At 71.4% G+C, this 55,382-nt stretch carries 57 protein-coding genes (1 of these 57 cut by a window edge); 31 read left to right on the top strand and 26 right to left on the bottom strand.

All coding sequences use genetic code 11. The features are described from left to right. Nucleotides 1–54: 54 nt before the first annotated feature. On the bottom strand, nt 55–594 hold the full coding sequence (locus AB0I04_RS26740; protein WP_360889790.1) for a CGNR zinc finger domain-containing protein: 540 nt from the start codon (nt 592–594) through the stop codon (nt 55–57). An 84-nt stretch (nt 595–678) separates the two neighbouring features. Between AB0I04_RS26740 and AB0I04_RS26745 the strand changes: the two genes are divergently transcribed. Further along, entirely contained in the window at nt 679–834 is a 156-nt protein-coding gene (locus AB0I04_RS26745) for a hypothetical protein (RefSeq protein WP_360889793.1), read from the top strand. A gap of 29 nt (nt 835–863) precedes the next feature. On the opposite strand, the gene AB0I04_RS26750 is transcribed toward AB0I04_RS26745, so the two are convergent. The 3 genes from AB0I04_RS26750 to AB0I04_RS26760 are packed head-to-tail and all read right to left on the bottom strand — an operon-like array spanning nt 864 to nt 2,260. After that, complete coding sequence (locus AB0I04_RS26750) at nt 864–1,046, bottom strand: hypothetical protein (RefSeq protein ID WP_360889796.1); 183 nt, start codon at nt 1,044–1,046, stop codon at nt 864–866. Between the two features lie 33 nt (nt 1,047–1,079). Next, entirely contained in the window at nt 1,080–1,877 is a 798-nt protein-coding gene (locus AB0I04_RS26755; RefSeq protein WP_360889799.1) for a hypothetical protein, read from the bottom strand. A gap of 5 nt (nt 1,878–1,882) precedes the next feature. Then, nucleotides 1,883–2,260, bottom strand: coding sequence for a hypothetical protein (locus AB0I04_RS26760; RefSeq protein ID WP_360889802.1), 378 nt, complete (start codon nt 2,258–2,260; stop codon nt 1,883–1,885). A gap of 77 nt (nt 2,261–2,337) precedes the next feature. On the opposite strand from AB0I04_RS26760, the gene AB0I04_RS26765 reads away from it, so the two are divergent. The 4 genes from AB0I04_RS26765 to AB0I04_RS26780 all read left to right on the top strand — a co-directional run bounded on the left by AB0I04_RS26765 (nt 2,338) and on the right by AB0I04_RS26780 (nt 7,707). Then, entirely contained in the window at nt 2,338–3,306 is a 969-nt protein-coding gene (locus AB0I04_RS26765; protein WP_360889805.1) for a bifunctional riboflavin kinase/FAD synthetase, read from the top strand. A 238-nt stretch (nt 3,307–3,544) separates the two neighbouring features. Then, nucleotides 3,545–3,814, top strand: a complete 270-nt coding sequence (rpsO, locus tag AB0I04_RS26770) for a 30S ribosomal protein S15 (protein ID WP_360889808.1) — start codon at nt 3,545–3,547, stop codon at nt 3,812–3,814. 219 nt (nt 3,815–4,033) lie between these two features. Further along, nucleotides 4,034–6,382, top strand: coding sequence for a polyribonucleotide nucleotidyltransferase (locus AB0I04_RS26775; RefSeq protein ID WP_360889811.1), 2,349 nt, complete (start codon nt 4,034–4,036; stop codon nt 6,380–6,382). Beyond that, nucleotides 6,379–7,707 (top strand): pitrilysin family protein, encoded by a 1,329-nt coding sequence (locus AB0I04_RS26780; RefSeq protein WP_360889814.1) that lies wholly within the window; start codon nt 6,379–6,381, stop codon nt 7,705–7,707. The genes AB0I04_RS26775 and AB0I04_RS26780 overlap by 4 nt, the downstream gene beginning before the upstream one ends. Before the next feature lie 163 nt (nt 7,708–7,870). On the opposite strand, the gene AB0I04_RS26785 is transcribed toward AB0I04_RS26780, so the two are convergent. Further along, nucleotides 7,871–8,173, bottom strand: a complete 303-nt coding sequence (locus AB0I04_RS26785; protein ID WP_360889817.1) for a helix-turn-helix transcriptional regulator — start codon at nt 8,171–8,173, stop codon at nt 7,871–7,873. 367 nt (nt 8,174–8,540) lie between these two features. Here AB0I04_RS26785 and dapB point away from each other — a divergent pair, with 367 nt between their 5' ends. Together dapB and AB0I04_RS26795 are read left to right on the top strand one after the other, a co-directional pair. After that, nucleotides 8,541–9,278, top strand: a complete 738-nt coding sequence (gene dapB, locus AB0I04_RS26790) for a 4-hydroxy-tetrahydrodipicolinate reductase (protein ID WP_360889820.1) — start codon at nt 8,541–8,543, stop codon at nt 9,276–9,278. A gap of 150 nt (nt 9,279–9,428) precedes the next feature. Further along, nucleotides 9,429–10,655 (top strand): WD40 repeat domain-containing protein, encoded by a 1,227-nt coding sequence (locus AB0I04_RS26795; protein WP_360889823.1) that lies wholly within the window; start codon nt 9,429–9,431, stop codon nt 10,653–10,655. A 31-nt stretch (nt 10,656–10,686) separates the two neighbouring features. Here the strand turns inward: AB0I04_RS26795 and AB0I04_RS26800 are convergent, their stop codons facing one another. Next, entirely contained in the window at nt 10,687–11,421 is a 735-nt protein-coding gene (locus AB0I04_RS26800; RefSeq protein ID WP_360889826.1) for a hypothetical protein, read from the bottom strand. Between the two features lie 346 nt (nt 11,422–11,767). Here AB0I04_RS26800 and AB0I04_RS26805 point away from each other — a divergent pair, with 346 nt between their 5' ends. From AB0I04_RS26805 to AB0I04_RS26815, 3 genes are all read left to right on the top strand, one after another. Then, on the top strand, nt 11,768–13,027 hold the full coding sequence (locus AB0I04_RS26805; protein WP_360889828.1) for a GAF domain-containing SpoIIE family protein phosphatase: 1,260 nt from the start codon (nt 11,768–11,770) through the stop codon (nt 13,025–13,027). A 123-nt stretch (nt 13,028–13,150) separates the two neighbouring features. Beyond that, nucleotides 13,151–13,402 carry a type II toxin-antitoxin system prevent-host-death family antitoxin gene (locus AB0I04_RS26810; protein ID WP_360889830.1) on the top strand — a complete coding sequence of 84 codons (252 nt, stop codon included), beginning with the start codon at nt 13,151–13,153 and terminating at the stop codon, nt 13,400–13,402. 2 nt (nt 13,403–13,404) lie between these two features. Next, complete coding sequence (locus AB0I04_RS26815; protein WP_360889833.1) at nt 13,405–13,776, top strand: type II toxin-antitoxin system VapC family toxin; 372 nt, start codon at nt 13,405–13,407, stop codon at nt 13,774–13,776. Nucleotides 13,777–13,782: 6 nt separating this feature from the next. Here AB0I04_RS26815 and ftsH read toward each other — a convergent pair whose 3' ends face one another. The 6 genes from ftsH to AB0I04_RS26845 all read right to left on the bottom strand — a co-directional run bounded on the left by ftsH (nt 13,783) and on the right by AB0I04_RS26845 (nt 19,642). Continuing rightward, nucleotides 13,783–15,753 carry an ATP-dependent zinc metalloprotease FtsH gene (ftsH, locus tag AB0I04_RS26820; RefSeq protein ID WP_360889836.1) on the bottom strand — a complete coding sequence of 657 codons (1,971 nt, stop codon included), beginning with the start codon at nt 15,751–15,753 and terminating at the stop codon, nt 13,783–13,785. Between the two features lie 60 nt (nt 15,754–15,813). Beyond that, nucleotides 15,814–16,593 (bottom strand): molybdate ABC transporter substrate-binding protein, encoded by a 780-nt coding sequence (modA, locus tag AB0I04_RS26825; protein WP_360889839.1) that lies wholly within the window; start codon nt 16,591–16,593, stop codon nt 15,814–15,816. A gap of 76 nt (nt 16,594–16,669) precedes the next feature. After that, complete coding sequence (locus AB0I04_RS26830; protein ID WP_360889842.1) at nt 16,670–17,713, bottom strand: ABC transporter ATP-binding protein; 1,044 nt, start codon at nt 17,711–17,713, stop codon at nt 16,670–16,672. Beyond that, nucleotides 17,701–18,477, bottom strand: a complete 777-nt coding sequence (locus AB0I04_RS26835) for an ABC transporter permease (protein ID WP_360889845.1) — start codon at nt 18,475–18,477, stop codon at nt 17,701–17,703. The genes AB0I04_RS26830 and AB0I04_RS26835 overlap by 13 nt, the downstream gene beginning before the upstream one ends. Further along, nucleotides 18,474–19,199: a molybdate ABC transporter substrate-binding protein gene (gene modA / locus AB0I04_RS26840; protein WP_360889970.1), complete on the bottom strand. Its 726-nt coding sequence runs from the start codon at nt 19,197–19,199 to the stop codon at nt 18,474–18,476. Before modA (AB0I04_RS26840) ends, AB0I04_RS26835 begins: the two co-directional genes overlap by 4 nt. Nucleotides 19,200–19,255: 56 nt before the next feature. Further along, entirely contained in the window at nt 19,256–19,642 is a 387-nt protein-coding gene (locus AB0I04_RS26845; RefSeq protein ID WP_360889848.1) for a helix-turn-helix domain-containing protein, read from the bottom strand. A 234-nt stretch (nt 19,643–19,876) separates the two neighbouring features. Between AB0I04_RS26845 and AB0I04_RS26850 the strand changes: the two genes are divergently transcribed. Continuing rightward, entirely contained in the window at nt 19,877–20,974 is a 1,098-nt protein-coding gene (locus AB0I04_RS26850; protein WP_360889851.1) for a substrate-binding domain-containing protein, read from the top strand. A 99-nt stretch (nt 20,975–21,073) separates the two neighbouring features. On the opposite strand, the gene AB0I04_RS26855 is transcribed toward AB0I04_RS26850, so the two are convergent. The 3 genes from AB0I04_RS26855 to AB0I04_RS26865 all read right to left on the bottom strand — a co-directional run bounded on the left by AB0I04_RS26855 (nt 21,074) and on the right by AB0I04_RS26865 (nt 24,330). Next, nucleotides 21,074–21,673 carry a malonic semialdehyde reductase gene (locus AB0I04_RS26855; RefSeq protein WP_360889854.1) on the bottom strand — a complete coding sequence of 200 codons (600 nt, stop codon included), beginning with the start codon at nt 21,671–21,673 and terminating at the stop codon, nt 21,074–21,076. Between the two features lie 133 nt (nt 21,674–21,806). Then, nucleotides 21,807–22,673: a 1,4-dihydroxy-2-naphthoate polyprenyltransferase gene (locus tag AB0I04_RS26860; RefSeq protein ID WP_360889856.1), complete on the bottom strand. Its 867-nt coding sequence runs from the start codon at nt 22,671–22,673 to the stop codon at nt 21,807–21,809. 25 nt (nt 22,674–22,698) lie between these two features. After that, the gene (locus AB0I04_RS26865) at nt 22,699–24,330 is read right to left on the bottom strand and encodes an MFS transporter (protein WP_360889859.1); all 1,632 of its coding nucleotides are present in this window, start codon (nt 24,328–24,330) and stop codon (nt 22,699–22,701) included. 305 nt (nt 24,331–24,635) lie between these two features. Between AB0I04_RS26865 and AB0I04_RS26870 the strand changes: the two genes are divergently transcribed. Further along, nucleotides 24,636–25,124 (top strand): MarR family transcriptional regulator, encoded by a 489-nt coding sequence (locus AB0I04_RS26870; RefSeq protein ID WP_360889862.1) that lies wholly within the window; start codon nt 24,636–24,638, stop codon nt 25,122–25,124. Between the two features lie 69 nt (nt 25,125–25,193). Then, nucleotides 25,194–25,883 (top strand): uracil-DNA glycosylase, encoded by a 690-nt coding sequence (gene ung, locus AB0I04_RS26875; RefSeq protein ID WP_360889865.1) that lies wholly within the window; start codon nt 25,194–25,196, stop codon nt 25,881–25,883. 461 nt (nt 25,884–26,344) lie between these two features. Here the strand turns inward: ung and AB0I04_RS26880 are convergent, their stop codons facing one another. The 3 genes from AB0I04_RS26880 to AB0I04_RS26890 all read right to left on the bottom strand — a co-directional run bounded on the left by AB0I04_RS26880 (nt 26,345) and on the right by AB0I04_RS26890 (nt 29,048). Then, nucleotides 26,345–26,908 carry a GNAT family N-acetyltransferase gene (locus tag AB0I04_RS26880; RefSeq protein ID WP_360889868.1) on the bottom strand — a complete coding sequence of 188 codons (564 nt, stop codon included), beginning with the start codon at nt 26,906–26,908 and terminating at the stop codon, nt 26,345–26,347. Between the two features lie 58 nt (nt 26,909–26,966). Then, a complete protein-coding gene (locus tag AB0I04_RS26885; RefSeq protein ID WP_360889871.1) occupies nt 26,967–27,506 on the bottom strand; it encodes a CGNR zinc finger domain-containing protein in 540 nt (179 codons plus the stop codon). Between the two features lie 144 nt (nt 27,507–27,650). Next, entirely contained in the window at nt 27,651–29,048 is a 1,398-nt protein-coding gene (locus AB0I04_RS26890) for a PLP-dependent aminotransferase family protein (RefSeq protein ID WP_360889874.1), read from the bottom strand. On the opposite strand from AB0I04_RS26890, the gene AB0I04_RS26895 reads away from it, so the two are divergent. Further along, a complete protein-coding gene (locus tag AB0I04_RS26895; protein WP_360889877.1) occupies nt 29,047–30,003 on the top strand; it encodes a DMT family transporter in 957 nt (318 codons plus the stop codon). The two genes, AB0I04_RS26890 and AB0I04_RS26895, sit on opposite strands and share 2 nt — an antisense overlap. Here AB0I04_RS26895 and AB0I04_RS26900 read toward each other — a convergent pair. Beyond that, complete coding sequence (locus AB0I04_RS26900; protein WP_360889880.1) at nt 29,987–30,199, bottom strand: hypothetical protein; 213 nt, start codon at nt 30,197–30,199, stop codon at nt 29,987–29,989. The genes AB0I04_RS26895 and AB0I04_RS26900 overlap by 17 nt on opposite strands. Between AB0I04_RS26900 and AB0I04_RS26905 the strand changes: the two genes are divergently transcribed. From AB0I04_RS26905 to AB0I04_RS26975, 15 genes are all read left to right on the top strand, one after another. Then, nucleotides 30,186–30,533 carry a helix-turn-helix domain-containing protein gene (locus AB0I04_RS26905; RefSeq protein ID WP_360889883.1) on the top strand — a complete coding sequence of 116 codons (348 nt, stop codon included), beginning with the start codon at nt 30,186–30,188 and terminating at the stop codon, nt 30,531–30,533. The genes AB0I04_RS26900 and AB0I04_RS26905 overlap by 14 nt on opposite strands. A 62-nt stretch (nt 30,534–30,595) precedes the next feature. Then, nucleotides 30,596–31,564, top strand: a complete 969-nt coding sequence (locus AB0I04_RS26910; RefSeq protein ID WP_360889886.1) for a zinc-binding dehydrogenase — start codon at nt 30,596–30,598, stop codon at nt 31,562–31,564. A gap of 206 nt (nt 31,565–31,770) precedes the next feature. Beyond that, the gene (locus AB0I04_RS26915) at nt 31,771–32,274 is read left to right on the top strand and encodes a hypothetical protein (protein WP_360889889.1); all 504 of its coding nucleotides are present in this window, start codon (nt 31,771–31,773) and stop codon (nt 32,272–32,274) included. Between the two features lie 180 nt (nt 32,275–32,454). Then, nucleotides 32,455–32,874, top strand: a complete 420-nt coding sequence (tsaA, locus tag AB0I04_RS26920) for a tRNA (N6-threonylcarbamoyladenosine(37)-N6)-methyltransferase TrmO (RefSeq protein ID WP_360889892.1) — start codon at nt 32,455–32,457, stop codon at nt 32,872–32,874. A 63-nt stretch (nt 32,875–32,937) separates the two neighbouring features. Continuing rightward, nucleotides 32,938–33,945: a hypothetical protein gene (locus tag AB0I04_RS26925; protein ID WP_360889895.1), complete on the top strand. Its 1,008-nt coding sequence runs from the start codon at nt 32,938–32,940 to the stop codon at nt 33,943–33,945. Between the two features lie 222 nt (nt 33,946–34,167). Next, on the top strand, nt 34,168–34,359 hold the full coding sequence (locus tag AB0I04_RS26930; RefSeq protein ID WP_360889898.1) for a hypothetical protein: 192 nt from the start codon (nt 34,168–34,170) through the stop codon (nt 34,357–34,359). 407 nt (nt 34,360–34,766) lie between these two features. Further along, entirely contained in the window at nt 34,767–35,705 is a 939-nt protein-coding gene (gene dapA, locus AB0I04_RS26935; RefSeq protein WP_360889901.1) for a 4-hydroxy-tetrahydrodipicolinate synthase, read from the top strand. Between the two features lie 117 nt (nt 35,706–35,822). Further along, on the top strand, nt 35,823–37,502 hold the full coding sequence (locus AB0I04_RS26940) for a ribonuclease J (protein WP_360889904.1): 1,680 nt from the start codon (nt 35,823–35,825) through the stop codon (nt 37,500–37,502). 143 nt (nt 37,503–37,645) lie between these two features. Further along, on the top strand, nt 37,646–40,201 hold the full coding sequence (locus AB0I04_RS26945) for a DNA translocase FtsK 4TM domain-containing protein (protein WP_360889907.1): 2,556 nt from the start codon (nt 37,646–37,648) through the stop codon (nt 40,199–40,201). A 277-nt stretch (nt 40,202–40,478) separates the two neighbouring features. Continuing rightward, nucleotides 40,479–41,216 (top strand): helix-turn-helix domain-containing protein, encoded by a 738-nt coding sequence (locus AB0I04_RS26950; protein WP_360889910.1) that lies wholly within the window; start codon nt 40,479–40,481, stop codon nt 41,214–41,216. Nucleotides 41,217–41,395: 179 nt separating this feature from the next. After that, nucleotides 41,396–42,853, top strand: a complete 1,458-nt coding sequence (gene rimO / locus AB0I04_RS26955; RefSeq protein ID WP_360889913.1) for a 30S ribosomal protein S12 methylthiotransferase RimO — start codon at nt 41,396–41,398, stop codon at nt 42,851–42,853. After that, a complete protein-coding gene (gene pgsA / locus AB0I04_RS26960) occupies nt 42,850–43,458 on the top strand; it encodes a CDP-diacylglycerol--glycerol-3-phosphate 3-phosphatidyltransferase (protein WP_360889916.1) in 609 nt (202 codons plus the stop codon). The genes rimO and pgsA overlap by 4 nt, the downstream gene beginning before the upstream one ends. Continuing rightward, nucleotides 43,430–44,704, top strand: coding sequence for a CinA family nicotinamide mononucleotide deamidase-related protein (locus tag AB0I04_RS26965; protein WP_360889919.1), 1,275 nt, complete (start codon nt 43,430–43,432; stop codon nt 44,702–44,704). Before pgsA ends, AB0I04_RS26965 begins: the two co-directional genes overlap by 29 nt. 111 nt (nt 44,705–44,815) lie before the next feature. After that, entirely contained in the window at nt 44,816–45,187 is a 372-nt protein-coding gene (locus AB0I04_RS26970; RefSeq protein WP_345431662.1) for a helix-turn-helix transcriptional regulator, read from the top strand. 250 nt (nt 45,188–45,437) lie between these two features. Then, nucleotides 45,438–45,908 (top strand): DNA starvation/stationary phase protection protein, encoded by a 471-nt coding sequence (locus AB0I04_RS26975; protein ID WP_360889923.1) that lies wholly within the window; start codon nt 45,438–45,440, stop codon nt 45,906–45,908. Nucleotides 45,909–46,017: 109 nt separating this feature from the next. On the opposite strand, the gene AB0I04_RS26980 is transcribed toward AB0I04_RS26975, so the two are convergent. The 6 genes from AB0I04_RS26980 to AB0I04_RS27005 all read right to left on the bottom strand — a co-directional run bounded on the left by AB0I04_RS26980 (nt 46,018) and on the right by AB0I04_RS27005 (nt 52,010). After that, entirely contained in the window at nt 46,018–46,851 is an 834-nt protein-coding gene (locus tag AB0I04_RS26980; RefSeq protein ID WP_360889926.1) for a DNA-formamidopyrimidine glycosylase family protein, read from the bottom strand. 19 nt (nt 46,852–46,870) lie between these two features. Further along, nucleotides 46,871–47,338 (bottom strand): Rrf2 family transcriptional regulator, encoded by a 468-nt coding sequence (locus AB0I04_RS26985; protein ID WP_360889929.1) that lies wholly within the window; start codon nt 47,336–47,338, stop codon nt 46,871–46,873. Between the two features lie 106 nt (nt 47,339–47,444). Next, complete coding sequence (locus AB0I04_RS26990) at nt 47,445–48,905, bottom strand: glycoside hydrolase family 3 N-terminal domain-containing protein (RefSeq protein WP_360889932.1); 1,461 nt, start codon at nt 48,903–48,905, stop codon at nt 47,445–47,447. Then, on the bottom strand, nt 48,902–49,744 hold the full coding sequence (locus AB0I04_RS26995) for a carbohydrate ABC transporter permease (protein ID WP_360889935.1): 843 nt from the start codon (nt 49,742–49,744) through the stop codon (nt 48,902–48,904). The genes AB0I04_RS26990 and AB0I04_RS26995 overlap by 4 nt, the downstream gene beginning before the upstream one ends. Further along, a complete protein-coding gene (locus AB0I04_RS27000; protein WP_360889938.1) occupies nt 49,741–50,712 on the bottom strand; it encodes a sugar ABC transporter permease in 972 nt (323 codons plus the stop codon). The genes AB0I04_RS26995 and AB0I04_RS27000 overlap by 4 nt, the downstream gene beginning before the upstream one ends. 11 nt (nt 50,713–50,723) lie before the next feature. Continuing rightward, nucleotides 50,724–52,010 carry an extracellular solute-binding protein gene (locus AB0I04_RS27005; RefSeq protein ID WP_360889941.1) on the bottom strand — a complete coding sequence of 429 codons (1,287 nt, stop codon included), beginning with the start codon at nt 52,008–52,010 and terminating at the stop codon, nt 50,724–50,726. 216 nt (nt 52,011–52,226) lie between these two features. Between AB0I04_RS27005 and AB0I04_RS27010 the strand changes: the two genes are divergently transcribed. Both AB0I04_RS27010 and AB0I04_RS27015 read left to right on the top strand, forming a co-directional pair. Next, a complete protein-coding gene (locus AB0I04_RS27010; RefSeq protein WP_360889944.1) occupies nt 52,227–53,417 on the top strand; it encodes an ROK family transcriptional regulator in 1,191 nt (396 codons plus the stop codon). A 131-nt stretch (nt 53,418–53,548) separates the two neighbouring features. Further along, entirely contained in the window at nt 53,549–55,345 is a 1,797-nt protein-coding gene (locus tag AB0I04_RS27015) for a protein kinase (protein WP_360889947.1), read from the top strand. 31 nt (nt 55,346–55,376) lie between these two features. Here AB0I04_RS27015 and AB0I04_RS27020 read toward each other — a convergent pair whose 3' ends face one another. Next, on the bottom strand, nt 55,377–55,382 hold the end of the coding sequence (locus AB0I04_RS27020) for a hypothetical protein (protein ID WP_360889950.1). The gene runs 1,098 nt beyond the window's last position; the window shows 6 of its 1,104 coding nt (coding positions 1,099–1,104); its start codon lies beyond the right edge, outside the window; it ends in the stop codon at nt 55,377–55,379.

The following is a 55,382-nucleotide window of genomic DNA, read 5'->3' on the forward strand; positions in this document are numbered from 1 at the left end:
GGGCCGCGCGCCGAGGATCCTTGGGCCTCTGACGCCGACGGTCCGCAGCGGTCTTCACATGGGCTGGCGGCGGCGGGCGCGGTAGGCGGCGACGTTCGTACGGTTGGCGCAGGAGTCGGAGCAGAACCGGCGTCGCCCGCCCCGGGAATCGTCGGCGTAGACCCGGTCGCAGTCGGCCGCGGCGCACACGCCGATCCGGTCGATGCCGTGGTCGCACAGCAGTTCGGCGAGGTTCATCAGCGTCGTCGCGCGGACCCGGTGCGCGAGATCCACCTCGGGTGGCGCGTAGTGGACATGCAGCCCCAGCTCGTCGTGGTCCGCCAGGTGCGGATGCATCGGCACGTCGGACAGCAGGCCGTTCAGCATCGCCACCGCCGCGTCGAGGCTCTCGGCCTCGAAGAAGGAGCGGAGCGTGCGGGCCCAGGGCCGCAGCTCGGCGGCGGTCGCCGAGGCGAAGCGCTGCACGAAGAACCCGTGCTCGCCGAGGACCGCCCGCAACGCCTCGTCGCTGTCGTCGCCGTCGCGGCTCGTGACCGCGTTGACGAGGGCGGCGGCGGCCCCCACTCCATGGCTTTTGTAGCCCGTAATCCGCATTGATCCATCTTCCACGATGTGCTTGGATGTAAGCGTCATTCAAATCTAATCAATTACATCAAGCGGCGTGGAGGCGAACCCCCGGTGAGCGAGTGCCCGACCTGCGGCTGGCCCGAGTCAGACGTCTACGAGGTGCTCTCCCGGCACTTCACCTCGGAGGGCGTCGTCACCTACAGCCGCTGCGTCTGCGGCGAGATCCAGGTCCGCCTGCGCCCGTACGCCTCCGACCGGGCTCTTTAGAGCCCGCGCAGAATGGACTGCCGGGCTGTCTAGGCGAGCCGCTTGAGCTGCGGCCACAGACGGTCCCAGGGCACCCGCTGACCCCGGCAGATCCAGATCGGCTGACCCTGCACCTCGTTGTCGATCCGTACGCCGTTGTCGACCCGTCCGGCGACCTGGACGTCGGACCAGTGGCGAGTGAGGAACTCACGCGTCGCGGGCAGGACGATCACGGGGGCGCCGTCGTTCTTCGGCCGCCCGAGGTATCACAGGCCGTTGTGGCCGCTGTAGGCCCTCGGCAGGCCGTACGCCGCGCCGTACCGGTCGATCGCTCCCGCGACGCCGTAGTTGCCGGCCAGGATGACGTAGCCGGGGCGGTAGATCTTTGCCACCGCCGCCGTGAGCTCCGGCCAGCCCACCGTCTCGCGGACGTCATAGCTGATCGCCGCCTCCGGTGTCGCGTGCAGAACGCGCAGCGGGTACACCGGCAGCAGCAGCCCGATCGTCGTGAGCGCCGCGATTCCGAATATCACCGGCCGTAGCCGCCAGCGTTCGACGACCTGGGCGCCGGCGGCCCACAGCGCGGGGTAGGCGCCCATCGTGTAGTAGTGCTTGCCGCCGGTGATCAGGAAGACGAGCAGCAGGAACGCGTAGGCCCAGACGAACAGCCGCCACGGCCCCCGCCACAGCCGCACCAGCCCGACGATCCAGATCGGCGCGGTGAGGATGCCCATGTCGATCAGCTGCCAGGGCAGGAAGCCCAGCCGGCCGCCGTCGGAGCCCCCGGCCGCGATGATCCGGCCCATCTCCAGCTGTGGCCAGCCGTGCCGGGCCTGCCACCACAGGCCCGGTAGCCAGGCGAGAACCGCCACCGCCGCACCGGCGTACAGCAGCGGACGGCGCAGCAGCGCCCGCGGCCCGGCCAGCAGCACTCCCACCACCAGCCCGGCGAGGAAGAACACGATCATGAACTTGATCTGCAGCGCGACCGCGGTGACCAGGCCGACACCGAGCAGGAGACGGTCGTCGCGGACCCGTACCCAGCGGGTGACCAGGAAGGTCACCGCGGTCAGCCCACGACGTCGAAGATCGTCGGTTGCATGAGGTGACCGCCGACCGCGAGCGCCGGTGTGACGGCCCACGCCAGCGCCGCGACCGTCTGGGCGCGCGGGCCGCCGCCCATCTCCCGGGCCGTCTGGGCGGTCAGCACCACGCCCGCCATGAACGCCAGCGTTGAGGGCAGGCGCAGCAGCACTAAGGAGCCGCCGGCGGCGGCCGCGTACAGCGGGACGAGCGGCGGCTGGTCCGGATATCCCCATGCCGGGTGCGCGCCGACGACGCGGAAGTACAGTTCGTCTCTGTGGTAGCCGTACCGGGCGCTCAGCACGGTCAGTACGACGCCGGCCGCGACACTGACGGCCAGCACGGGTCTCCAGGCGAGGGGCATGCACAGATCATGAGCCGGAACCGGCCCGCTGTCATCGGTGTGGCAGGCTAGGGACGACCGCGAGAAGGGGTGGACAGGTGCGACGCTGGCATGGCCTCGACGAGGTGCCCGCCGACTGGGGCAGGTCCGTCGTCACCATCGGGGTGTTCGACGGGGTGCACCTGGGGCACCAGCGCATCGTCGCCCGGGCGTCGGAGTTCGCGCGTGAGCTCGGACTGCCGTCGGTGGTGATCACGTTCGATCCGCATCCGGACGAGGTCGTGCGGCCCGGCACGCACCCGCCGCTGCTGTGCACGCCGAAGCGGCGCGCCGAGCTGCTGGCGGGCCTGGGCGCCGACGCGGTCATGATCCTGCCGTTCACGCTGGAGCTGTCCCGGATGGGGCCCGACGAGTTCGTCCAGTCGGTGCTCGTCGACCGGCTGCACGCGGCGCGCGTGATCGTGGGGGAGGACTTCCGCTTCGGCCACAAGGCGCGGGGAGACGTCGCGCTGTTGCAGGAGCTGGGGGACAAGTACGACTTCGAGGCGGAGGGCGTCCCGCTCGTCGCCAATGGCGAGCCGATCTCCTCGACGCGGATCCGCGAGCGGCTCGCCGCCGGGGACATCGAGGGCGCCCAGCAGCTGCTGGGCCGTCCGCACCGGGTCGAGGGCGTGGTCGTCCGGGGCGCGCGGCGCGGCCGTGAGCTCGGCTTCCCGACCGCCAACCTGGAGACCCTGCCGCACACCGCGATCCCGAGCGACGGGGTGTACGCCGGCTACCTCAACTGCGCCGAGTACGGGCGGGTGCGGGGCGACGACTCGGCGGGCTTTCCCGACGCGCGCTGGCCGGCGGCGATCTCCATCGGCACCAACCCGACGTTCGAGGGGCAGGAGCGCACGGTCGAGGCGTACGCCCTGGACCGCGACGACCTCGACCTGTACGGCGAGCACGTGAGCGTCGACTTCACCGCCCGGCTGCGCGACACGCTGAAGTTCGACTCGATCGAGGCGCTGATCGAGCGGATGCATGACGACGTCGCACGGGCCCGGGAGATCACCGGGTCCTGACCGGACGCCCCCTGGGGAACATCCCGGCGGACAGCGGCGTTGAGCTTGATAATGGGCTGCTCGGCATGACGTGGTACCGTGATTTGCCGCTGGGGAAGTGACCGGCAGTAGTCGGCTGCCCCGTATACGGCGAGGCGGCTCACCGAGCCGCGGCCCCTCCACCCAGGAGACTGTGGGTACGCATGGTTTCCGGGTGCATTCGAACTCCATACCGCGTACCCGACAGAGAAGGAGAGCCGTGTCGCTGGACACCGCCACCAAGAAGCAGATCATGGCTGAGTACGCCACCGTCGAGGGTGACACCGGGTCGCCCGAGGTTCAGGTCGCGCTTCTCACCAAGCGGATCAACGAGCTCACCGAGCACCTCAAGACCCACAAGCACGACCACCACAGCCGTCGTGGCCTGCTTCTGATGGTCGGCCGCCGCCGCCGGCTTCTGCAGTACCTGCAGAAGAAGGACATCAACCGATACCGGCAGCTGATCGAGCGTCTCGGCCTCCGCCGATAACGTCCGGGAGGGAGCGGCGCATGCCGCTCCCTCTCTTCGTATAACTCCACAACAACCCGCGGCCGCCCGTACGGTGTGTCGGGGGCCGGTCCTCGGTAGTGGCCCTCGGATCACGGACGATCCGACGGCTTCGATCGAAGACCGGCACCTCTTACCAGAGCGCTGCACCTCCGGGTACGGATGCGGGGTTTCCCACCTGACCCAAGGAGGTTTCACATCGTGGATGGTGTGAAGATCGCCGAAGCCGTCATCGACAACGGCTCATTCGGCCAACGCAAGATCCGCTTCGAGACGGGCCGGCTGGCCCGCCAGGCGTCCGGTTCGGCCGTCGTCTACCTCGACGACGAGACGATGGTCCTGTCCGCGACCACCGCGTCGAAGAAGCCGAAGGAGAACCTCGACTTCTTCCCGCTGACCGTCGACGTCGAGGAGCGGATGTACGCCGCCGGGCGCATCCCCGGCTCGTTCTTCCGCCGCGAGGGCCGGCCGAGCGAGGACGCGATCCTCACCTGCCGGCTCATTGACCGGCCGCTGCGCCCCTCGTTCAAGAAGGGCCTGCGCAACGAGATCCAGGTCGTCGAGACGATCCTGGCGCTGCACCCGGAGCACCTGTACGACGTCGTGGCGATCAACGCCGCGTCGATGTCGACCCAGCTCGCGGGCCTGCCGTTCTCCGGCCCGATCGGCGGCGTGCGCGTCGCGCTGATCGAGGGCCAGTGGGTCGCGTTCCCGACCCACCCGGAGCTGGAGAAGGCGACCTTCGACATGGTCGTCGCCGGCCGGGTGCTCGAGGACGGCGACGTCGCGATCATGATGGTCGAGGCCGAGTCGACCACGGGCACGCTCAAGCTCGTCGCCGAGGGCGCCGTCGCGCCGACCGAGGAGACGGTCGCGGAGGGCCTCGAGGCCGCCAAGCCGTTCATCAAGGTCCTCTGCCAGGCGCAGAGCAGCCTCGCCGAGCAGGCGGCCAAGGAGACGGCCGAATACCCGATCTTCCTGGACTACCAGGACGACGTGTACGCCGCCGTCGAGGCCGCGGTCCGCACCGAGCTGGCCCAGGCGCTCACCATCGCGGGCAAGCAGGAGCGCGAGACCGAGCTCGACCGCGTCAAGGCCCTCGCAGCCGAGAAGGTCGGCCCCGACTTCGTCGAGCGCGAGAAGGAGATCAGCGCCGCGTTCCGCGCGCTGACCAAGAAGCTCGTCCGCGAGCGCGTCATCGCCGAGAAGGTCCGCATCGACGGCCGTGGCGTCAAGGACATCCGCCAGCTGACCGCCGAGGTCGGCGTCATCCCGCGCGTACACGGCTCGGCGCTGTTCGAGCGCGGCGAGACGCAGATCATGGGCGTGACCACGCTGAACATGCTCCGCATGGAGCAGATGATCGACACGCTCAACCCCGAGCGCACCAAGCGCTACATGCACAACTACAACTTCCCGCCGTACTCCACCGGGGAGACCGGCCGTGTCGGCTCGCCGAAGCGGCGCGAGATCGGGCACGGCGCGCTCGCCGAGCGTGCGCTGCTCCCGGTGCTGCCGACGCGTGAGGAGTTCCCGTACGCCATCCGGCAGGTCTCGGAGGCGGTCGGCTCGAACGGCTCCACCTCAATGGGCTCCGTCTGCGCCAGCACCATGTCGCTGCTGTCGGCAGGCGTGCCGCTCAAGGAGATGGTGGCCGGCATCGCGATGGGCCTGATCAACGAGGGTGACGAGTACGTCACGCTGACCGACATCCTCGGCGCCGAGGACGCCTTCGGCGACATGGACTTCAAGGTCGCCGGCACCCGCGACGTGATCACGGCCCTGCAGCTCGACACCAAGCTCGACGGCATCCCGGCGAACGTCCTGGCCGCCGCGCTCAAGCAGGCCAAGGGCGCCCGCCTCGCGATCCTCGACGTCATGCACGAGGCCATCGAGGCCCCCGGCGAGATGAGCCCGAACGCGCCGCGGATCATCACGATCAAGGTCCCGGTCGACAAGATCGGCGAGGTCATCGGCCCCAAGGGCAAGATGATCAACTCGATCCAGGACGACACCGGCGCCGAGATCACGATCGAGGACGACGGCACCATCTACGTCGGCGCCACCGACGGCCCGTCCGCCGAGGCCGCGCGGCAGGCGATCAACTCGATCGCCAACCCGCACATGCCCGAGGTCGGCGAGCGCTACCTCGGCACCGTGGTGAAGACCACCACGTTCGGCGCCTTCGTGTCGCTGCTGCCCGGCAAGGACGGCCTGCTGCACATCTCTCAGATCCGCAAGCTGCACGGCGGCGCGCGGATCGAGAACATCGACGACGTCATCAAGGTCGGCGAGAAGATCCAGGTCGAGGTCACCGAGATCGACAACCGCGGCAAGCTGTCGCTGGTGCCGGTCGATGTCGTCGAGCGGGAGGCCGCGGCCGCCGAGGCCGCTCCCGCCTCGGACGAGGCGTCGGCGCCCGCCGAGGACGGCGAGCGGGCCGAGCGCCCGGAGCGCCGGGAGAGCCGCGACGGGGGTGAGCGCCCTCGCCGGCGACGCACCCGAAGCGGCGGCAGCGACCGTGGCGGCGACAGCGACCGTAACTCATGACGGTCCTCGCCAGGGAACAGGAGCCCGGCTCCACCTACGTCGTTCACCCCGGCGCCGACGGCGCCGGGGTGGTGCGGCGGACCGTTCTGCCGGGTGGGCTGCGCGTCGTCACCGAGACCGTGCCGACCGTCCGGTCGGTGGCCTTCGGCATCTGGGCCGGGGTCGGCTCGCGTGACGAGTCGATCGAGGACGCCGGCGCGAGCCACTACCTTGAGCACCTGCTGTTCAAGGGCACGCGCAAGCGCACCGCGCTGGAGATCTCCTCGCTGATGGACGCGGCGGGCGGCGAGATGAACGCCTTCACCGCCAAGGAGTACACCTGCTACTACGCGCGGGTGCTCGACTCCGACATGCCGCTGGCCATCGACGTCGTCTCCGACATGGTCATCGACTCGCTCATCGAGCCGCAGGACGTCGACGCCGAGCGCGGGGTGATCCTCGAAGAGATCGCCATGCACGACGACGACCCCACCGACGCGGTGCACGACGAGTTCTCCGCTTCGCTGTTCGGCGACACCCCGCTGGGCCGCCCGATCCTCGGCACCGTCGAGTCGATCAGCGGGATCGGCCGGGACCGCATCGCGCGGTACTACCGGGACCGCTACGTCCCGCAGAACCTCGTCGTCTCGGCGGCCGGCAACATCGACCACGACGAGGTCGTACGGCAGGTGCAGGCGGCGTTCGCGGGCGTACTCGGCGACAACGGGCAACTGCCCAGCGCGCCGCGGATCGGCGGCCCCGGCGCGGCGCCGACCTCCGGCGTACGCTCGCTCGACCGGCCGACCGAGCAGGCCAACCTGATCCTCGGCACCGTCGGGATCACCCGCACCGACGAGCGACGGTTCGCCCTCGGCGTCCTGAACGCCGCGCTCGGCGGCGGGATGTCCTCCCGGCTGTTCCAGGAGATCCGCGAGAAGCGCGGCCTGGCCTACTCGGTGTACAGCTACAACTCCCAGTACGCCGACACCGGCATCTTCGGGGTGTACGCCGGCTGCCTGCCCGCCAAGGTCGACGAGGTCCTCGAGATCTGCCGCGAAGAGGTCGCCAAGGTGGCCGAGCACGGCATCACCGAGGAGGAGCTCGAGCGCGGCAAGGGCCAGCTGCGAGGGTCGTTCGTGCTTGGCCTTGAGGACACCGGGTCCCGGATGAGCCGCATCGGCAAGAGCGAGCTGGTCTACGACAGCCTGCTCTCGGTCGACGACATACTGGGCCGCATCGAGGCCGTCACGCTGGACGACGTCCGCACGGTCGGCCGCGACATCCTGGGCCGCCCGATGACCCTGACGGTCATCGGCCCGTTCGAGGGCCGCGACTTCACCCTCTGAGGCATCATCGAAGGGGCTTTCCACACGCCACGGCGCGCGGGAAGCCCCTTCGGCGTTCACAGGAACGCGATGTCCGTCCCAGGCGGCAGTGGTCTCGTGCGGCCGTCCATGCCCGTCTCTGGCGACTCGCTGGATTCCACCGAAGGAGACTCCACGGTTGGAATCAGCGCGGTCGTCGTGCCGCACCGGGGCAGGGGCGTGCTGACGCGTTCCGGATTCCCTCATCGTCGTGCTCAGGCCGGTTCCGGCCGCGCCGCGGCCCGCGATATTCGCGGCCGTCCGGATACACGCTCATCTTCTCGGCCACGTCGGTCTGCGACAGACCGAGCGTATTGCGGCGTTCGGCGAGGCGGTGGCCGTCAATGTAGGCATGGTTGCGCTTGCGGGCCTCGGAAATGCCCTGTTCGCTGCCGGCTCCGGCGACGACGTCGACGTGTACGTCATTCCACCTAGGGAAGTCCGTCATCGCTGTTGCCCTCGACCCGGCGTTCCTTCTAGGTACTCCTCGTAGAGGTCTTCGGCGCGGGGGATGGCTTGTTCGTACCAGCCGGACCATTTTCCCGACTTGTCCCCGCCGACAAGCAAGCTCGCCGAGCGCCGGGGTCAAACGCGAGCGCTCAGGTTGGATGGACAAGGCCCCGCTAGCGGTCTCTCTCCCGGTCAATACGTAGGCCGCATGCGATCCAACGCGTCGCCCAGATCCTCCAAGCCGCTTACGGTCCGCTGTCGGATCCGCCAACGAGGTTCGAGGTCTTCCTCGACGTGCTGATAAGAGGGCTCCTCCCGGTCGGCGATAGGCTCGGCGAGGCCGGTACGAGCAGGAGGAACGACAAATGATCAAAGTCGGGGTGCTGGGCGCACGTGGGCGCGTTGGAGCCGAGCTGTGCCGGGCGGTCGAGGCCGCGGACGACCTCGAGCTGGTCGCCGCGGTGGACGCCGGTGACTCGCGGGAGCCCCTCGAGGCCGCCGAGGTCGCCATCGACTTCACCCATCCCGACGCGGTCATGGACAACCTGCGCTGGCTGGCCGAGCACGGCGTGCACGCGGTCGTGGGCACGACCGGGTTCGATGACGAGCGGCTCGCGACCGTACGCGGGTGGCTGGCGGAGCGGCCGGGGACGAACATCCTGATCGCCCCCAACTTCGCCGTGGGCGCGGTGCTCATGATGCACTTCGCCCAGAAGGCCGCCCCGTTCTTCGAGTCGGTCGAGATCGTCGAGCTGCACCACCCGAACAAGGCGGACGCCCCCAGCGGGACGTCCCGGCGCACCGCCGAGCTGGTCACGGCCGCGCGGGAGAAGGCCGGTGTCGGCCCGTCCCCGGACGCGACCACGACCGGTCTGGAGGGCGCGCGGGGCGCGGACGTCGACGGCGTCCATGTGCACGCCGTCCGCCTGGCCGGGCTGATCGCGCACCAGGAGGTACTGCTGGGCGGGCACGGCGAGACGCTGACGATCCGGCACGACTCGCTGAGCCGCGAGTCGTTCAGCCCGGGTGTGCTGCTCGCCGTCCGCCGCGTCGGCGAGCTGTCCGGTCTCACCATCGGCATCGAGTCGCTGCTCGGCCTCTGACCGCCGTACGATCGGCCGCCTGCCCCAGCGGGGATCTGGCGGCCGTCGTGCTTCTTGCGGGTCGCGCGCACGCCCCGAGGCCAGGCGGCCAGGGCAAGCCGCAGCGAGTCCGCCCGGACAGATCTGCGCAATCGAGGGGAAGCGCGCCCGATGATCGAACAGTGGCAGGCCATGGCCGACGATGGTCGCGAGTTCGAGGCGTGGGATGAGATCACCCGCCATGCCGAGGACCTGCCGGAGGACGAAGTCCGGGCGCTGATCGAGGACTTGGCCGGCTGGCCAGGTCGGCGCCCGATGCCATACCGCTGGTGGGAGCGGCGCTCCCGGGGCGAGTGGGCGCCGTGCTTTCTCCTGGCCGACCACCGCGTCCTGTACGGAGATTGCGAGATGCGTGACATGGAGGATCCCGACGCGTACGAGGAGTTCTACGGCACCTCGGCCGTGGGCGACGAGGGTTTCTTCAACGGCTTCAACGCGATCGGGACCAGCCCGGACCTGCGCTGGACGGCGCTCGTCTCTGAGGCCGAGGGCAACAGCTCCAGCGGCGGGCTGGAGGTGTTCGACGCCGAGACCGGAGCGTGGGAGACCGACGGCGTCCAAGAGGACGCTCACTACATCGGCTGGGGCGAGGACGTGGCCGTCAGCCCGGACGGCTCGCTCCTCGCGACCGCGGGCAGGTTCGACCGGCAGGTGATCGTCTGGCGCGTCCCGGGACCGGAACGACTGTGGGCCGCAGGCTCGTGGCGGACCGGCGCGGAGGGGGCGGGATACTCCCACATCGGCTTCAGCGGGGACGGGCGGCTGATCGTGGCCGTGAGTTCCGCCTCTCCATGGGATGAAACCGTGGAGCGGAATGTCGTGGTGGCCGACGCCGAGACCGGCGACGTCATGTTCACCACGGCCACGGCCACGGTCGTCGCCGGAGGCGCCGTTCTGGACCACTCCGGTTCCCGGCTCGCCCTCGTCGGACCGGACGGTGACGTGCTGATTCACCGGCTGCCCGACGGGGAGGTGACGGCCCGGCACCGTACGGCCCTGCCCGGCGCCGGCCCGCTCGCGCTTTCACCGGAGGGCGACACGGTCGCCGTCGGCGGCGACGGCGGCCTGGAACTCGTTGGACGATCGACCGGGCGCGTGCCGGCCGAGGGAACGTGCCAGGCCATCACCTGGTCGCCGGACGGGCCGCGCGCCCTGTTCACCTCGGAAGAGGCCGCCACGGTGATCGACGGCCAGGGCCGTGCGTTGTGGACACGCCAAATGGAGGATCCGAGCCCCCTGGTGGCCGCCTTCACGCCCGGCGGGCACACGCTGGTCACGATCGAGACGTACCCCGCCGAGATCACCGCCTGGTTCCTGGACCGCGACCTGCGGCGGTGAACTCACCGGGGACGGCCTTCACAGGGCGTGGTCAGGCGTTGAGGCGGGTGAGCAGCGTCTCGACCAGCGCGTGCAGGGACTCGCGGGAGCCGTGCCGGAGGTAGGCGCGGACGCGTCCGAGTACGTCGACGCGGGTGCCGTGGCCGAGTCCGGCTCGCAGGTGCAGGGGTCCTGAGCGGCCCGGTGGCCCGAACCACCAGGCGGCCTCCCGGGTGTGCCGCCGCAGGACCTCGCCCGCGTACGCGCCGGCGAGGACGGTCAGGTCGCCGTCGGTGAACTTCTCGTCCTCGTCGTCGGCGCGCAGGCCGTGGAGGCGGCGTCGCTCCTCCAGCGCGTCGTCGAGGAGTTCCAGCGACTCGACCGAGCCGTCGAGCCCGTGCTGGGCGGCGAAGCGGTCGGCGTTCGCGCCCTGCAGCGTCCCCAGGTCCGGTGAGCCGTCGAGCAGGTTGGGGAAGCGGGCCGGCCGCCCGGTGGCCGGGCGCGGGCGCAGGGCGCTGCCGATCGTCGCCGCGATGTCGCGGTCCCACAGGAACTGCAGGACGCTCCCGGGCGGCTCGCCGGTGCTGTGCACGAGAACGGTGGAGCGGTGTCCCTCCCCGCTGAGCCGCTCGGCGTGCGCCAGTGCGGCGGCCACCTTGATCATGAGTTGGACGTAGTCGAGGGCCTCGCGTTCCGGTGCCCAGTCGTCCGCCACGAGCCAGAGAGCCTGGTCGCCACCGGGGGGACCCGTGACGAGATCGGCGTTGTCGAGGTCGGCGAGGCCCACAGGATGAACTCCGTACGGGGGAAGTGTTCGCTGCGGCGAACATTGTCGCTCCGTTGGGCATCCGTGCGCACTTCGACCCGCCGCGTGTCCGGCGAGTCATCGGCACCGTGAGTGGGTGATCGTACCGGTTTATCGCAAATGTCCTCCGGGTAGGCGTTGGGCACGGCCGCAACCGGCGGCCGACGGTGTGGTCAAGACGCGGCCACCTATGGTCCATCCCGCAAGTGCCTGAGGGGATTCCAGTCGTGACCTGTGCACCGTCTCGTGAGTACGCATGCCCGACCGTCGCCGCCCGGACATACCCGGCGACGGAGGGCGCTCGAGTCAGCCGGGGAGGCCCGTCCCGATGACGTCGACCCCGCGGAGGCCCGACATCGACGAGATGGACGGGATGGTGGGAAAGGCCATCGCGGAGCTGCTGAGCCGCGCGCATCTGCTCCGGCCGGGCGCCGTCGCCGACACACTGGTCGAGTACGCGCGGCCCTTCGGCGTCCAGGGAGCCACGATCTACCTCGCCGACCTCGGGCGGCAGTACCTGCGGGCCATACCCGGAGCGGACGGCTCGCCACTGCCCGAGCTGCCGATCGACTCGACCCTCGCCGGGCGGGCGTTCCGGACCATCGAGATCCAGTACGGTGCTCCGGACCCGGTCGGGCGGCATCACATCTGGCTGCCGCTCATGGACGGCACCGAACGGCTGGGTGTCCTGGAGCTCGTCGTCGGCGACGTGAGCGAGGCCATGATCGGCCGCTGCCGTGCGCTCGCCTCTTTCGCCGGGCTGGTCGTGGTGAGCAAGAGCGCCTACAGCGACGCCCACGCACAGGTGCGGCGGACGCAGCCGATGGCACTGCAGGCCGAGATGGTCTGGGCGTTCATGGCGCCGCCGACGTTCGCGACGGACGACGTCATCATCGCCGCCGCGATCGAACCCGTGTACGGGGTGGGCGGTGACGCGTACGACTACGCGTTGCTCGGCGACAACCTGCACGTCGCGGTGTTCGACGCCGTCGGGCACGACCTGCCGGCCGGCCTGATCGCCAGTGTGGCCATGGCCAGTTGCCGGAACACCCGGCGCGCCGGCGGTGACCTCCCCGAGCTCGTGGCACGCGCCGACCACGCGATCGCGGGCCAGTTCGGCGGCTCACGATTCGCGACCGCACTGCTGTGCGACCTGGACGTCACCACCGGCCGGTTCCGCTGGATCGCCTGCGGGCACCCGCCGCCGCTGCTGATCCGGGACAACAAGGTGATCAAGGAGCTGTTCCGCCGGCCACGGCTGCCGCTCGGCCTGCCCGAGGACCGGCACGACCTGGACCTGGCGGCACCTCCGCCCGTCCACACCGAGCACCTGCAGCCCGGCGACCGCCTCCTGCTCTACACCGACGGCGTCGTCGAGGGGCGGGCCGCCGACGGCACGCAGTTCGGCGTGCGGCGCCTCGGCGACTTCGTCATCCGGCACAGCGCGGCCGGCATGCCCGCCTCCGAGACGCTGCGCCGCCTGAACCGCGCCATCCTCGACTTCCAGCACGGCCGCCTGGCCGACGACGCCACGACCGTCCTCGTGGAGTGGCGGCCGGACGACCCGCAGCGCCAGTACGGGTTCTGAGCCGACCAGGGCGTCGTCCGCCTGAGGACTGCTGATCTCGCTCGAAGTGCGTGATGCCGGTTGAGGTCACTGTACTCTCTGGCTAAGCGGACTAGACTTAGTCTGGTCACAAAGGAGGTGCTCATGTCCAAGGGGACGGTCGAGCAGTTCAACATCCACGAGGCCAAGACACATCTGTCCCGGATCATCGACCGGGTGGAGGAAGGCCAAGAGGTCATCATCAGCCGTGCAGGGAAGCCGGTGGCCAAGGTGGTGCCTCTGTCCGCTCAGGTCCATCGCAAGGGGCGGGGCTCGTTGCGCGGCAGGCTCGTTCTTGCCGACGACTGGGACTCCGAGGAGACGAACGCCGCTATCGCCGCAGAGTTCGGACTTTAGCCGTGAGGTTGCTGCTCGATACGCATGTCGTCCTTTGGTGGTTGATCGACGCGCCGGAGCTCGCGGACGGGGTCAAGGACCAGATCGATACGGAGCCTGACGTCTTCGTGAGTGCGGCGAGCATATGGGAGCTGGCGATCAAGCAGGCGACCGGCAAGCTGGGACCCGCCGATATTCCGGAGCAGGTGGCAGCCTGCGATCTGCGGGAGCTTCCGATAACGGCGCGCCATGCCATGGCCGCCGGAAGGCTGGCCTCCATCCACCGGGATCCATTCGATCGGATGCTCGTAGCGCAGGCGCAGTCCGAGGGGCTGACCCTGGTAACCCACGACGCGATGGTGCAGAAATACGACGTCTCGGTGCTTTACGTCTGAGCCGGGTCAGGCCCCCACCTCGCTGGGCGCCGGGCGCCGGTCGACGCCGGCCGCGGCGTACGCCTCGATCTCGTCGAGGGTCTCCTTCTCCAGCAGGGCCTCGGTCAGCGCGTCCAGTTTGTCGCGGTTCTCGCGGAGCGTCTGGACGGCCTCGGCGTAGCACTCGTCCACGATCCGGCGGGTCTCCTCGTCGACCGCGTTCAGCGTCTCCGGGGCGAGGTACTGCCCCCCGGCCGGGTCCCCGCCGTCCGACGGCAGCACCGATAGCCGCCCGACCTTCTCCGACATGCCCCACCGGCCGACCATCGAGCGGGCGATCCGCGTCACCTGCTCCAGGTCGCTCTCCGCGCCCGTCGTGACGACGCCGAAGACGACGTCCTCGGCGGCCATCCCGCCGAGCGCGCCGATGATCCGGCCGCGCAGGTAGTCGCGGTCGTAGGCGTACCGGTCGCCGTCCGGGGTCGACACCGTCACGCCCATCGCCCGCCCGTGCGGCACGATCGTGATCTTGCGGACCGGGTCCGCGCCGGGGAACAGCATGCCCAGGACCGCGTGCCCGGACTCGTGGTACGCGGTGCGGCGGCGCTCCTCCTCGGGGATCACGATGCCGCGCGCCGTGCCGAGCTGCACCTTGTCCAGCGCGGAGGTGAACTCCCCCCGGCCGATCGTGTCGCGCTCGCGCTTGACCGCCAGCAGTGCCGCCTCGTTCACGAGGTTGGCCAGGTCGGCGCCGGTCATGCCCGGCGTCATCTTGCCGATCGCGGTGAGGTCGGCGTCCGGGGCGAGCGGCAGGCCCTTGGTGTGCACCTTCAGGATCTGCACCCGGCCGTCCAGGTCGGGCGGGGAGACGGCGATCTGGCGGTCGAACCGTCCCGGGCGCAGCAGGGCGGCGTCCAGCACGTCGGGGCGGTTCGTCGCGGCGATGACGACGACGCCCTCCGACCCGCTGAAGCCGTCCATCTCCGTGAGGATCTGGTTGAGCGTCTGCTCGCGCTCGTCGTTGCCGCCGAAGCTGCCGGCGCCGCGCGCCCGGCCGATCGTGTCGATCTCGTCGATGAAGATGATCGACGGGGCCGTCTTGCGCGCCTCCTCGAACAGCTCGCGTACGCGGGCCGCGCCCACGCCGACGACCATCTCGACGAACTCCGACGCGGCGGCGGAGTAGAAGGGGACGTCCGCCTCACCGGCTACGGCGCGCGCGAGCAGGGTCTTGCCGGTGCCGGGCGGGCCGGTCAGCAGCACCCCGCGCGGGATCTTCGCGCCGAGCCGCCGGTACTTGTCGGGGTGCTTGAGGAAGTCGACGACCTCGGTCAGTTCGTTCTCGACCTCGTCGATGCCGGCGACGTCCTCGAAGGTCGCCCGCTTGGCGTCGGCGCCGACGGGCTTCGGCGTCCGTTTCAGGCTGCCCAGGACTCCGCCGCCACCGGCCCGCCGGGAGATCCACACCATCGCGGCCACCCACAGGCCCACGAACAGCAGGGTGGGCAGCAGGGACATCACGAGGCTGGACAGCAGCCCGCGCGGCTCGTTGATCGGCTTGGCCTGGATGACCACGCCCTTGGCCACCATGTCGGCGTAGACCTGGTCCTGGGCGAAGGAGGGCCGCTCGGTCCGGAAGTCGCGGTACTTCTTGCCCTTGCCGTCGGGCTGCGGCTGCGAGCTCTTCAGCTCTCCCTGGATGGAGAAGCCCTTGGTGTAGATGTCCTTGACGTTCCCGGCCTCCACCTGCTTGGTGAACTCGGTGTACGGGACCGTGATCTCGGCCTTCTGCCCGGACATGAACGCCGACAGGTAGCTCGACCCGAAGATCAGCGCGAGCAGCAGCCAGAAGATCCAGAGGCGGTTCGGCCGCATCCGCCCGTTGCCGGGTGACTGCGGGCTCTGCCGGTCGGGGACGCCCTCGGAGCGCCAGGGCTTCTTCGGGTCCTTCCGCGGCGGGGCGGGGGACTCGCGCCGCCGCGTTGACTCTCCGGCCACTTCACGCTCCTTAACAGGCCTATTTCCGGACAAGGCTATCCGGGCGGTTTTACGCCTGGGTCACGGAGTGGGGAAGCCGTACTTACGCAGGATCGTCTTGGCGGTGGGGGAGCCGAGCCAGGCGACGAACGCCTTTCCGGCCGTTCCGTGGGCGCTGCCGCGTACGGCGGCGGCGAAGTAGGTGGCGGTGACGTTCTGCTGCGCCGGGATCGGGACGCTGCTCGCCGAGATCCCGGCCGACCGCATGTCGGTCACGTAGACGATCCCCGCGTCGGCCTCGCCCGTACGGACCTTGGTGAGCACGGTTCGCGCGTCGGCCTCCTCCGACCTCGGCCGTACCGTGACGCCCGCCTTGGCCAGGACCTGCGCGGCGTACCGGCCCACCGGGACGATCGGCCCGCCCAGGACCACGCGCAGCCGGCGGTCGGCGAGCGAGGCGAGCCCCTGGACCTGCCGGGGATTGCCGGGGGCGACGGCGATGGTCATGGAGTTGTAGGCGAAGAGACGGCGGCCGGAGACCTTCGTCGCCACCGGGTCCATCGACGCCCCGTCGGCGGTGGCCAGCACGTCGGCCGGCTCATGGTCCTCGATGTCCAGCGCGAGATCCTGCGAGCCGGCGAACTCGAACCGCACGGTCACGTCCCGCTCGGCCGCGTTGTACGCCGTCCCGAGCTCCTCGAACGCCTCGGTCAGTGAGGACGCGGCGAGCACCTTCAGCGTGATGCGCTCGTCGCCGGCGGCGACGCCGCATCCGGCCAGTGCCAGGGCGATCGCGACGAAGACGGCGACGCGCGGCCGGGGGACGCACCCGAGGACGGCGACGCGCGGCTTGGGGGGCATGCGGGCCACTTTAGGGCGGCCCATCGCCTATTACCGGGCACAACGCGCCGTCGGGGCAGATATGCGCGTGTCGCCGTCAGGCCGGATATGCATGTGTCTCGGCGGCCTTGACCGCGGCCCACACCGGGTCGCCTTCGGCCAGGCGGAGCTCCGCCAGCGCGGCGGGCGTCACGTCGGCGGACGCGCGCACCGGACCCTCCAGGTAGATCCTTATCTGGTCGGCGTGGGGTTCGAAACCGCCGACCGTCGCCTGCCAAAGGTTGCGCGGGCTGCCGTCCGGGCGCGTACGGAACAGCGCGACGGCCGACGGCGGGAACGCCAGGAAGACCTCGCCGTCCAGGGCCTCGGCCGCGTCGAAGCGCACGCCCTCGGTGCCGATGGCGACGGTGTGGCCGCGGGCCGTTCCCCGGTAGAGGTTGAGGCCGACCAGGCGGGCCACGTAGTCGGTCCGCGGGTGGCGGGCGACGTGCGCCGGGTCTCCCTCCTGCACGACGCTCCCGTTCTCGATCACGACGAGCCGGTCGGCCAGGGCCATCGCGTCGAGGGGGTCGTGCGTGACCAGGACGGCGGTCCCCTCGAAGTCGGCGAGGTGGCGGCGCAGCCCGGCGCGGACGCCGAGCCGAGTGTGCGCGTCCAGGGCGGACAGCGGCTCGTCGAGCAGCAGCAGCCGGGGCCGTACGGCCAGCGCGCGGGCCAGCGCGACCCGCTGCGCCTGTCCGCCCGACAGGGTGCGCGGCTTGCGGGCAGCCTGGTCGGCGAGGCCGACCCGGTCCAGCCACTCGGCGGCCAGCCGCCGCGCCTCGCGCCGGCGCATCCCCTGGCAGCGCGGTCCGAACGCGACGTTCTCCAGCGCGGACAGGTGCGGGAACAGGAGGTAGTCCTGGAACACGACGCCGATCGGGCGGCGCTCGGCGGGCCGGTCGTGCCACGGCTCCCCGTCGACGTCGATGTGCCCCTCCGACAGGGGCGTCAGGCCGGCGAGCGCGCGCAGGGCCGTGGTCTTGCCCGCGCCGTTCGGGCCCAGCAGCGCGACGACCTCGCCCGGCGCGGCGGTCAGCGCCAGGTCGAGGGTGAAGGCTCCCTGCCGTACGACGAGACGGGCGTCGATCACGAGACCCATCGTCCCCGGAGCCCGGTGAGCACGATCACCGAGACGGCCAGCAGCACGAGACTGAGCACGATCGCGGACTGCGGGTCGTTCTCCAGCGCCAGGTAGACCGCGAGCGGCATCGTCTGCGTACGGCCGGGGAAGTTCCCGGCGAAGGTGATCGTGGCGCCGAACTCCCCGAGCGCCCGCGCCCAGCACAGCACGGCCCCCGCGCCCACTCCCGGCGCGATCAGGGGCAGGGTGACGCGCCGGAACGTCGTCCACCGGGTCGCGCCGAGCGTCGCCGCGGCGTCCTCATAGCGCAGGTCGGCGGCGCGGACCGCGCCCTCCACACTGATCACCAGGAACGGCAGGGCCACGAACGCCTCGGCCACCACGACGCCCGCGGTCGTGAAGGGCAGCGTCACGCCGAACCAGCGGTCCAGCCAGCGCCCCGCCAGGCCGTTGCGTCCCAGGGCGAGCAGCAGGGCGACGCCGCCGACCACCGGCGGAAGCACGAGCGGGACGGTGACGAGCGCGCGCACCAGCCGCCGACCGGGGAAGTCCACCCGGGCCAGCACCCAGGCCAGAGGCACCCCGACGAGCAGGCAGAGCAGGGTCGCGAGCGTCGCGGTGACCAGTGACAGCCGGAGAGCGTCGAGGATCTCGGGCCGGGCCAGGCGGGTGCCGAGCGTCGACCACGGCGCGCGCACCAGCAGACCGGCGAGGGGGAGGACCAGGAAGGCGAGGCCGAGGAGCGCCGGCAGCACCAGCACCCACGGCGCCCGGCGGTTCATGGCCGTTCGAACCCCGCCTGGAGCAGGGTGGTCTGCCCCTGCTGCGAGAGCACCGTCTGGACGAACTCCTGGGCCAGGGCGGGCTGCGGCGCCTTACTGATCGCCGCGATCGGATAGTCGTTGATCGCCTTGGCGGCCTCGGGGAAGTCGATGCCCTTGACCTGCCCGGCCGCCGCCTTGACGTCCGTGCGGTAGACCAGGGCGGCGTCGGCCTCGTTCAGCCGGACCTTGGTGAGGGCGGCCTTGACGTCCTGCTCCTGGGAGACCGGCTTCACGGTGAGGCCGGCGGCCTTCAGCGCCTTGAGGGCCGCCGCGCCGCAGGGCACCTGCGGGGCGCACAGCACGACCTTGACCTTGGAGTTCGTGAGGTCCTTCAAGGCCGTCACCTTGGCCGGATTCGCAGGGGGAACGGCGATCTCCAGGCGGTTGCGCGCGAAGACGCGCGGCCCTGACGCCCGGCCGGCGCCGGTGACCTGCTGCATCGTGGCGGGGCTGGCCGCGGCGAACACGTCGGCCGGCGCGCCCTGGTCGATCTGCTGGGCCAGCGCCGAGCTGCCGCCGAAGTTGAACTTCACCTTCACCCCGGGATGGCTCGCCTCGAAGGTCTTGCCCAGCGCGGTGAACGTCTCGGTGAGGGAGGCCGCGGCGAAGACGACGATCGTCCGTCCGCCGACCTGCTTGCCGGGTCCGTGCTTGACGCCCTTGTCGCCGCAGCCGGCCAGGAGGGCGCCCACGAGCGCGACGATCGAGGCGGTCCGGAGGGTGGTGCGATGACCGATCACTGGGGCAGCTCCACGACGACGTTGGTGGACTTGACGACTCCGACGGCGACCACGCCGGGTTCCAGGCCGAGCTCGTCGGCCGCCTCCCGGCTCATCAGGGAGACGACGCGGAACGGTCCGGCCTGGATCTCGACCTGTGCCATCACCCCGTCGCGTACGACCTCGGTGACGATGCCGCGCAGCCGGTTGCGGGCCGAGGACGGCGGCGCGCCGTTCCGGTCGGCGGGGGAGCGGACGAAGGCCGCCAGATCGGCTCCCGAGACGATCCGGTGGCCCTGCTCGTCGCGCCGTGCCGGCAGTCTTCCGGAGTCGATCCACCTGCGCACCGTGTCGGCGCTGACGCCGAGCAGGGACGCGACCTCGCTGATCCGGAACGCCGTCACGTAGATCAGTGTAGTCGCCGCAGATGCGACAAATCACCCCCGTACCGCTCGCAAATACGTAGGGCCTGCGCTCGGTCTGCTCGCAGAAGCGAGCCGAAGGGTGCGTGCGTGGGGTGCCCACCGGCCGACCGTGGCGGCGGGATGCGTACGCTTGTGACCTGCGGAGATGTCTTTTCTGGCCGGGGCGCGTCGGGTGCCGCGATAAACCGGGCGACGCCGGTATTCGGGGGCGTGATGAGAGCACGACTCGTTCGGGGCGCCGTCGGCGGCGTCACGCTCGGCGCGCTGTACGGGACGGCCGCCTGCGGAAGCGTCGGACAGGCCCAGGATCTCGGCGCCATCGCCTCCGCCGAGCGCGGTTTCGGGGTCGGCCTGCTGCTGCCCGGAGTGGGCGAGCGCACCGACCGTGATCGCCGCTACGTCCAGGAGGAACTCGCCGCGCAGTGCCCGAAGTGCCGGTTCTTCTTCGGCAGCGCGAACAACGATCTGGGCCTGCAGCTCCAGCAGGTCGACCTGATGATCATCAAAGGCGCGAAGGTCATCATCCTCGAATCCGTCGACGACAAGGCGATCGCGTCGGCGGTGACCAGGGCGCACCGGAGGGGAGTCAAGATCGTCGCGTACGATCGCCTTCCCGCCGGGCCGGTGGACGCCTACACCTCATTCGACAACGTGCAGGTCGGCCGGGAACAGGGCAAGGCGCTGCTCGCCGCCATCAGGAAGGGCGGCCATCCGAGGCGCGGCGACACGGTGATGATCAACGGTTCGCCGACCGACCCGAACACCGCCGAGTTCAAGAAGGGGGCACTGTCCGTGCTCCGGGGCAAGGTCAAGATCGCCAGGTCGTACGACACTCCGGATTGGCGGCCCGATCTCGCGGCGGCCGAGGCGGCCACCGCCTTCATGATGCTCGGTCCGGCCCGCATCGTGGGCGTGTACTGCGCCAACGACGGCATGGCCGGTGGCGTCAGCGTGGCGATGCGCAAGACCGGGGTCCGGCGGGGCACGCCGCTCACCGGCCAGGACGCCGGGCTCGACGCCATCCAGCGGATCCTCCTGGGCACCCAGACGATGACGGTGTACAAGCCGATCAGGCAGGAGGCGAAGAACGCCGTCCGGTCGGCCGTCGCCCTCGGCACCGGGAAGAGGCCGCCGTCCAACCGCACCGTCTCCAACCCGACCGGCCATTCCGTGCCCGCTTCGATCATCAGCCCGGTCGCCGTCGACCGGTCCAACATCCGGGAGACGGTGGTGAAGGACGGGTTCTGGACCGTGCCCGCCATCTGCACCCCGGAGGTCGCGGCGGCCTGCCGGGCGGCGGGCCTCACCTGAGAGGCCGGAGGCCGTGGGCCGCGCCGGCCCGGGCGGTCGCGTGAGACGGGTGGCGGCCGGGCCGGCGGTCCCATGGGTCGCCCCAGGGCGGCTGCGAGGTCAGACGGTGGTGACGACCTGGTCGTACTCCAGGCGCGGGTTGCGCGGGAACCAGGCGTTCGGGCCGGGCCTGCCGATGTTCACGACGGCCAGCACCTGGTGGCCGCCGCCCGGGAAGAACTCCTTGGCGACCGCCTCGGCGTCGAAGCCGGCCATCGGCCCGGCCGCCAGCCCGGCGGCGCGCACGCCGACGATGAAGTAGCCGACCTGGATCGCGCCGTTGAACGCGGCCATCCGGGAACGGACCTCCGGCACGCCGTGCAGGCCGTCCCTGGCGTCCGGCTTGTGGGGGAACATCGTTGGCAGGTGCTCGTGGAAGTCGCTGTCGGCGGCGAGGACCGCCACCAGCGGCGCCGCCGCGGTCTTGGCCTTGTTGCCCTCGGCCATGTGCGTGACGAGGCGCTCGCGGGCCTCGGGCGAGCGCACCAGCACGACGCGCAGGGGCTGGGTGTTCATCGCGGTGGGCGCCCACTTGACGAGGTCGTAGATGGCGCGCACCTGCTCCTCCGACACCGGTTCGTCGGTGAAGGCGTTCGCCGTACGGGCTTCGCGGAACAGCAGGTCCTGGACGGTGGGGTCGATGCTCAGCACGTCGCTCACGGTCACTCCTCCTTCGACACGTCCGGTGGATCGTTCCACCGACGCCAGGTGAGAACACTGGTTGAAGCTTCAACTATTCCCCCGACCGAGTGACATGAGTCACGGGCACGGAGCGCCCGGCCGCGAATCCCCTCTAGAGGGCCAGTCCGATCGTGAAGAGCGCGCCGAAGATGATCTGCAGGCGGCCGGTCTCCCCGAGCACGGGGATCAGCGCGGGACCCTTCGCGCCGCCCAGCACCCGGCGGTTCGGTGCGACGGCCCACAGCGCCGACGGCAGCGCCAGGAGCGCCCACGGCCGGGAGAACGCGACGATGACGACGGACGCGAACGCCGCGACGCCGCACCCGGCGTACAGCAGGCGCGTACGCCGGTCGCCGAGCAGCACCGCGAGGGTGCGCTTGCCGGACGCGGTGTCCGTGGGGATGTCGCGCAGGTTGTTCACGACGAGCATCGAGCACGAGAGCAGCCCGACCGGAATCGAGGCCACCCACGCCGCCCACGGCAGGCTCTCGAGCTGCACGTACGCCGTGCCGACCACGGAGACGAGGCCGAAGAACACGAAGACCGACAGCTCGCCCAGCGCCCGGTAGCCGTACGGGCGCGAGCCCCCGGTGTAGAACCACGCCGCCGCGATCGCCACCGCGCCGATCAGGATGAGCCACCAGCTCGTGACCGCGGCGAGGACGAGCCCGGCCACCGCGGCGAGCGCGAAGCAGCCGAGCGCCGCGGCGAGGACCTGCTTCGGCGGCGCGACCTTCTGGCCGACCAGCCGCATCGGCCCGACCCGGACCTCGTCGGTGCCGCGGATGCCGTCGCTGTAGTCGTTGGCGTAGTTCACCCCGATCTGCAGCAGCAGGGAGACGAACAGCGCCAGCAGCGCCCGCCACCACACGAAGTGGTCGTAACCGATCGCCACGCCGGTGCCGACGGCGACGGGAACGATGGAGTTGGGGAGGGTTCGGGGTCGCGACCCGGCGACCCACTGGGAGAGGGTCGCCACTATCGACCTTTCTCGGAGGCGATGATCATGCGGGTGATTCTTCCCGATCCGGATCGGCGCCGCGACGCAGCCTCAGGGTCAGCAGCAGACCGACGGCCAGCAGACCCGCCGTGGCGAAGGCCGCGCGGTCGGTCGCGACGGCCAGACTCTCGTCGGCGGCCCGGGACAGCCGGGGATCCTCGTGGCGCAGATCACGCGCGAAGGTGCCCGCGCTGTCGCGCAACCGCTCCGCGTACGCCGCGCCCTGCCCGGCGGGCAGCCCCGCGTCGCGCAGCCGCGCCGTCATCGCGTGGCTCAGCCCGACCGCGAACACCGCGCCGATCAGCGCGATCCCGAGCGCCGACCCGACCTGGCGCGCCGTGGACTGGGTCCCGGAGGCGAGGCCCGCGCTGGCGGACGGGACGTCGCGCAGCACGATCCGGGTGAGCTGCCCGGTCGTCAGGCCCAGGCCGATGCCGTACACCAGCATCCACGGCGCCAGCTGGAACCCCGTGGTGTCCGCGCGCGTGGTCAGGCCGATCAGCGCCGCCGCGGCCACCTCCAGGGCCATGCCGGCCTGCAGCATCCGGGCCGCGCCGAGGCGGCGCGACAGGCGCGCCGACAGCCCGCCGGCGACGAACGTCCCCACGGCCAGCGGCAGGATCGCCACGCTCACCTGCAGCGGGGAATTGCCGTGCACGTCCTGGAGGAACAGCGGCAGCACGAACATCAGCCCCAGCTCGCCGACGCTGATCAGCGAGGCCGCCGCGTTGCCGCGCCGGAAGTCGGGGATGCGGAACAGCGAGAGATCCAGGACCACCGGCCGCCCCGCCGCCGCCCGCGCCCGCTCGACGGCGACCAGCGCGACCAGCGCGAGGACCCCGCCCGCCAGGGCCACCGGGATCGGCGAGATCCCGCCACCGGGCCAGTGGACCGGACCGGCGGAGAACGGGCGGGTGGCCGACCACCAGCCGTACCGCTGCCCCTCGATCAGCGCGAAGACGACGCCCGCGAGGCCGGCCGTGCTCAGCACCGTGCCCGGCCAGTCGCCGACGCGGCGGACCGCCGGATCGCGTGTCTCGGGGACGAGCAGCAGCGTGCCGGCGACGATCGCCGCGCCGAGCGGCACGTTCACGCCGAACGCCCACCGCCAGCCGTACGACGTCGCGAGCCAGCCGCCGAGCAGCGGACCCAGCGCGGCCATGCCCCCGATGAGCGACCCCCAGATCCCGAACGCGACCGCCCGGTCCCGCCCTGTGAACACGGCCGTCACCGTGGAGAGCGCCGCCGGGAGGATCATCGACGCGCCGACGCCCTGCACGAGCCGGGACGCGACCAGTTCGGCGCCGCTGCCGGAGCGGGCGGCGAGGAGGCTCGCCGCGACGAACACCACGGTGCCGAGAACGAGCATCCTGCGCCGGCCGTACGCGTCGCCCGCCCTCCCGAACGGGATCAGCAGCGCCGCGAACACCAGCGAGTAGATCGAGGTGATCCACTCGGCGCCGGTCGTGGTCAGCCGCAGCTCGCCGACGACCCTGGGGAGCATGACGTTGACGATCGTCGCGTCGACGATGATCAGAGAGACCCCGAGGCTGATGACCACCATGCCCAGCCACCGGCGGCGGCCGGGCGAGCCGGTCGCGGACGCGGGCAGGAGAGGAGCCGAGCGCAAGGTCATCGAGGGTTCCAGAGCGGTTCGTTCGATCGTGAATCGTTCGGCGTCAAAGCTACCCCCGCTCTTCCCGGCCCTCGCCGGGCCCCCTCCGCAGACCCCACGGCTCCCGATCCCGTCGGCCCCGCGCCTCCGGACACTGCAGCCCGCGGGCCTCGGATTCCGCAGCCCGCGCCTCCGGACACTGCAGCACGCGGGCTTCGGATTCCGCAGCCCGCGGCTTCGGACTACGCGGCCTTCGGCATCGCTCCCGCGCCCGCGGCACCGGATCCCGCTGGCCCTCTGGGCCCAGAGCACGGAGAATGTCTGCCGTGCGCACCTCTGAGGCCGACCTCGAACGCATGTCGCTGTCCCGCCTGCTGGCCGTCGCCGGCCACGTCGTCGCCATGCGCTGGCAACGCCTCATGGGAAGCTACGGCCTCACCCCCCACGGCCTGGCCGTGCTCGCCTCCCTCGAACGCGGATCGGCGCTCACCCAGCGGGAGCTCGCCAAACGCTGTGGAGTCGCCCCCTCGACACTCAACCACACCGTCGACCACCTCGAGCGCTCGGGCTGGATCGAACGGCGGCGCGACGTCTCCGACCGCCGCCTCGTCCGCCTCGCGCTGACCGAGACGGGCCGCCGGCAGCTCGAGCAGGCCGAGGACGCGGCGGGCAGCCACATGGAGCCGATGCTCGACCACCTGCCACTGGCCGACGAGCGGATCGTACGCGGCTTCCTCCTCGCCACCGTCCTGCGCTTCCAGGCGATGGACGACGGGGACGCGCCAGGTCACCCGGCGCGGGCCGACCGCTTCTGACCGATCCGATGGAGGCGCCACCCGGGCGTTCACCGGAATCCGTCCCTGGGTGGTGTTAGGTTGCGGCGCATGTCCTTCGACCTGCTGGAGCTCCTTCCCGACGCCTGGCGCGAGCGCGTCGAGCCGCTTCTCGACCCCGACGCGACCCGCCGTCTCGGCGACTTCGTGGCCGCCGAGTACGAGGCGGGCACCGTGTACCCGCCGCTGCCCGACCTGTTCAGCGCCTTCCGCCTGTGCGCGCCCGACGACGCCCGCGTGCTCATCCTCGGCCAGGACCCCTACCACGGGGCCGGCCAGGCGCACGGGCTGAGCTTCAGCGTGCGGCCGGGCGTGCGGATCCCGCCGTCGCTGCGCAACGTCTTCAAGGAGCTCCACGAGGACCTCGGCGTCCCGGTCCCGGCCACCGGAGACCTGACTCCGTGGGCCGAGCGGGGCGTGCTGCTGCTCAACGCGGTGCTGACCGTCCGCGCCGGCAAGGCCGGCTCCCACGGGGGGAAGGGCTGGGAGGAGTTCACCGACGCCGTGATCCGGGCGCTGAACGCCAAGAGCGAGCGCGTGGTGTTCGTGCTGTGGGGCGCCTATGCCCGCAAGAAGCGCGACCTCGTCACCGGAGCGCAGCACGTCGTGTTCGAGGCCGGGCACCCCAGCCCGATGAACCCTCGGGGTTTCCTCGGCAGCCGCCCCTTCAGCGCGGTCGACAAGGCCCTGGCCGACGCCGGCCTCCCCGAGATCGACTGGACGCTCGAAACGCCCGCGTAGGGGCGCGTCCGGTGGATCTTCTCGGTCCGGCTGCGCCCTAGGGCAACGGACCGGCCGCACCACCCGGGATCTGCCGGTACGGCCGACCGCCGGATGACCCGGCCGGCGGACCGGGCGCGCGCGTACGGCCGGCAGCCGAATCCGCGGAATGTGGCCGGTCGGGCGGCCGGGACGAGCCGACGCTGCCGGTCGGGCGGGCAGGCCTGCGCGTACGGCCGGCGGCCGGGACGGCCGAGGCTGCGGGGGCCGCCACGCCCTGCGCGGCGAGGGGCGGCGGCCGGGTCCACGGGATGTTGCCGACTGGGCGGCGTGCGGCCGGTCAGGCGGAATGTGGCCGATTGGGCCGGCGGGACCGACGAGGCTGCCGGTGCGGGGCTCAGGCGAGGGCGGTGTACAGGCGCACCCATCGCGACGCTCGGCTGGCCGCCCGGTCCCGGCGCCGGGTCTCCGGGCGGCGGGTCTCAGGTGAGCGCGGTGTGCAGGCGCACCATTGCGACCGGCTCGCCCATGTCGACCTTGCTGTGGGTGCCGTCGGGCGCCCAGCCCGCCGAGGTCAGGAAGCCCCGCAGCGCGTCGTCTGCGGCGAAGACCCAGGTGACGGCGGTGGTGCAGCCGTCCTCGCGCAGATGGTCCACCGTCGCGGCGAGCAGGCGGCTGCCGTGCCCGGCCCGCCCGTGCGCCGGGTCGACGAGCAGGGTCAGCAGTTCGCCGGTCGTCTGCGGATCCTGGTCGGGATCGTCCGCTGGTGCGTGCGCCGCGAACCCGGTGATGACACCCTCGTCCACGGCGACCAGCAGTCGGTGCCGGGGGCTCGGCGGCGCGGCGATCGCCTCCGCCCAGCGCTCACGCCACAGCGCGGCGGCCTCCGGGCCCGTCATCTCGGCCAGCGCGGCATCGGGGATCACGTCCCGATACCCCTCGCGCCAGGCCCGTACCTGGATCTCCGCGACGGCGGCCACGTCTCCCGGATACGCCGCCCGTACCCCCACCACGCCCATCGGTGTCTCGACCCTCGCTCCCGTCACGTCCCGTACGCCGACGACCGTACCGCGCGCCCGTCGGCCACCATCGGACCCGGGGGCGTCAAGCGTCGGAGGCGGTGGCACGGCGGCGGGCGCGGTAGGCGCGGGTCTTGGTCCGGTTGCCGCACATCCGCATCGAACACCAGCTGCGCGAGCGGTTCTTCGACGTGTCGAGGAACGCCCACCGGCACGTCGTCTCCCGGCACACCTTGAGCCGGGGCCAGTCGCCGTCGGCGGCGCTGCGCATGACCGCCGCCGCGAGGGCCGCCAGCCCGCCGCGGACGCCGTCGCGCAGCGGGATCAGCGCGGGACCGTCGAGCGACACGCGCAGGGGCAGGGCGGCCAGGAGCCGGTCGAGGTCGGCCGGCGGAGTCGTGGCGGCGGAGTCGTGGTGGCCGAGCATCGCGGTCCGGAGGCCTTCGCGAAGGGCGATCGCCAGCGCCAGGTCGGACTCACTCGCGCGGGTGCCGGGCGGCGTCAGCCCACGCTCGATCAGCCAGCCGCTGAGGTCGCACGGCGCGCCGAAGTCGTCGATGTCGCAGTCGACGTCGTACGTGTTGACGAAGTCCCGCAGCAGCCGCGCACTGTCCGAGCCGCTCATGCGACCTCTTTTCTCGCCCGACCAACCCACCCCGGCCGACCTCCCGGCGTCGCGGGAGTGACCAGACGCGCCATGCTTTCGATGCGCTCGCTCATGCACCTTCCATGCCGACACCAGCGTACTGCGATGACCGGTTTCGTGTCGTCAGGACGCCTCGGCGAGTGCCTGGGCGAAGCGGGCCGCGCCCTCGGTGAGCTCCGTCTCCCCGGCCGCCGTCCCGTAGCTGAGCCGCATGCGCGGTTTCGGCGGCTCGGCGGGGAAGTAGCGTCGTCCCGGGCTGACCAGGACAGCCGCGCGGAGTGCCGCCTCGGCGAGGGCGACGTCGTCGACGCCGAAGGGAAGGCCGACCCACAGGTGCAGGCCCCCGCGCGGCCGTACGGCGGGAAGCAGGTCGGCCGCGGCGAGCGCGGAGATGAGGGTGTCACGCCGCCGCAGCAGCGCCTCGCCGACGGTGCGCAGGTGACGCGGCCAGGAGGGGGAGGTGACCAGTTCCAGGGCGGTCTCCTGGAGCGGGCGGGCGACGAAGAACGACTCGACGGTCTGCGCGGACCGGATGCGTTCGGCGACCGGCCCCCGGGCGATCACGGCGGCGACCCGCAGGCTCGGCGCGGTGGCCTTGGTCAGGGACGCGATGTGCACCACCCGGCCGTCCCGGTCGCCGGCGACGAGCGGCGGGGGAGGCGGGTCGATCGCCAGGTGGCGGCTGTAGTCGTCCTCGACCACGAACGCTCCCGCCGCGCGGGCGACGTCGAGCACCTGCGCGCGGCGCGGCGGAGACAGCACCGTACCGGTCGGGTTGTGGAAGGTCGGCTGGCACAGCAGTGCGCGGGCTCCGGTGGCGGCGAACGCGTCGGCCAGCAGGTCGGTCCGCAGGCCGTCCTCGTCGACGGGGACGGGGACGGGGCGCAGCCCGGCCGCGCGGGCGGAGGCCAGGGCGCCGAGGTAGGTGGGCGACTCGACGAGGAGCGGCGCCCCGGGCGGCAGCAGCGCGCGCAGGATCAGGCTGATCGCGGCCTGGCCCCCGCTGGTGATCGTGACGTCCGCGGCGGTGACGTCGCCGCCCGCCGTCCGCGCGAACCACTCTCGCAGCTCACGCACGCCCGACAGCGGCGGGCGCTCCCACGCGTTGGGGCGGCGGGCCGCCCGTGCGGCGGCGGTGGCCAGCGCGCGTACCGGTTGCAGCCCCGGCGCGAGGTAGCCGCCGCTCAGCGCCACCACGCCCTCGGGCGCCTGGGAGAGCAGGCCCACCACGCCGTCGGCGTCGACGGTGCGGTCGCCGAGGGCCACGGCCTGCCAGTCGAGGTCCACCGGCTCGGCGGGAGCGGGGTGGGCCCGCTCGGCGACGTACGTGCCGCTGCCGGGCCGGGCGACCACGAGGCCCTCCGCGGCGAGCGTCCGGATCGCGCGGGCGACGGTGACGGGGCTGACCTGGTAGCGGGTCATCAGCGAGCGGCTCGACGGCAGCCGGTCGCCGGGGCGCAGCCTCGCCACCTCGGCCCGCAGTTCGGCGGCCAGAGTGGCGATACTGCTATCGTTGTTCATGAGGAACAAGGATAACGCTACTCCCCAGAACCCGGTAGCGCTGCCGGCGGGCTTCGGCGCCGCCGCGCTCGGCGTCGTCGCCTTCTCCTTCACATTCCCGGCGACCTCCTTCGCGCTGCGCGGGTTCGACCCGTATCTGATCGGTGTCGGCCGGGCGGCGATCGCTGCGGTCCTCGCCGTCGTCGCGCTGTGGCTGATGCGCGCCTCGCGTCCGCGCGGGCGCCAGTGGGCCTCGCTCGGCGTGGTCGCCGGCGGCATCGTCTTCGGCTTCCCGATCCTGTCCACGCTCGCCCTCGTCCACGGTTCGTCCTCCTCGCACGCGGCCGTGGTGGTCGGCCTGCTCCCGGTCGTGACGGCGGTGTTCGCCGTCGTACGGGCCGGCGAACGCCCCTCGCCGCTGTTCTGGGCGGCGAGTGTGGCGGGCGCGGCGTGCATCGTGGCGTTCACCTTGCGGAACGGGGTCGGGAGTTTCTCCGTGGCCGACGCGCTGCTGTTCGGTGCGCTGCTGACGTGCGGTCTGGGCTATGCCGAGGGCGGGCGGCTGGCCCGCGAGATGCCCGGCCCGCAGGTCGTGTCGTGGGCCCTCGTCCTCTCCGCGCCGATCACGATCCCCGTCACCGTGGCCCTGTCGGCAGCCACGCCGGTGCACTGGAGCGGCGCGGCCGTGGCGGGCCTGGTGTACGTGTCGGGCGTGTCGATGTTCCTCGGATTCTTCGCCTGGTACGCCGGGCTCGCGAAGGCGGGGATCGCGCGGGCGAGCCAGGTGCAACTCGCCCAGCCGCTGCTCACGCTCACCTGGGCCTGGCTGCTGCTCGGCGAGCACGCGGGTGTGAGCACGGTCGTCGCGGCGGCCGGCGTGCTCGTCTGCGTCCTCGTCGCCCAGCGGGCCCGGATCGCGCGCACCGCCGTATCCGCCCACCCGGAGGCCCGCCGCGAGGTCACGCTCGGGCGGTGAGGACCTCGTGCAGGCGGGCGGCGAACGCTCGCGGGTGGGTGGACAGGCTGTGGCCGCCGGGGAACTCGACGACGTCCGTGCGGAGGAGGTCGGCCAGCGCCTGGGCGCACTGGTGGTTCCAGATGCTCATGCCGACGGAGGGCCTGCCGGAGTACTCGACCAGCGTTCGTACCGTCCTGATCGTGGCGAGCGACATCGTGGCGCACCCGGACAGCGCGATCGGCGAGATCGCCGGCCGTACGGGCCTGCCGCAGAGCCAGGTGTCGGGAGCGGTCGCCCGGCTTCGTGAGGCGGGCTCCATCGTCACGGCGCCCGATCCGAGGGACCGGCGCCGGATGCTCGTACGGCAGGCGCCGGAGGTCTCCGAGCGGGTCGCGGTCGTCCGTTCGACGCCCATCGACGGCGCGCTGGCCACCGCGCTCGGCACGGCCGACGCGGGGGAAGTGGCCGAAGTCACCACCCTGCTCGAGACGCTGGCCAGGCGGCTGACGCCGGAGACGCTCGCCCGGTTGCGCACCGAGTCTTCTTGACCTGAACCAAGGTTCATGTTTCACGCTCTTTGACGACGGAAGTCCGCGAAGAGGAGTGAGCCATGCAGGTGATCGAGGTACAGCGGTTCGGCGGCCCCGAGGAACTCGTCCCGGTCGACCGGCCGGATCCCGAGCCCGGGCCCGGGCAGGTCGTGGTGGCGGTGTCCGCGGCGGACACCCTGTTCGTCGAGACGCAGATCCGGTCCGGCTGGGGCGGCGAGTACTTCAACGTGCGGACGCCGTACGTGCCGGGCGGCGGCGCGGCGGGCGAGGTCGTCGCGGTCGGCGAGGGCGTGGACGACACCTGGATCGGGCGGCGCGTCCTCACCCGGACCACCGATGGCGGCTACGCCTCCCACGTCGTCGTGCCGGCCGACGGGCTGCTGCCGGTGCCGGACACCCTGGACCTGACCCAGGCGGCGGCGCTCCTGCACGACGGAGTGACCGGGACGGGCGTCTTCGAGGCGGCGCGGGTCCGGGCGGGGGAGTGGGTGCTCGTCGTCGCGGCGGCGGGCGGCATGGGCTCGCTGCTCGTGCAGCTCTCCAAGGCGGCCGGCGCGCACGTGATCGCGGCCGCCCGGGGCAAGCGCAAACTCGACCTGGCCGCGGAACTCGGCGCCGACGTCGTGGTCGACTACACCGAGCCGGACTGGACGGACCGCGTGCGTGAGGCGACCGGGGGCACGGGCCCCGCGGTGGTTTTCGACGGCGCGGGCGGCGAGATCGGCGGGGCGGCGATCGCGGTCGCGGCGGACGGGGCACGGATCTCCGCGCACGGGGCGCCCAGCGGCGGGTTCGCCGGGATCGACACGGAGGCGGCGGCCCGGCGAGGGCTCACCGTACGGGGGATCCAGGACGTGCAGTTCGGGCCCGAGGAGTTCCACCGGCTCGCCGAGCGGGCCCTGGACGACGCGGCGGCCGGCCGGATCAGGCCGGTCATCGGACGGACCTTCCCACTCGCCCGCGCCGCCGACGCGCATCGCGCGATCGAGGCGCGCGAGGTCCTCGGGAAGGCCCTCCTGCTTCCCTGATCAACCGGCGTGCGATGACTCTCGGTAGGTCCTCCGTACCAATCCGGATTGGTACCGCGGACTCTGGCGGGCCCGTTCCGTGATCGCGATAGTTCATCGGGTCACTGTTCGCGGCCCCGCCATCGGCCGATCGCCGGCGGGGCGTATCGAGGGCGGTCCCTCACCTTCTGCGGGCGGGCGGCCCTCTGTCGGAAGGAAATTTCTCGATGCGAACCTCCCGTGGGCTTGCCGTTTCGGCGCTCACCCTGGCGGCCGGCGCGACCGTGCTCGCCGCCGCCCCGGCCGGCGCGGCCACGACGAGCGGAACGGGCGCGATCAAGCCGCCGGCGAAGCTCAAGACGTGCACCGGAACCTGGGCGAAGAAGGGCGGGGTAGCGAAGGTCGTCTTCCGCAAGCACCCCGCCAAGGGACAGAAGGTGTCCTGGGACCTGTACATCACCAAGGCCGGCAAGGACTGGTTCGGTCCGGGCGTCATCACGTCGATCGAGAAGGCCTCCGTCAACGGCAAGGCGATCAAGTCTCCGTACAAGACGACCAAGGCGTCGATCAACGCGGACTTCAAGGGCGGCATGGCCAAGTACACGCTGGTCAAGACCGGGAAGGTCGGCGACATCAAGAAGGGTGACCGCCTGGTCCTGCCGTGGCACTTCCTCGGCTCCCGGATGGGTCACATGACCAGCTACACGGTCACCTGCAAGGTGCCCGCGTAACACGCCAGGCTGATCCCGGAGGTCCCGGCCTCGCCGGTCCTCCGGCATCATCTCGTCGTGAACCGGCGTCGCGGTCGCCACGGAAGTCGGCCGCGTCGCCGTGCGGTCGTTTCGTCGTCGAAGGCGAAGACCACGGCCCGCCCGTCATGATGACGTCGGCACGCGACGATGAGGAGAGTTGTGACCGAGAGCTCATACGAGATGCGTCCCATCGGCCGGGTCGAGTCGCCGTTGACCGATCGCGCGTCGGCTCCTCGGCAGGGCGACGAGGGAGCGCCGGACGCCTGGCTGGTCTTCCGCGAAGACGTCCACGAGGGACTGCGCGACCTTCGGGTGGGGGACGAGGTCATCCTGCTGACGTGGTTCGACCGGGCGGCCCGTGACGTGCTGGTCGTGCACCCGCGCGGCGACCTGGCCCGGCCGCCTCAGGGCGTCTTCAGCACCAGGTCCCCCGACCGGCCCAATCCGATCGGCCTGCACCGGGTGACGATCCTCGCGATCGAGGGGCCGCGCTTCCTGGTCCAGGGCCTCGAGGCCCTGGACGGCACGCCCATCGTCGACGTCAAGCCGGTCCTCGCCCAGGACGCCGCCGAACGCTGATCACGGATCCCGGCGAACCACCGGACGGTCCGCCGCGTCCGAACCCCTGATCAAGGGAGGGGCATGACACGGCGACTCGTCCGTACGGCGGCCTGGGCCTGCGCGGTCCTGCTCGGCACGTCCGCGATCTTCTTCGCGCGCACGTGGTTCGCCTGGCAGCGGGAACCGCCGGTGTACGGAGGCACTGCCAACGCGCTGTGGGCCCGGCACCAGTGGGTGGGGGAGGCGCACACCGAGGCCGAGTACCGCGGGCTGGCGGACACGCTGACCCGCGACCGGATCACCGACGTGTTCTTCCACGTCGGGCCGCTCACCGGCGACGGGGAGATCCCGCCGTCGCGGTACGCCCACGCACGTGAGCTGCTCGCCGCGCTGCGCCGGCTCGCGCCGGGCGTGCGCGCCCAGGCGTACGTCGGGCAGGTGGAGCGTTCCGGCGGCGGCCCGCTGGACCTGCGCGCGGCGGCGACGCGGGCCAGGATCCTGGAGGCCGACCGTGCCCTCCTGGACCTGGGGTTCGCCGGCATCCACTACGACATCGAGCCGATCTTCCCCGACGACCGGAACTTCCTCGACCTCCTGACGCGCACGCGCGAGCTCACCCGGGCCCGGGGCCGGCTGCTGTCTGCCGCGCTCGAGCAGCCGACGCTCGCCGACTGGGCGCAGCCGCTGTTCCGGCTGATGCTGCCGCGCGGGAAGGACCACTACCCGCCGCGGCCGACGACGGCCTATCTGCGGGCCGTCGCGGACCGCGTCGACCAGGTGGCGATAATGACGTACGACTCCGAGGCACCGACCCGGGCGCTCGCCGGATGGCACTTCGCCCACCACACCGAGCGGGTGCTGTCGCTCATCGGCGATCGCGTCACCGTCTTCATGGGCGTGCCGACCTATCGGTCGCCGACCCCGTGGGCCGAGGACCTGCCCACCGCGCTGCGGGGCGTACGACAGGGCGTCGCCGAGCTGCGCCACCGGCCGCGGCGGCCGTACGGGGTCGCGGTGTACGCCGACTGGACGACCGACCCCCGGGGGTGGGCGGCGTACCGCGCCGGGTGGCTCGGCGAGCCGCGCTGAGGTCGCTTCCGGCACGCGCACGGACAACTAAAACTGACGATTGCGTTACATGCCGCTAAAGGTGGTTAAATGGCTCGTCTTCGCAGGTCGGAGCGCTTCCCCGTGGTTCCCCTGACCGCTCTCGGCCATGTGATCGAACCGTCCTTTCACGGGGAAGGATTTTCGTCGACCGTGGCGCGGATCGCCTCGGCTGGCGGTGTGGGAGGTTCGGGAGAAATGCACATGGAGGACACTGTCCAGGGAGCGGCCCGTCAGCTCCAGCAACTCACGACCGATTACGCAGGCTGGAGGTTCGGGCTGGGGGGCTCCGGGCACTGGTGGGCGGTACGGCGCAATGAGTGCCTGCGCGCCCGGAGCAAGGAAGAACTCGAAGTGAAGCTCCGACAGCACCTCGACGCCCGGTCGGACGGCTGAGGGGCGGACGCATGGATGCGCGCGCCTCGGTGGCCGGTGCGCCGGTCGGGTGGGTGACCGGCGCGGAGAGCCCCAGACCCCTGCCACCGAGGCGCGCATCCTCCGCCGGGAGAGGCTCCGCCAGCCCCGCCAGACCCCGGCGGAACCCCATCCCACTCACTCCAACGTACGAGAGGCGCTCAAGGTTCTCCGGTAACGCCGGTTTTCTGAAATCCGATGCTGAATGTACGTCGTCGGAACGCGTACCCCCGAGCGCGTTCCGGCGGCGCCTCTCGTTTCACGGCCGTTCTCCCAGGTTGCGGACTCCGGACCACGACGGGTTCCGTACCATGGGACGACACCCGGTGCGGGCGACACGGAGGTCCCCGCGGCTCCCAGCCGCTGCCGATGCCCGGTAAGTTCGGAACATGGCACCCAGCACGAACGCCCTGCCGCAGGGACGTGACGAGTCCGCGCCCTTCGGCCGGATGTTGACCGCGATGGTCACCCCCATGGCCTCCGACGGCGCCGTCGACTTCGACGGGGCGGCACGGCTGGCCGCATATCTTGTCGACGAGCAGCGCAACGACGGCCTCGTCGTCAGCGGGACGACGGGAGAGTCGCCGACGACGAGCGACGAGGAGGACGAGCGCCTCCTGCGCACCGTCCTGGAGGCGGTCGGTGACCGTGCGACGATCGTCGCCGGGGTCGGCACGAACAACACCGAGCACACGCTCAAGCTCGCGCGCCAGGCCGAGCGGGCCGGCGCCCACGGGCTCCTGGTCGTCACCCCGTACTACAACAAGCCGCCGCAGGACGGCCTCGTGCGCCACTTCACCACGGTGGCCGACGCGACCGGCCTGCCGGTGATGCTCTACGACATCCCGGGCCGCACCGGCACGCCCATCGCGATCGAGACGCAGCTCCGGCTGGCCGAGCACCCGCGGATCATCGCGGTCAAGGAGGCCAAGGGCGACCTGTTCGGGGCCTCGAAGGTGATGGCCGAGACCGATCTGGTCTTCTACTCCGGCGACGACGCGCTGAACCTCCCGTGGCTGTCGGTCGGCGCCGCGGGCTTCGTCAGCGTGGTCGGGCACGTCGTCGGCGCCGACCTGCACGAGATGATCGACGCGTTCCTCGGCGGGGACACGCGGCGGGCCACCGAGATCCACCGCAGGCTCGTGCCCGTGATCACCGCCATCATGACCCGCACGCAGGGTGTCATCGCCACCAAGGCGGCGCTGTCCCTGCTCGGGCTTCCCGGTGGATCGGTCCGCCCGCCCCTGGTGGACGCGACGCCGGAGTTCACCGCCGCGCTCCGAGAAGACCTCGTGGCCGGCGGCGTCAAGATCGTGGAGGGTCCGTGAGCGGACCACTGGTTACCAAGGCATCGCCGGAAAGGCGAGCCGCTGATAGGTAGGAGGGCGCGTGACCAACGCGCATGACCATGCCCCCGCACGGTCCGGTGAGGGGGAGCGGCACTGATGAGCCATCCGCATCCCGGCCTGAGTTCGCCGAAGCCGCTCGCCCGAGGGGGCCTGCGCATCGTGCCGCTGGGCGGTCTCGGCGAGATCGGCCGCAACATGACGGTTTTCGAGTACGACGGCCGGCTGCTCATCGTCGACTGCGGTGTGCTGTTCCCGGAAACGGAGCAGCCCGGGGTCGACCTGATCCTGCCGGACTTCGACTACATCCGTGACCGCCTCGACGACATCGAGGGGATCGTCCTCACGCACGGGCACGAGGACCACATCGGCGCGGTGCCGTACCTCCTCCGGGAGCGTGCGGACATCCCCGTCGTCGGCTCGCGGCTGACCCTCGCCCTGCTCGAGGCCAAACTCGCCGAGCACCGTATCCGCCCGGTGGCGCTCCGGGTGGCGGAGGGCGACCGGCAGGTCCTTGGACCGTTCGATTGCGAGTTCCTCGCGGTCAACCACTCGATCCCGGACGCCCTTGCGGTCGCCGTCCGCTCGCCGGCCGGCCTCGTGCTGGTCACCGGCGACTTCAAGATGGACCAGCTGCCGCTCGACGGCCGGCTCACCGACCTGGGCGGCTTCTCCCGGCTCGGGGAGGAGGGCATCGACCTGCTGCTGTCGGACTCCACCAACGCCGAGGTCCCCGGCTTCGTCACCAGCGAGCGCGAGATCGGCATCGTGCTGAGCGACGTGCTGCGCGTCGCGGCCAAGCGCGTCATCGTGGCGTGCTTCGCCTCGCACGTCCACCGCGTCCAGCAGATCCTGGACGCCGCGCACGCCAGCGGCCGCAAGGTCTGCTTCGTCGGCCGGTCGATGGTCCGCAACATGGGCGTCGCCCGCGACTTGGGCTATCTGCAGGTGCCCGCCGGGATCATGGTGGACCAGAAGGAGATCGACGATCTCCCCGCCGAGAAGGTGGTGCTGGTCTGCACCGGCTCGCAGGGCGAGCCGATGTCGGCGCTGTCGCGGATGGCCAACCGGGACCACCAGATCCGGATCGAGGAGGGCGACACGGTGATCCTCGCGTCGTCCCTCATCCCCGGCAACGAGAACGCCGTCAACCGCGTCATCAACGGCCTCACCCGCTGGGGCGCGAGGGTCGTGCACAAGGGCAACGCGCTCGTGCACGTCTCCGGGCACGCCCCGGCCGGCGAGCTGCTGTACGTGCTGAACATGACGCGGCCGAGCAACTTCATGCCGGTCCACGGCGAGTGGCGTCACCTGCGCGCCCACGCCCGGCTGGCCGAGCTCACCGGCGTCCCCGCCGAGAACGTCATCATCGCCGAGGACGGCGTGGTGGTGGACCTCGTCGACGGCAAGGCGGCGGTCGCCGGGGCGGTCCGCGCCGGGTACGTCTACGTCGACGGCCTGTCGGTCGGCGAGATCACGGAGACGTCGCTGAAGGACCGCCGGATCCTCGGCGACGAGGGATTCGTCTCGATCATCGTGGTCGTCGACTCCGAGAGCGGCAAGCCCCTGGGCGGTCCGGAGATCCACGCTCGCGGGGCCGGGATCGACAGCTTCGACGATGTCATCCCGCGGATCGAGGACGCGCTCGACGCCGCCGCCGCCGACGGCGTCAACGACATCCACCAGCTCCGGCAGCTCGTACGCCGGACCGTGGGCCGCTGGGTCAACGAGAAGTTCGGCCGCCGCCCGATGATCATCCCGGTGATCGTCGAGGTCTAGGTCTCAGGCGAACCGGTCCGGCCCCGTCCGCGGGGACCGGACCGGTTCGGCCTGATCAGGGCTTGTTCAGGGACAGGGCCTGTTAAGCGACACGCCGTCCCGAATTCACAGGTGGCGGGTGGGTCGCCGCTACTCTCGCCATCATGGCCACACGTACGCCCGGAGGTGCGAAGGGCTCCTCCTCTGGTACGCGTGGCGGTGCAGCGCGAAAGCCCGCCGCCCGTAAACCGGCGGCCGGTAAGACGCCGGCCAGGAAGACGACGGCACGCGGTTCGACGGCGCGCAAACGCTCGTCGGGCGCGTCGAAGCAGGCGCGCCCTCGTGGGCCGCAGCGGCCCGATCCCATCAGCGCCCTGTTCCTCGGCTTCTGGCAGTTCGTCGCGCAAATATGGCTCCTGCTGGCCCGCGCGGTCGGCGGGGTCGCGCGCATGTTCGGGCGCGGCGCCCGCGAGCTCGACGAGGAGCATCGCCGCGACGGGCAGGGGCTCGCCTTCCTCGGCCTGGCCATCGTCCTGGCCGCGGCCACCTGGTTCGACCCGGACACCTGGGCGCTCAAGTACCTCGGGCGGCTCATCAGGGACTGCTTCGGAACACTGGCCATGGTGCTGCCGCTGATCTGCCTGCTCCCGGCGTGGCGGCTGCTGCGCCACCCGGAGCGCAACGGCGACGTCGGCCGGATCCTCATCGGCTGTACGGCGCTGGTCGGGGGCATCGTCGGCATCGTCCACATCGCGCACGGCACGCCGTACCCCAGTAAGGGCGAGCGCGCGCTGCAGGACAGCGGCGGTCTGATCGGCTGGCTGCTGTCGGCACCGCTGACGAGCACCGTCACCGCCTTCGTCGCCGTGCCGCTGCTGTTGCTGCTGGTCGGCTTCGGTCTCTTGGTGGTCACCGCCACGCCCGTGCACCGGGTGCCGGACCGACTCGCGGAGCTGCGCGACCGGATGATGCTCCGCGAGCCGCCGGAGGCGGCGGAGCCCGCGGCAAAGAACAAGAAACGGTCTCGCAAGACCGACGTCGAGCTCGGCGAGCACCAGAAGCCGTACGACACGCCGGTCGTCTCGGACCGGAGCGGCACGCGCGCCGACGAGATCTTCGAGGAGGACGAGGGCCCCAGCCTCGCCGACGAGCTGCTGGCGCCCCCGGAGCCGCCGGCCCTCCCCCCGCCGCCCGACCCGACGCCCGCGCCGCGGATCACCGAGCAGCTGGCGCTGTCGCCTACCACCGCGGGCGACGGGTCCTACACGTTGCCGGCGCCCGGCGTCCTGAAGGCCGGCTCGACCGTCAAGCCGCGCACCAAGGCCAACGACGTCGTCGTGAACGCCCTGTCGGAGGTGCTCGACCAGTTCGGCATCGACGCGCAGGTCACCGGCTTCACCCGGGGACCGACGATCACCCGGTACGAGATCGAGCTCGGCCCCGCCGTCAAGGTCGAGCGGATCACGGCACTGGCCAAGAACATCGCGCTCGCCGTCAAGAGCGCCGATGTGCGGATCATCTCCCCGATCCCCGGCAAGTCCGCGATCGGCGTCGAGATCCCCAACACCGACAAGGACATCGTCAGCCTCGGCGACATCCTGCGCTCCGCGGTCGCCGTGAACGACCACCACCCGATGGTGGTCGGCCTGGGCAAGGACGTCGAGGGCCGTACCGTCATCGCCAATCTGGCGAAGATGCCGCACATGCTGATCGCCGGCGCCACCGGTGCCGGTAAGTCGACATGCATCAACGGCCTGATCACCTCGATCCTCATGCGGTCGACCCCCGACGAGGTGCGCATGGTGCTGGTCGACCCGAAGCGGGTCGAGCTCACCTCGTACCAGGGGATCCCGCACCTGATCACGCCGATCATCACCAACCCCAAGAAGGCGGCCGAGGCGCTGCAGTGGGTGGTGGGCGAGATGGACCGCCGGTACGACGACCTGGCCGCCTCCGGCTACCGCCACATCGACGATTTCAACAAGGCCGTCGTCGCCGGAAAGCTCACCGCGCCGCCGGGCAGCGAGCGGGTCTACAAGCCGTACCCCTACCTCCTCGTGATCGTCGACGAGCTCGCCGACCTGATGATGGTCGCCCCCCGCGACGTGGAGGACTCGGTCGTCCGCATCACCCAGCTCGCCCGCGCCGCCGGAATCCACCTCGTGCTCGCCACCCAGCGGCCGAGCGTCGACGTCGTCACCGGTCTGATCAAGGCGAACGTCCCGTCCCGGCTGGCGTTCGCCACGTCCAGCCTCGCCGACAGCCGCGTCATCCTCGACCAGCCCGGAGCGGAGAAGCTGGTCGGCCAGGGTGACGCCCTTTTCCTTCCGATGGGCGCGAGCAAGCCCATGCGGCTGCAGAACGCCTACGTCTCCGAGAAGGAGATCCATGAGGTCGTCGAGCACTGCAAGAAGCAGGCCGAGCCCGACTACCGCGAGGATGTCTCGGTCGCGGAGACGCGCAAGAAGGAGATCGACGAGGACATCGGCGACGACCTCGATCTGCTCGTCCAGGCGACCGAGCTCATCGTCTCCACGCAGTTCGGCTCGACCTCGATGCTGCAGCGGAAGCTGCGCGTCGGGTTCGCCAAGGCGGGCCGCCTGATGGACCTGCTGGAAAGCCGCAACATAGTGGGACCCAGCGAGGGGTCGAAGGCACGTGACGTCCTGGTCAAACCCGATGAGCTGCCAGGTGTGCTGGCGACCCTTCGCGGTGAGTAGCGATCGAGATCTTGGGGTAGCTGACTTATACCGCGTTGCTCGTCGCGTCTCATGTCCGGCCTTCATAGAATGATCGCGGAGCGGGAGGCGACCGGCGGCGTGGCACCTGAACACCGCCACGAGGTTCCCAGGAGGCGCCGTGACCGAGCGAAGCGAGGGAACCATTCAGCCGAGCACCTTTGCTCACGGCGCCGACGAAGGAAGTGCCGTGAGCGAGCCGAGCGAGGGAGCCGTTCAGCACGGCGCCCTTGGTCACGGTGCCGATGAAGGAGGTGCCGTGACGATCGGTGGCACCCTTGCGAAGGCCCGCGAGGAGGCAGGTCTCACCGTCCCGCAGGTCGCCGGCCGGACCCGCATCCGCGAGACGGTCATCCACGCCATCGAACGCGACGACTTCAGCATGTGCGGCGGCAACTTCTACTCCCGCGGGCACATCCGCAGCATCGCGCACTCCATCGGGATCGATCCCGAGCCGCTGGTCCAGGAGTACGACGACGCGCACGGCGGGTCGCCGCAGGCGGTCTCGGCCCGTGAGGTGTTCGAGGCCAAGACCCCGGTCAAGATCCTCGAGCGGCGCTCGCCGAACTGGAGCGCCGCCATGGCGGCCGCCCTGGCCATCGTCGTGATCTATGGGATCTTCCGGGTCGCCACCGGCGAGGAGCGGCACAAGTCCGCCGAGCGCGCCGCCGCGCCGGCCGCCCCGACCCAGGCCGCGATCCGGCCGTCGCACAGCGCGGCCGTGGCCCAGGCACCGCGCAAGGAGGTCACCGTCAGCCTCAAGGCCAAGCGGGCGAGCTGGCTCAGCGTCCAGGACGCCAAGGGCAAGCAGCTGTTCAGCGGCGTCATCCGCCCCGGCCAGTCCGAGGAGTGGACGGCCAAGAAGCGCATCAGCCTGGTCATCGGCAACGGCGGAGGCGTGCACCTGACCGTCAACGGCAAGAATGTCGGCTCGCCCGGCCAGGACGGCCAGGTCGTCCGGCTCAGCTTCGGCCCAGGAGATCCCCAGAAAGGCTGACCGGCCGGATCAGCGAGATCGGCTCACATCCCCGGGCGACACCGGGGATCACTGAGCTGATCGAAGACGCTGAGGGCCGTCCGCTTCCTGAGGGCCAGTACCGTATGGAGCATGTCCAGCCCGCGTACTGAGCCCGCGACGGCGCCTGGCGCGCGCCCCGCGAGAAGGGAGCGGCGCGCGTGAGCACCGCCGACCATTCCACCCATTCGGCGGATCGCCGCACCGTCTCCCTCGTCACTCTCGGCTGCGCCCGCAACGAGGTCGACTCCGAGGAGCTCGCGGCCCGTCTGGAGAGTGCGGGCTGGACGCTCGACGAATCCGGCGACGCCTCGGTGGTCCTCGTCAACACCTGCGGTTTCATCGACGCCGCGAAGAAGGACTCGATCGACACGCTGCTCGCGGCGTCCGACTCGGGGGCGAAGGTCGTGGCGGCCGGGTGCCTTGCCGAGCGCTACGGCGCGGAGCTCGCCGAGTCGCTGCCCGAGGCCGACGCGGTCCTGAGCTTCGACGACTACGCCGCGATCGGGGAGCGTCTCGACGACGTCATGGCCGGGCGCCGGCACCGGCCCCACACGCCGCAGGACCGCCGCACGCTGCTGCCGCTCAGCCCCGTGGAGCGGTCCGGAGCCGACGTCCAGGTGCCCGGTCACGGCACCGTGACCGCCCGCCCCGCGCCGCCGGCGGACTCCGGTCCGGACCTGCCCGAGGGCGTCGCCCCCGCGAGCGGTCCGCGCGTCATGCGCCGCCGGCTGGGCAGCGGTCCGGCCGCGCCCCTCAAGCTCGCCTCCGGCTGCGACCGGCGATGTTCGTTCTGCGCCATCCCGGCCTTCCGCGGGGCGTACGTCTCGCGCCGACCCACCGAGATCCTCGACGAGGCGCACTGGCTGGCCTCCCAGGGCGTCCGCGAGGTCGTCCTCGTCAGCGAGAACTCCACCTCGTACGGCAAGGACCTCGGCGATCTCCGACTGCTCGAGACGCTGCTGCCGGAGCTCGCCGCCGTCCCCGGGATCGAGCGTGTCCGGGTGAGCTACCTCCAGCCCGCGGAGACGCGCCCCGGGCTGATCGAGGCCATCGCCACGACGCCCGGCGTCGCGCCGTACTTCGACCTGTCCTTCCAGCACGCCAGCGGCCCGCTGCTGCGCCGCATGCGCCGCTTCGGGGACCGCGAGCGGTTCCTCGGCCTGCTCGAGCAGATCCGCGCCCTCGCCCCGGAGGCCGGCGTGCGGTCCAACTTCATCGTCGGGTTCCCCGGCGAGACCGAGCGGGACGTCGACGAGCTGGCACAGTTCCTGACCGCCGCCCGGCTGGACGCGATCGGCGTGTTCGGCTATTCGGACGAGGAGGGGACCGAGGCGGTCGGCTTCGACGGCAAGCTCGACGCCGCCGAGATCGACTCCCGGGTCGCCGACCTGTCCTCGCTCGCCGAGGAGTTCACGGCCCAGCGCGCCGAAGAGCGCATTGGCTCGGTCGTGGAGGTGCTGGTCGAGGAGCCCGGCGAGGGCCGGGCCGCCCACCAGGCCCCCGAGATCGACGGCGGCGTGACCCTCAAGGGCGAGGCGCCGGTCGGGCGGATCGTCCGGGCCCGCGTCGTCGAGGCGATGGGCGTCGACCTTCTCGCCGTCGTGGACGGGCCATGACGACCTCCGCCGGCGACGACCCGATCACCCCGCCGGCGGCCCCGCAGGCGGGCGTGCTCAACATCGCGAACGTCCTGACCGTCGTGCGCCTGGTGCTCGTCCCGTTCTTCGTCTGGCTGATGTTCCTCGAGGGCACCTGGTGGCGGATCGCCGCGCTCGCGCTGTTCATCGTCGCGTCGCTCACCGACCGGTTCGACGGGGAGCTCGCGCGCAGGCGCAACCTCATCACCGACTTCGGCAAGATCGCCGACCCGATCGCCGACAAGGCGCTCACCGGATCGGCGCTGATCTGCCTCTCGCTGCTCGGCCGGCTCTGGTGGTGGGTGACCATCGTGATCCTGGTCCGCGAGCTGGGGATCACGCTGCTGCGGTTCGTCGTCATCCGGTACGGCGTCATGGCCGCCAGCCGCGGCGGCAAGCTCAAGACCATGCTGCAGGTGATCGCGATCGGGCTGTACATCATGCCGGGCCCGATCGACCCGCTGCGCTGGATCGTCATGGGGGCCGCCACGGTGGTCACCGTCGTCACCGGCCTCGACTACGTCGTCAAGGCCTGGAAACTCTGGAAGGACGGGCGTGCGAGTCGAGCTGCTGACGGTCGGTGACGAGCTACTGCGCGGCGACACGGTCAACGGCAACGCCGGATGGCTCGACCGGCGCCTGACGGAGGCGGGCGTCCAGGTCATCCGTAACGTGGTCGTCCCCGACGACATCGAAACGATCACCAGGGCGCTTCAGGAGGCCGTCGAGCGCGCCGACGCGGTGATCGTGACCGGCGGTCTCGGTGGCACCGTCGACGACGTGACACGGGACGCTCTGGCCCGTACGGCCGGGGTGGGCCTGCGCCGCGACCCGATCCTCGAGGCACGGCTGCGGGAGCGGGCCGCGACCCGTGGCGTCCCGCTGCGGGAGGCGGCGCTGCGGATGGCCGACGTGCCCGAGGGCGCCCGGCTGCTGCCCAACCCGGCGGGCACGGCGCCGGGCCTGCGCCTGACGCTGCCGGGCGGGGTCGCGTACGCGGTGCCGGGCGTGCCGCACGAGATGCGCGCCATCGTGGAGGAGTCGGTGCTGCCCGAGCTGGGCGGCACGCCGGTGCCGGCCCACGTGCTGCGCACCGCGACGGTGTGGGAGTCGGTGGTGGCGGGGCGGCTGGCGCCGGTCGAGGCGCTCCCCGGCGTACGGGTCGCCTACTACCCGTCCGCGGGCGAGGTCCGGGTGCGGATCGAGGCCGACGCCGGGGAACGCGTGGCCGAGGCCGCGGCGATGGCGCGGAAGCTGCTCGGCGGGGCCGTGTACGCCGAGGAGGACGTCACCCTGGACCGCGTGGTCCACCGCCTCCTGGCCGAGCGGAACGCCACCGTCGCCGCGGCCGAGTCCCTCACCGGCGGCCTGCTCGGCGCGGAGCTCACGGGAATGCCGGGCTCGTCGGCGACGTTCGTAGGAGGTGTGGTCGCATATGCGACCCCTCTCAAACATCTGCTCCTCGGCGTGCCGGCGGACCTGCTGGCCGCCCATGGAGCGGTTCACCCCGACGTCGCCGCCGCGATGGCGACCGGTGTCCGCGAGCGCCTCGGCGCGTCCTACGGAGTCGCCGTGACGGGGGTGGCCGGGCCGGACCCGCAGGATGGGCAGCCGGTCGGCACCGTGCACGTCGCGGTGGCCGATTCCGGCGGTGATCCGAGGGTTAAATCGGTCAGGCTGCCGGTCAGCGGCGACGGCGAGCGCGCCCGCGGCCCGATCCGCCGGATGACGGTCGTCCATGCACTTGACCTGTTGCGCCGTCATCTGCTCACACTGGAATCATGCGAGCGTTGGTCCGTCACGGCGGGCGACGGGGAAGAGCCGGGGTGATTACAGCGTTACGTTGGAAGCGAACATGAAAGTTTCGGTCTGCCACGTGCATCGTGAAGACAGGTACGGTGGAACCGGTAGATGAGTCAGGACACACGGAGGGAGCGAGACATGGTCCTGCTTCGTCAGCTGCTCGGCGACGTACTCCGGCAGCTGCGGCTGCGCCAAGGCCGTACCCTCCGGGAAGTTTCCGCGGCGGCCCGCGTGTCGCTGGGTTATCTGTCCGAGGTTGAGCGGGGACAGAAGGAAGCCTCCTCGGAGCTGCTCGCCTCGATCTGCAAAGCCCTCGGCGTGCCCCTCTCGCACGTGCTGCGGGACGTATCCGACCAGCTGGCGCTGGCCGAGCTGCAGCAGGAGCCGGTGATGGCCGGTGCTCCGCCGGAGCACGAGCGGCTCGACGGCGACCGGATCTCGGCCGACGCCATTCCCGCAACCCCGGAGACGATCGAGAACGCCCTTCGCGGCGACATGGTCGCGGCCTGACACCCCTTCCAGACGCGCAGGCGCCCCGGTCGCGGAAGTCCGCGGCCGGGGCGTTCGCGTCCGGGGACCGCGCCGGTACCGCCGGCGGCGGAGTTCCGCGACCGCATGGCCGTCCTATGGCCTGCGGGGCCCTGTGAACTGCGGCGTTCGGGTCCCGGTCCGTGCGGCGGGAATCACGATTACCCCGTTCATCGCCGGGAAGGGTCGCCTCTGACAGGGGAATCGACGTGATTCAGGAGGGGACCGGGCGATGTCGACCGTGAAGAGCCCGCTATCCGACGAGGCGCGCAAGGTCACCGGCGCCGCATTGCAGGAGTCACTGGTAGACCTGATCGACCTGCACTTGCTGGCCAAGCAGGCGCACTGGAATCTCACCGGGCGCCACTTCCGCTCCATACATCTGCAGCTCGACGAGGTCGTCGCCATCGCGCGCGACCACGCGGACACCGTGGCCGAGCGAGCGGTGGCGATCGGTTTCAACCCGGACGGCCGGGCGCGTACGGTGGCCGAGACGACCAAGGTCCACCAGCTGGACGCCGGCTACCTGCACGACGACAAGGTGGTCGCCGCGATCACCGACATGCTCGCCGAGATGATCCAGCGGTTCCGGGCCCGCATCGAGACCACCGACGAGTCGGACCTGGTCACCCAGGACCTGCTGATCACGGTCGCGCAGGACCTGGAGAAGCAGCACTGGATGTTCGAGGTCCAGCGGCGCTGAGGGGGGCTACGAGCCCGGCCTGACCGGCGCGGATCCTGCGCACCGAGCTGAGGGGGCCACGAGCCCGAAGACGTCATGGCGGCGGAGGATCTCCGCTGCCATGACGCTTTCATGCCGGTGGATCGCGCCGCGGCTGGCAGGAGGGGCACCAGAACGTGATCCGCTCTTCGGGCCGGTCGCCCTGGTCCGCCCGCCGGATCGGCGTCCCGCAGCGCCGGCAGGGCCGGCCGGCCCTGCCGTAGACCCAGGTCTCGGCGCCGCGTCGGCGGTCGCCGGTGGTGACCTGACCCACGTGGTCCTTGTTGGCGTCCATCAGCCGGCGGGCGATCTCGACCAGCGCCTCCAGGTCGGGGACCTCGCCGACGGGACACCAGGGGTCCAGGCCCCGCAGGAACAGCGACTCGGCCTTGTAGAGGTTGCCGATGCCGGCGAGCCGGGTCTGATCGAGCAGCGCCTCGCCGATCGCCCGCTCCGGGTCCTCGCGCAGGCGGCGTACGGCCTCGGCCGGGTCCCAGTCCGGGCCGAGCAGATCGGGGCCCAGGTGGCCGACGACCTGATCCTCCCGGGAGGTCCGCACGACGTCGACCATGCCCAGGGAGAACCCGAGGGCCTGCCATTCGGCGTTCGCCAGGACGAGCCGCAGCCGGTGGTCATGAGCTTTCACCCGACCAACCCGCCCCGACCGACCTCCCGGCGGAGGCCGCGGGCCCGCGGGCCGGATCCGCCAGGTGCCCTCCATTCGCAGGTGCGTGTGCACGGTGACGTCGCCGTCGACCCGGATGAGCAGGTGCTTGCCCCGGGACACCACCTCGAGGACCGAGCGGCCGGTCAGGTCGGTCGTGGCGTAGCGCGGCACGCGGAAGTCGCTGCGCGTGAGAGCGCGCCCGGCGAGCGCCTCGTGCAGGCGCTTCGCGGCCGCCCAGACGACGTCCCCTTCCGGCATCGCCCCTCCCGGCCGCGCCTCAGTTACGGAAGGCGGGGGAGTCCCAGGCCGCGGGGTCCTCGGTCAGCTCGTGCACGGCGGTCGGCAGCTCGCCGGACGCCACGTCGGCGAGGGTCACCTGCTCGAGGATGGCCCGCTCGCTGGCCCGCAGCGCGATCCACACGACCTGCAGGGCGCGCGCCGGGCCTTCGTACCCCAGGTGCTCCGGGCGCTCGCCGCGTACGCCGACGAGCGGGCCGTCGATGGCCCGGATGATGTCGGCCAGCGAGATCTGGTCCGCCGGGCGGGCGAGCCAGTAGCCGCCCTCCGGTCCGCGCTGACTGCGTACGAGACCCGAACGGCGCAGCTGGCTGAGGATGTTCTCGAGGAACTTCGGTGGAATCTGTTGAGCCTCGGCCAGCTGCACGGCCGTCACGGGGCGCTCACCGCCGACCGCTAGCTCGGCGGCCGCGCGCAACGCGTAATCGACCCGGGCGGACAATCGCATGCTCTGATTATCCCGCCTCGGTGGAGCTGATCACGCCAGCCATCCCCTTTTTCCGACCGGTGTTTGGGATTTTTTCACCGACATGCCGCTGATTTCGGTCCGTGGGTCAGGCCAAGGCGTCCCCCGAGACCGGTTCCAGCAGGCCGATCACCTCGGCTGCGGCCCGGGCGTTGGCGCGTGTCGCTCCGTACGTCGCGACGTACGCCACCCCCTCGGGCCGCCACACCGGCAGTCCCATCTCCACCAGGACGCCGTCCGGGCGCGCGGTCAGCAGCGTCGAGACGAGCGCGCGGTGCCCGGCGTACCGGTGCGCGTCCCGGACGACGATGACGAGAGAGCGCCCGTGGGCACGTTCCAAGAGACCATCGGGGTCGACGTCGCCGGCCTCCACGGGCACCACGTCCGGCGCCCAGGGGCCGAAACCCCAGGGGACCGGACCGACCGCGATGTTCGACGGCGCCTGGATCTCGACGATGAAGGGGTTCGGGGAGACCGAGGGGGCGCCGGTGACCCGGATGGCCCGGCGGGCGGCCTCCAGCCCGATGGCGCGGTCGACCTCGGCGGTCCCGGCGGTGGCGAGCCACGCCTTGAGCGCGGCGACCCGCGCCGCGGCCTCCTCGAGTCGCTCGCCAGGCAGCCGTCCCTGGCGTACGGCCTCGACGATGTGCTCGCGGATGGCGCGCACGCTGTCCTCGAACTCCTTCGGGCCCAGGCACAGGAGGTCCGAACCCGCCAGGAGGGCACGGACGGACGCCTCGGGGATGCCGATCGCATCGCTGGCGGCGCGCATGTCCAGAGCGTCGGTGACGACCGGCCCCGTGTACCCGAGGGCACCGCGCAGCAGCCCGGTGACCGCGGCGTGCGAGAGGGTCGCGGGAGTGTCGCCGGTGAGGCCCGGAACGCGGAGGTGGCCGGTCATGATGGAGGCGACCCCGGCCTCGATGGCGGCGCGGAACGGCACGAGCTCGCGCCGTTCCAGCAACGCCATGTCGGCGTCCACCGTCGGGATCTCCAGGTGGGAGTCCTGGGAGGTCGCGCCGTGGCCGGGGAAGTGCTTGGCGCACGCGGCGACCCCGGCCTCCTGCAGCCCGGCGACCGCCGCGGCGACGTGCCGTGCGACGATCTCGGGGTCGGAGCCGAACGCCCGGGTTCCGATGATCGGATTGTCGTCGGCGGTGTTGACGTCCGCGGACGGGGCGAAGTCCAGGTTGACCCCCACCTCCCGCAGTTCGGCGCCGAGCGAGCGGTACACCCGCCGGGTGACGGCGGGATCGTCCAGGGCGCCGAGCGCGGCGCTGCCCGGGTACGGGCTGCCGGTGTCATGCGCGAGCCGCGTGACGTCGCCGCCCTCCTCGTCGATGGAGATCAGCGGATCGGCGTGCTCCCGCAACGCCGCGGTGAGCTCTGCCAGCTCGCCGATGCCCGGCACGTTGCCGTTGATGGCGAAGAGGGTCACTCCGCTCATGCCCCGCTCCAGGCCCTCCAGGACCCAGCGCGGCGGAGTGGCGCCCGGGAAGGGGGCCAGCAGCGTGGCGTTCGCGAGGCGCTCGAGAGACGGGTCGCTCATCCCTTCACCGCCCCTGCCACCAGGCCGGACACCATCCGGCGCTGGACGAGGAGGAAGAACGCGACGACGGGCAGGGTGAGCAGCGTGGACGCCGCCATGATCGGGCCCCAATCGTTTCCGGATCGGCCGAAGAAGAACTGCAACATGATGGGCAAGGTGGCCTTGTCCTGGTCTTTAAGGAACGTGAACGCGAACACGAACTCGTTCCAGGCGGTGATGAAGGAGAAGACGCTCGTCGCCACGAGGCCGGGCGCGACGAGGGGGAGCAGTACCCGGAAGAAGATCCGCAGGGGGCCGGCGCCGTCGAGCGCCGCGGCCTCCTCCAGTTCCCGGGGCACGGCCGCGACGAATCCGCGCAGCATCCAGATGCCGAACGGCAGCGCGAACCCGACGTACACGGCGATCAGGCCGACCAGGCTGTTCAGCAGGTCCATCCGCTTGAGATCGACGAACAGCGGGATGACCAGCGCCTCGCACGGGATCATCTGCACGACGAGCAGCATGATCAGGAAGATCGTGCGGAACCGGAACCGGAACCGCGCCACGGCCGTCGCCGCGAGGAGCGCGATCAGCCCGGAGATCGCCACGGTCGCGATCGCCACGACCGCGCTGTTCACGAAGTAGTCCCAGAAGGAGACCCCGGCGATCCCGCCGTCCACCACGGAGCTGAACTGCTTCAGGGTCGGGTGCTCCGGCAGCGGATGCGGCGTCGAGCTGAAGATCTCTCCGTTCGGCTTGAACGCCGTGGAGATCATCCAGAACACCGGGAACGCCGACACGAGGAACACGGCGATGCCGGCGGTGTTCAGCGCGACACGGCGCCACAGCGGGGCCCTCATGCCGCCTCCTCCTGACGGATGACCATCCGCGCGTACATCGCGGTGACGAGCAGCACGATCAGAGTGAGGACCACGGCGATCGCCGAGCCGAGGCCGTACCTGGCGTTGAGCGAGCCGAACGCCTCGGAGTAGCCGTACAGCGACAGGTTGAACGCGTCGCGGTTGGCCAGGCCCGACATGACGAAGAGCTGGGTGAACACGCGGAAGTCCCAGATCACCGAGAGCACCATCAGGACGCTGAAGATCGGGCGCAGCAGCGGGAAGGTGATCTTCCAGAAGCTCTGCCACGCACTGGAGCCGTCGACGCGGGCCGCCTCGTACAGCTCGCCCGGCACCGTCCGCAGCCCGGCGAGCACCGAGACCGCGACGAACGGGAACGACATCCACACGACGCAGATCGTCAGGACCGTGTACGTCGGCAGCGGCGTGGCGAACCAGTTGTAGTTCGCCCAGCCGGATCCCACCAGCGCGTCCGGCAGGAGGTCGAGGAACCAGTTGACCAGGCCGCCGGTGGTGCCGAACAGCCAGGAGAAGATGATCGCGGCGGTGATCGGCGGGGTCGCCCACGCGATCAGCACGCCTCCCGCGACGAAGGCCGACATCCTCTTGCCGAGCCGGTTGATCAGCAGGCCCACGAGCGTCCCGATCAGCAGGGTCGCGGTCACCGCGACGACCGCGAACAGGACCGTGTGCCGGAACGTGGTCCAGAAGAACCCGTCGCCGAGGATCTGCCGGTAGTTGGCGAGGCCGACGTTCTCGGCCGGCTCCCCGCGGAGCTGGCGCACGCCGACCTTCTCGAACGACATCCGGCCGATCTGGAAGACGGGCCACAGCAGCAGCACGCCGATGACCAGGAGCGCCGGCAGGATGAGCAGGTACGGCCCGGAGCGTGGGCGGCGGCGACGCCGGGCCGGGCGGGCGGTGTCCCGGTCCGGCGCCCGCCGCACCGGCTGAGCGGTGTCGAGCATGGAGCGGTCCCTTACTGGTTGAGCAGGGACCCGGCCTGCTCGTCGGCCTTCTTCAGCTCATCGTCGGGGGATTTGCCCTGCATGATGGCCTTGACGGCGTTCGGCAGCACCTTCTTGGCGCCCTCGTAGTCGGCCCAGCCCTTGCTCGTGGGCGTGAACTTGACGCCGCCGGCGGCGGCCTGCGCGAAGGGGCCCATGATCGGGTCGTTCTTGTACGTCGCGCTCTGCAGGACGTCGGTGAACTGCGGCAGGAACTTCAGCGTGGAGGCGAAGGCCTGCGCGTTCTTCTTGCTGTCCAGGATGGTCAGGTAGTCGAACGCGACGTCCTTGTACTTGCTGTCCTTCCAGACCGCCAGGTCGGAGCCGCCGGAGAAGACCGGTGCGAGACCGCCGTTCTTGCCCGGGATCGGGAAGACCCCCCAGTTCGCGGAGTCCTTGCCGTTGACCTTCTCCAACTGCGGGAGGGCCCAGCTGCCGTCCATGTACATGCCGACCTTGCCGAGCGCGAAGTCCTGCTGGGGGCCCTGCAGCTCGTTCTTGCCGACGTACTTGTCCGGGGCGACCTTGTCCTTGCCGACGAGGCCCGCGTAGAACTCGACGGCCTCCTTGGCCTGGGGCTGCGAGAGCGTGCCCGTCCACTTGCCGCCCTGCTTGGAAGCGACGTCGCCGCCGTTGGCCCAGACGAAGCTGAGGATGCCGTTCGTGAAGTCGCTCGGCGCGGCGATGCCCGGCACACCCTTCTTGTCCTGGATCGTCTTTGCCGCGGCGACGAGGCCGGCCCAGGACGTCGGCGGCTGGATGCCCAGCGCCTTGAACCAGTCCTTGTGGTACCAGACGGCCCGGACGCCGCCGTACCACGGAGCGGCGTACGTCTTGCCGTCCGCCTTGTCGTTGGCGAGGGCGCCCTGGTTGAGGTCCTTGCCCTCGGTCCAGCCGCTCAGCTTGTCGCTGATGTCGGCGAACGCCCCTTGTTCGATCCAGGACTGCACGTCGGTGTTGCCGACCTCGGTCACGTCGGGGCCGGAGCCGCCGGCGATCGCGGTCTGGAACTTCTGGGTGGCCTGCGGCCAGGGGATGTACTGCACCTGGACATCGGTCTTCGGGTGCTTCTGCTGGAACTCGGCCTTGACCCCGTCGAGGAACTTGGTCTGCTCGGGGCTGCCGTCGCCCATCTGCCAGACGACGATCTTCGCCGGGTCCTTGCCTCCGGCCGAAGTGTCCTTCTTGTCCTTACCGCCGCAGCCCGCGACGGCGACCGCGAGGACGGCGGCTGTGGCGGCGGCCTTGGTGAACCGCATAATGGAACTCCCTTCGGTCACGCCCACCGGTGCATGCGTCGCCGCACGGTATCCGACGTGCGGTGTCTCGTTTGCGCTGGTGGTGGAGCGCTTCTACGGTCGGCGACGTAGCGTCTCGTGCCTAAAGTTGGGATCTGGACTTGCTTGCGGCTAAACTAACAGGAAACTTTCCTAAGTAATAGGTCGTTAGCAAATCGATACGGAAGGGAGTCGGGGATGCCGAGTCGCCCGGGGACGCCAAGGCTGCTGCGCGAGCTCAACGACCGATCCGCCCTGGATCTTCTCGTGAGCTCGGGCCCGCTCACCCGGGCGCAGATCGGTCAGCACACGGGCCTGTCCAAGGTCACCGCGTCTCAGCTGCTCTCCCGGCTGGAAGAGCGCGGCCTCGTGTCCGTCGTCGGCGAACAGGCCGGCGGCCGAGGGCCCAACGCCGCCCTGTACGCCGTCGTGCCCTCCAGCGCGTACGTCGCCGGCCTCGAGGTCGGCCCCAACCGCGTGACGGCCGGCATCGCCGATATCACCGGAGAGATCGCCGCCGAGGTGACCGTCGACCCGAACGGCGCGGACGACCCGGTGTCCGTCATCCACGACGTCGTCGTCAAGGCCTGCCGCTCGGCCCGGATCCCGCTCGCCAAACTGCGCGCGCTGGTCCTCGGCACCCCCGGGGTCATCGACCCGCGCACCGGGGACGTGCAGTTCATCTACGACCTGCCGCACTGGCACGCGGGCATCCTCCAGGCGCTCCGTCGCGACCTGCGGCTCGAGGTCACCATCGAGAACGACGTGAACCTCGCCGCGCTCGCCGAGCGCGCCGATGGCGCGGCCCGGGACGTCGACGACTTCGCCCTGCTGTGGGCGACCCGCGGCATCGGCCTCGCCGTCATGATCGGCGGCCGCCTGCACCGCGGTGTCTCCGGCGGCGCCGGGGAGATCGGCTACCTCCCCGTGCCGGGCATGCCGCTGCCCGATGAGGACACCGAGTCGCTGACCTGGGAGATGCCGGCACTCGGCGGTGGCCTCGGCGCGCTCGCCGGCGCCGACGCGATCCGCGAGCTCGCCGACCGGCACGGCTTCGCCGCCCCGACCGCGACCGAGTGCGTGCGGACGGCGGCCGGGGCCGGAGAGGACGGCGACCCGTTCATGCGCGAGCTCGCCACGCGCCTCGCGTACGGCGTCGCGTCCGTGACGATCGTGCTGGACCCCGAGCTGGTCGTGATCGCCGGGGACATCGGGAGGGCCGGAGGGGAACGGCTCGCCGGGCTCATCGAGGAGGCCGTCGGGCGGATCTGCCCCACCCGGCCGCGCGTCGCCCTGACCCGGGTCGAGGGCAACCCCGTCCTGCGGGGAGCGATCCTCGCCGCCCTCGACCGCGCCCGAGAGGACGTCTTCTCCGCGTCGCCCGCCTAGGGCCTGCCTCAAAGCCCCGCTTTGAGACAGGCCCTGAGCGCTTCCCGGTCGTGACGCAGCGTTGCGCTTTGGGTGAGTTCCGCCGTCGTGTTCAGATCATTTGAGCGACGTTGATAGGTTCTGCGGCGTCCATGTCGATCGATCGGGAGGCCGCCGTGCCGAATGTCCAGCCGCTCACGCACGGGGATCCCCGGCGGCTGGGGGCGTACGAGGTGACCGGGCGTATCGGCGAGGGCGGGCAGGGAGTCGTCTACCTCGGCAGCGGCGCCACCGGCGAGAACGTCGCGATCAAGGTCCTACAGGCCCAGTTGATGGAGGACGAGGGAGCCCGCGCGCGGTTCGTCCGCGAGGTCGAGGTCACCAAGCGGGTCGCCCGGTTCTGCACCGCGCAGGTCCTGGACGCGGGCCTGGCCGACGACCGTCCCTACATCGTCAGCGAGTACGTCCCCGGGCCGTCGCTGCAGCAGCAGCTCCGGCAGGAGGGACCCCGCCAGGCCGCCGCGCTCGACCGGCTGGCGATCAACACCGCCACCGCCCTCGCGGCCATCCACCAGGCCGGCGTCGTCCACCGTGATTTCAAGCCCGGCAACGTCCTCATGGGCCCCGACGGCCCGGTCGTGATCGACTTCGGCATCGCCCGTGCCCTCGACGCGAGCGGCACCACCGCCGCCAGCCAGATCGTCGGAACTCCCGCGTTCATGGCCCCCGAGCAGCTCACCGAGGGCCGCGTCGGCCCGGCGACCGACATGTTCGCGTGGGGCGTCACGATCGTGTTCGCCGCCACGGGCACCCCCGCGTTCGGCAACAAGTCGATCCCCACCGTGATCCACCGCATCCTCCACGAGGAGCCCGACCTCGGGACCCTCGACGGACGGCTGCGGGACGTCGTCGCCGCCTCTCTCGCCAAGGACCCGGCACGGCGTCCCACCGCGCGGCAGCTGATGGACGAGCTGATGGGGCAGGGCGCCACCTCATCCGCCTTCGGAGCGTCCGGCGCCGCCGGAGCCGCCGGAGCCGCCGCGGGCCTCGGAGCGTCCGGCCTTTCCGGAGGGGCGCCCGGCGTTCCCGGCGGCGCGGGCGACCTGCGGACCTCCCTCGACCCGGCCGGGCGCGGGCCCGCGCCCGGCGGCGGCACGGAGATGCTCCCGCCGGTCGGTCCGCCCGGCGGCGCGACCGAGGTCATGCCACCGGCCGGCGCGCCCGGCGGCACGGCGCGGATGCCCGCCGCGGGCACGCCGCCCACCCAGCGAATGCCCTCGTACGGGCCGGGGCCCTCCGCACCACCGCCAGGGGCCTACCATCCGGCCGACGGAGGCACCTACAACCTGCCCCCGGTCGCGCCGCCCGCCTATGGCGGGGAGCCCCCGCCGAGGAGGCGCGGCGTGGGCGGCATCATCGCCGTGATCGCCGCCGCCGTCCTGCTGCTGGCGGGCGGGGGCGTCGTCTGGGCCGCGATGAACAACGACGACGGCTCGGGCACCCCGGCCGCGGCGAACACCGACAAGTCGCACAAGGCTAAGAAGAGGCCCTCCGGCAGGCCGTCTCACCGGCCGACGCACAAGAAGACGCCGTCACACTCGCCGAGCGCCAAGAAGACCGCGAAGGCCAACCCGTACACCCCCGTGCGACTGTGCGGCGCGGGCTTCCAGGTCATCGACCAGCACGGCCTCGGCCAGGCGACCGCCTACCTGCTCTACAACAACGGCAACGGCGCGAACTGCGTCGTCACCATGGTCCCCAAGTCCACCGGCGACAAGCCGAACATGACCGCGTCGCTCGCGGTCAAGGACGGCGGCCAGGGAACCAGGTCGGCCACCGGTCCCTTCTTCGCCGGGCCGGTGAAGCTGCCCGCCAAGGGCAAGTGCGTACGGTGGGGAGGCTCATCCGCGACGGCGAGTTGGGCGAGCGGCTGGACGCACTGCGGCTGACCCCCGCCTCCGCGGACTTCGCGGAGGACGCTCATCG

It is taken from the genome of Actinoallomurus sp. NPDC050550 (assembly GCF_040655075.1).
Taxonomy (GTDB): Bacteria; Actinomycetota; Actinomycetes; order Streptosporangiales; family Streptosporangiaceae; genus Actinoallomurus.

Excerpts from the sequence above, each read along its gene's own strand:
- AB0I04_RS26740 (WP_360889790.1), bottom strand. The coding sequence starts at position 594 with ATGCGGATTACGGGCTACAAAAGCCATGGAGTGGGGGCCGCCGCCGCC.
- AB0I04_RS26760 (WP_360889802.1), bottom strand. The coding sequence starts at position 2,260 with ATGCCCCTCGCCTGGAGACCCGTGCTGGCCGTCAGTGTCGCGGCCGGC.
- AB0I04_RS26780 (WP_360889814.1), top strand. The coding sequence starts at position 6,379 with ATGACGGTCCTCGCCAGGGAACAGGAGCCCGGCTCCACCTACGTCGTT.
- AB0I04_RS26785 (WP_360889817.1), bottom strand. The coding sequence starts at position 8,173 with ATGACGGACTTCCCTAGGTGGAATGACGTACACGTCGACGTCGTCGCC.
- dapB (WP_360889820.1), top strand. The coding sequence starts at position 8,541 with ATGATCAAAGTCGGGGTGCTGGGCGCACGTGGGCGCGTTGGAGCCGAG.
- AB0I04_RS26795 (WP_360889823.1), top strand. The coding sequence starts at position 9,429 with ATGATCGAACAGTGGCAGGCCATGGCCGACGATGGTCGCGAGTTCGAG.
- AB0I04_RS26805 (WP_360889828.1), top strand. The coding sequence starts at position 11,768 with ATGACGTCGACCCCGCGGAGGCCCGACATCGACGAGATGGACGGGATG.
- AB0I04_RS26810 (WP_360889830.1), top strand. The coding sequence starts at position 13,151 with ATGTCCAAGGGGACGGTCGAGCAGTTCAACATCCACGAGGCCAAGACA.
- modA (WP_360889839.1), bottom strand. The coding sequence starts at position 16,593 with ATGCCCCCCAAGCCGCGCGTCGCCGTCCTCGGGTGCGTCCCCCGGCCG.
- AB0I04_RS26830 (WP_360889842.1), bottom strand. The coding sequence starts at position 17,713 with ATGGGTCTCGTGATCGACGCCCGTCTCGTCGTACGGCAGGGAGCCTTC.
- AB0I04_RS26835 (WP_360889845.1), bottom strand. The coding sequence starts at position 18,477 with ATGAACCGCCGGGCGCCGTGGGTGCTGGTGCTGCCGGCGCTCCTCGGC.
- AB0I04_RS26850 (WP_360889851.1), top strand. The coding sequence starts at position 19,877 with ATGAGAGCACGACTCGTTCGGGGCGCCGTCGGCGGCGTCACGCTCGGC.
- AB0I04_RS26865 (WP_360889859.1), bottom strand. The coding sequence starts at position 24,330 with ATGACCTTGCGCTCGGCTCCTCTCCTGCCCGCGTCCGCGACCGGCTCG.
- ung (WP_360889865.1), top strand. The coding sequence starts at position 25,194 with ATGTCCTTCGACCTGCTGGAGCTCCTTCCCGACGCCTGGCGCGAGCGC.
- AB0I04_RS26885 (WP_360889871.1), bottom strand. The coding sequence starts at position 27,506 with ATGAGCGGCTCGGACAGTGCGCGGCTGCTGCGGGACTTCGTCAACACG.
- AB0I04_RS26895 (WP_360889877.1), top strand. The coding sequence starts at position 29,047 with ATGAGGAACAAGGATAACGCTACTCCCCAGAACCCGGTAGCGCTGCCG.
- AB0I04_RS26890 (WP_360889874.1), bottom strand. The coding sequence starts at position 29,048 with ATGAACAACGATAGCAGTATCGCCACTCTGGCCGCCGAACTGCGGGCC.
- AB0I04_RS26900 (WP_360889880.1), bottom strand. The coding sequence starts at position 30,199 with ATGTCGCTCGCCACGATCAGGACGGTACGAACGCTGGTCGAGTACTCC.
- AB0I04_RS26910 (WP_360889886.1), top strand. The coding sequence starts at position 30,596 with ATGCAGGTGATCGAGGTACAGCGGTTCGGCGGCCCCGAGGAACTCGTC.
- AB0I04_RS26915 (WP_360889889.1), top strand. The coding sequence starts at position 31,771 with ATGCGAACCTCCCGTGGGCTTGCCGTTTCGGCGCTCACCCTGGCGGCC.
- AB0I04_RS26925 (WP_360889895.1), top strand. The coding sequence starts at position 32,938 with ATGACACGGCGACTCGTCCGTACGGCGGCCTGGGCCTGCGCGGTCCTG.
- AB0I04_RS26930 (WP_360889898.1), top strand. The coding sequence starts at position 34,168 with ATGGAGGACACTGTCCAGGGAGCGGCCCGTCAGCTCCAGCAACTCACG.
- dapA (WP_360889901.1), top strand. The coding sequence starts at position 34,767 with ATGGCACCCAGCACGAACGCCCTGCCGCAGGGACGTGACGAGTCCGCG.
- AB0I04_RS26940 (WP_360889904.1), top strand. The coding sequence starts at position 35,823 with ATGAGCCATCCGCATCCCGGCCTGAGTTCGCCGAAGCCGCTCGCCCGA.
- AB0I04_RS26945 (WP_360889907.1), top strand. The coding sequence starts at position 37,646 with ATGGCCACACGTACGCCCGGAGGTGCGAAGGGCTCCTCCTCTGGTACG.
- pgsA (WP_360889916.1), top strand. The coding sequence starts at position 42,850 with ATGACGACCTCCGCCGGCGACGACCCGATCACCCCGCCGGCGGCCCCG.
- AB0I04_RS26970 (WP_345431662.1), top strand. The coding sequence starts at position 44,816 with ATGGTCCTGCTTCGTCAGCTGCTCGGCGACGTACTCCGGCAGCTGCGG.
- AB0I04_RS26975 (WP_360889923.1), top strand. The coding sequence starts at position 45,438 with ATGTCGACCGTGAAGAGCCCGCTATCCGACGAGGCGCGCAAGGTCACC.
- AB0I04_RS26980 (WP_360889926.1), bottom strand. The coding sequence starts at position 46,851 with ATGCCGGAAGGGGACGTCGTCTGGGCGGCCGCGAAGCGCCTGCACGAG.
- AB0I04_RS26985 (WP_360889929.1), bottom strand. The coding sequence starts at position 47,338 with ATGCGATTGTCCGCCCGGGTCGATTACGCGTTGCGCGCGGCCGCCGAG.
- AB0I04_RS26990 (WP_360889932.1), bottom strand. The coding sequence starts at position 48,905 with ATGAGCGACCCGTCTCTCGAGCGCCTCGCGAACGCCACGCTGCTGGCC.
- AB0I04_RS26995 (WP_360889935.1), bottom strand. The coding sequence starts at position 49,744 with ATGAGGGCCCCGCTGTGGCGCCGTGTCGCGCTGAACACCGCCGGCATC.
- AB0I04_RS27000 (WP_360889938.1), bottom strand. The coding sequence starts at position 50,712 with ATGCTCGACACCGCTCAGCCGGTGCGGCGGGCGCCGGACCGGGACACC.
- AB0I04_RS27005 (WP_360889941.1), bottom strand. The coding sequence starts at position 52,010 with ATGCGGTTCACCAAGGCCGCCGCCACAGCCGCCGTCCTCGCGGTCGCC.
- AB0I04_RS27010 (WP_360889944.1), top strand. The coding sequence starts at position 52,227 with ATGCCGAGTCGCCCGGGGACGCCAAGGCTGCTGCGCGAGCTCAACGAC.
- AB0I04_RS27015 (WP_360889947.1), top strand. The coding sequence starts at position 53,549 with ATGTCGATCGATCGGGAGGCCGCCGTGCCGAATGTCCAGCCGCTCACG.